The organism is Embleya sp. NPDC005575, assembly GCF_040605455.1.
In the GTDB taxonomy this organism is placed as follows: Bacteria; Actinomycetota; Actinomycetes; order Streptomycetales; family Streptomycetaceae; genus Embleya.
This window is the reverse complement of the sequence record NZ_JBEXCV010000050.1, coordinates 1-53,966: the sequence shown is the minus strand read 5'-3', so window position 1 is coordinate 53,966 and position 53,966 is coordinate 1. Positions and strand designations below refer to the sequence as shown.

The window sequence follows — 53,966 nt, the reverse complement described above, 5'->3', positions numbered from 1 at the left end:
TTTATTTTGTTGTGGGTTGTACAGGGGTGTGAACTTCCGATCGGGGGGGGGGGGGCGCGGGGGCCGCGCGCACGCAGGTGGAAGCCGGGGCGCGGGCGCGACGATGGTTGTGGTTTCGCGAGGCGTTCCCGGACATCGAGCGGCTTCGGGTGGTGGACCTGGGCGGCTCGGCCGAGTTCTGGTGGCACGCCCCGGTGCGGCCCGCGCACGTGCGCGTGGTCGAGACTGCGGACAAATCCGCCGAGTTGGCCTCGTGGCTGGTCCATGAGGCAGTCGATCCGCTGGATTGGTCCGGGAGTTGCGACTTGGTGGTGTGCGATGGGCTGCTCGATCGGCTGGCCGGGTCGACCGCCCGGGCCCGGCTGGCCGATGTCGTGCACGCCTCGGCGGAGCGCTACTGGCTGCGCGCCGCCGCCCGGGAGCACCCGCTCGATCCGCAGACCTCGTTGCCCGCGCTGCATCTGATGCCCGGTCACCTGCGGTCGCGGATCGGCGGATCGCCGCCCCGGGTTTTCCCGGCCCGGCGCGGCGAGTTGGTCTCGCGCTTTCCCGGGGCGGTGGTGCGCGGCGAGCGGGTGGCCGGGCTCGTGTCGTCGTGGGTGGTGGCCAAGCCACGTGCCGATCACGTGCCCGGCCGCCCCTGACGTTGCATCACCAGCCGCTCGGGGGTGGGCGGTTGCGCGTGGAGGGGGATTCTCGGATGCGTGTTGTCATCGCCGGTCAGGGATATGTGGGGCTGCCGCTGGCGGTTCGGGCCGCCCAGGTGGGGCACGAGGTGGTCGGCTACGACGTCGACGAGGCACGAGTCAAGCGGCTGGCGGCGGGCGAGTCCTACGTCGAGGACATCCCGTCCGCGCACCTGCGGGCGATCCTGGACGCGGGCAACTACCGCGCCACCGCCGAGCCGCGCGATCTGGGCGGCTACGACATCGCGGTGATCACCGTGCCCACGCCGCTGCGCGAGGGCGTCCCGGACCTGAGCTACATCGAGGAGTGCGCACGCACGCTGGCCCGCTATCTGCGGCCCGGCGCCTGCGTGGTGCTCGAATCGACCACCTATCCGGGCACCACCGAGGAATTGGTCGGCCCGATTCTGGCGGAGGGCTCGGGCCTGACCGTGGGTCGCGACTTCCACCTGGGCTACAGCCCGGAGCGGATCGACCCGGGCAACCCGACCTGGAACCTGGTCAACACGCCGAAGGTGGTCTCCGGGGTGGATGCCGCATCGCTGGCGGTCGTGGAGGACTTCTACGGTTCGCTGATCGACCGCGTCGTGCCGGTCTCCTCGCCGAAGGAGGCCGAGTTGGTCAAGTTGATCGAGAACACCTTCCGGCACGTGAACATCGCGCTCGTCAACGAGGTCGCGATGTTCGCCCACGACCTGGGCATCGACGTGTGGGAGGCGATCGACGCGTGCTCGACCAAGCCGTTCGGCTTCCTGCGCTTCACCCCGGGGCCGGGTGTCGGCGGGCACTGCCTGCCGATCGACCCGTCGTACCTGTCCTGGCGGGTGCAGCGTGCGCTCGGCCAGAGCTTTCGTTTCGTGGAGTTGGCCAACGACGTCAACAACCACATGCCGGACTACGTGATCCGCCGGCTCACCGCCGCGTTCAACACCCGGCGGCGATCGGTCAACGGCTCCCGGGTGTTGCTGGTGGGACTCGCGTACAAGAAGAACACCGGCGACGCCCGGGAGTCGCCGTCCACGCACGTGGCCCGGTTGTTGCTGAACCTGGGTGCGGAGGTCACGGCCGCCGACCCGCACGTGGACCTCGCCCAGGTCGTGGACGCCCGGTTGCGGCGGGTGGAGTTGACCGCGGAGGCGGTGGCCGCCGCGGACGCGGTGGTGCTGCTCGTGGATCACGACGACGTCGATCTGGACCTGCTGCGTGCCGCCGACTACGTGCTCGACTGCCGGCGGGTGCTCGGCGCGGGCCCCAACATCGAGGTGTTGTAGGGCCGTTCCCGCCCTGCCGGGCGCCCGGTGGTCGTGAAAGCCGATCACCGGGCGCGGCTTTGACCCGTGCCCGCTCGTGCCCTTCGGTGCCTGCTCGTGCCTACTCGTGCCTATTCGTCTCGTGTGGCTGTGACCCGCCGGCTACGTGTACTCGATGATCCTCGTCTTGTGCCCGGTGGCCTTGGTGTGTGCCTTGGCCGCCACCTGCGCCGCGTCCTTCGACCGGTACCGCTGGCGGGCGCCGTCGGTCTTCGAGGGACAACCGTTCTCCTGGCAGACCCATCCCCAGGTGCTCATCGACAACCTCCAGACATCACGGGCGCCACTCCCGTTCCGGTAAGGAACACGAATGACTCGGATGGCCACACAGCAGCACTTGCAGCCGCCGTCCGGCCGACACTCGACACGCCATGACACGCTCGTGACGGAACCCGGACGTTTCGAAGAAAAACGTTCTCCTTTTGAATGCCTAACGCGTCGTTAACGATATGAAAAGGATGCAGTATCGCAATCAATTATCTTTTCTGATAAATAGGGCGAATGGGTGGTGTGGGCTCACTCGCAGGCATGACGGTGCACAAGACGAGCAGGGCCGCTGCCGATACGGCGCAGGACGTTATGTCAACCACCTCGGGCTCACACCTGTGTCTCGAGCGGTCGACGGCGACCGTCACCGATCCGAAGCATCGGGGCCGGCGGCCGGCTCGACCCGCAGCGGCACGGTGCCGCCCGCTACGCACTCGCCGGTGTCCAGGCGCCACTTCCAGTGATGGCGCGGACACTCCAGCACGCCGGTCGCGACGTCCGCGTGCGACAGGTCCTCGCCTGCGTGCGGGCAAAACCGCTGCATCCGCACCCCGCACCGCTCGATCGACTCGCCGTGCGCGGCCGATTCGCGTTCGCGGACCATCTGCATGGTCTGTGCCGGGTGCTCGCCGTAGCGCAGCAGGCTCATCAGGGTCAGGTCGAACACGTCCGGATCACGGGCCAGGCCCAGGCGCATGGACAGCAGCGCCTCCTCCCATCCCACCGCCCCGTCCACGATCGCGCGCAACACCCGCTGCGGAACCTCGATCGTGTAGGCGGGGTCGACCGGTTCCTCCTCGAACACGATGTCGCCCGCGATCCGACCCAACCGCACCGACCAGGATCCGCCGTCCGAGGTCAGCCGCACGTCCTTGCGCCAGTCGCCCAGGAAGCGCTTGTTCCAGCTCTGCAACCGGGCCAGGTAGGCGTCCAGTTCGGCCGGCGCGACCGGCTCGAACTCCCGCTCCGCGTAGGCCCGCCACTCGGCCTCGCGGCGGTCCCGGTAGGCGCTCAGGTACGCCTCGGTGCGCCAGTGCGCCACCGGGCCGGTGGGCGCGCCGAGGTCGTCGCCCGGCGCGGCCTCGATCACCCGCACCCGTGGACAGGCCGCGGCGAAGTCGTCGGCGAACACGTCCCACAGCGGGAAGATCGTCTCGTCCCGGTCGTTGTATCGGGCGAGTTCCGGATCCAGGAACACCGGCGGACCGGCCGACGGCAGGTAGGCACGCGCACCGGTCAGTCGGACCTTGCGCACCAGCGTGTCGAACAGGTCCGAACGCACCTCGGCGGTCTTCTTGCGCTGGGTCTCCTCCGGATACGCGTACGCGTTCGGGTACCACATCGCGCCGGAGAACTGCGCGGACAACAGGTCGATGTCGCCCGGGAGTTCGCCGAGCGGGGTGTTGCAGTCGTTGAGGTCCAGGAAGCGGTAGCCGTCCAGATCGACGAGCAGGCCGCTGTCCTCCTTGTGGCTGGTGTCCAGCAGCATGGTCAGGGTCAGCCCCGGCGCGGGCGTGAACGACTCCCGATGGCCGAGCACCACCTGCTCATGGAAGCCCAGCGCGCTCATCCGCTTGACCAGCGATTTGGACCGGTACCTGGGCAACACCACGGTGATGCCGCGATCGAGTCGCGCCAGCACCCGTTCGTCGAAGTGGTCCTCGTGCAGGTGCGAGAGATAGAGCAGGTCGTAGCCGCCGGCGAGCACCTCGGGCAACAACTCGCGATTGTCCGGGAACGGGAACCACGCGCCGAGGAAGGCGGGGTGGAACCACGGGTCGATCAGCAGCGAGACGCCCGCGTGGGCGACCACGAAGCCCGCGTGGCCGAGATGGCGGATGGTGCCGGGCGCGGGCAGGCACGCCGGTCCGTCGTCGGGCCCGGGGTTCACAGCCGGCTCAGCGCTCCCGCGAGCACCTCCACGACGCGCTCCTGCTGCGACGCGGTCAGCTGCGGGTACAGCGGCAGCGTCAGGATCTGCTCGGCGGCCCGCTCGGCCACCGGGAAGTCACCACGTGCATAGCCCAGTCCGGCGAAGGCGGGTTGCAGGTGCACCGGCACGGGATAGTGCACGCCGGCGCCGACGCCCGCCTCGTTCAGCAACGCGAGCACCTTGTCCCGCTCGGGCACCCGGACCGCGTACAGGTGCCACACGTGCTCGTTGCCCGGCGCGGTGCCCGGCACCCGCACGCCCTCGACGCCGGCGAGCAGCGCGTCGTAGCGGGCCGCCGCCGCCCGCCGCCGCACGTTCCAGTCGGCGAGTCGGCGCAGCTTGGCACGCAACACCACGGCCTGGATGGTGTCCAGGCGCGAGTTGAAGCCCAAGCGCGTGTGCACGTACTTGCGCGACGACCCGTGGTCGCGCATCTCGCGCACCGCCGACGCGTAGTCCTCGTTGCCGGTCACCACCGCGCCGCCGTCGCCGTACGCGCCCAGGTTCTTGCCCGGATAGAAGCTGGTCGCCGCGATGGCGTCCGGTCCCCACGCGCCGGGGGCGACACCGTCCTGGGTCGCGCCCTGGCACTGCGCGGCGTCCTCGACCAGGAACACCCCGCGCGCCTGCGCCAGCGCCCGCAACGCACCCATCGGGGCCAGTTGCCCGTTCAGGTGTACCGGCACCACGGCGCGGGCCTCGACCGGTCCGTTCAGGGCCTCGGCGGCCCGCTGCGGATCCAGCAGCAGGAACTCGTCGTCCACGTCCGCGAACACCGGCCGGGCGCCCGCCCGGACGGCCGCCTCGGCGGTCGCCACGAACGTGTTCGCGGGCATCACCACGCCCGCACCCGCGCCCACCTCCAGCACCCGCAGCGCCAGTTCCACCGCGTCCGTGCCGTTGGCCACCCCGACGCAGTGCGCGACGCCGGTGAACTCGGCGTACTCGGCCTCGAAGCCCGCGACATCGGGGCCGCCCACGAACGCGCACGTGGCCAGCACCCGGGCGATGCCGGCCTCGACCTCGCCGGCCACCTCGGCATGCGCGGCGGCCAGGTCCACCAACGGAATCCGGTCCAGGTCAGCACTCATCCGCGTCTCCCCCTCGTGGTATCCCGACAACGGCGGGGGTCGGCGCCGACCGCAGTCGGCGGGCCGGCACCCCCGCCCACACCTCGGCCGGCGGCACGTCCCGCGTCACGACCGAGCCCATCCCCACCAGCGACCGCGCACCGATGGTGCGTCGCTCGCGCACCAGCGCACCGGCCCCCAGGTACGCCTCCCGGCCCACCGTCACCGCGCCCGCCAACCGCACTCCCGCGGCCAGCGTGGCGAAGTCGCCCACGTCGTCGTCGTGGGTCAGCACCACCTGCGGCATGGTGTGCGCGTGTGCGCCCACCCGGACCGAGGTGGTCAGCACGGTCTGTGCCATCAGCACCGCGCCCGGCCCGATCTCGCACGTGCGCGGGACCACCGCGCTCACGTGCACGAGCGTGGCCCAGCGGGCGTCCGGCAGGCCCAGTCGGGCCACCACCCGCGAGCGACTCCACCAGTTCGTCGGACTCCCGACGCACACCACCACCAGCGCGTCCGGCCACTTGTGCACCGCGTCGGCACCGCCGAGCACCGGGAAGCCGTCCACCTCGGTGTGCCATCGGGTCGGATCCTCGTCCAGGAAACCGAGCAGCCGCCAGCCCGAACTCCCGCGCGGAGCACGAAAATCCGGGATCGCCGCGGCCACCTCCCGGGCGAACCCGCCGGCGCCGACCAACAGCAGATCGCGAAAGGACACTAGACCGCCGCCCGGACGCCGGCCGCCGCCCGCACCGCGGCGACCACCCGGTCCTGCTGTGCCTCGGTCAGATCGTGGAACAGCGGCAGGATCAGCGAGTTTCGGGTCAACCGCTCGGTGGCGGGCAGCGGCACGTGTTCGACGTCCGCATAGGCCGGTTCCAGGTGCGCGGCCATGATCCCGCGCCGCGCCGAGATGCCGGCCCGGGCGAGCTCCCCGAGCAGGGCGTCGCGCGACATCGGGAAGTCCTCGGGCAGCAGCACCCAGAACGCCTGATAGTTGGTCAGCCCGTGGGCCGGATCGGCCGCCGTCGTCAGCCCGGTTACCCCGGCGAGCAACTCGCGGTAGCGGGCCGCCAGTTCCCGTCGTCGAGCGACCATCGCGGGCAGCCGGCCCAGTTGCACCAGGCCGACCGCCGCCTGGATGTCGGTCATCCGGTAGTTGAAGCCGAGTTCGTCGTAGCTCTCCACCACCGGCGCCCCGCCCGCGCGGTCCGCCGCGTCCCGGTCGGCCGCGCTCACACTCATCCCGTGCTCGCGCAACCGGCGCAGCCGCGGTGCCGCGCTCGCCCGCGCGAGCGTGAGCATGCCGCCCTCGCCGGTGGTCAGCAGCTTGCGCGGGTGGAAGGAGAACGTGGCGGACATCGCCCCGGCGCCCACCGGGCGACCCCGGTACGTCGAGCCCGCCGCGCACGCCGCGTCCTCCACCACCACGATGCCGCGGGCGTCCACCAGCGCCCGGACACCGTGCAGATCGGCCGGAATGCCGCCCTGGTCGACCAGGATCACCGCGCGGGTCGCGGCGGTGAGCACCGGCTCGATCGTCTCCGGGCTCAGGTTCCCGGTGGCGAGTTCGACATCGGCGAAAACCGGGCGCGCGCCCACATAGCGCACCGCGTTGGCGGTGGCCACGAAGGACAGCGACGGCACCACGACCTCGTCACCGGGCCCCACCCCGGCGTTGATCAACGCCAAATGCAGCGCCGTGGTGCACGAGGACACCGCAATCGCCGCGGGCACCTCGACATACTCCGCGAACGCCCGCTCGAAGGCGGCCACCCGAGGTCCCTGGGCCACCCACCCGGAGCGCACCGCGTCCGCCGCGGCGGCGGCCTCCTCCTCGCCCATCCAGGGCCGCATCACCGGAATTCGTTCCATGCTCATCGTGCCTTCCCCCAGCCCGGTCGCCCGCCCATGCCCGTCCCAGCCGCGTCCGCCCCGCACCCGGTACCCACCGAACCCCCTCGGTGCCCCGATCGGATCAGACCGCGTCCCGCCACCACGCCACCAGTCGGCGCAGCCCCTCGTCGATGTCCACCTCCGCGGTGAAGCCCAACTCCCGTGCGGCCTTGGTGGTGTCGGCCAGCCGCCGGGTCACCCCACCGCTCGCCCGGGCCGGGCCGTACTCGATACCCAGCCCCTCCGCGCCCATCACCGCCAACAGCCGCTCGGCCAGTCCACGCAGCGAAGTCTCGCTCCCGGACGCGATGTTGAACACCTCACCGGCGGTATCGGTCTGCGCGGCAAGGAGGTTGGCGCGTGCGATGTCCTCGGTGTACACGAAGTCCATGGTCTGCAAGCCGTCGCCGAAGATCAACGGGGGTTCCCCCTTGCCGATCCGCTCCATCCAGCGGATCAGCACCTCGGTGTACAGACCGTGCACGTCCATCCGCGGGCCGTAGACGTTGAAGTAGCGCAGCGCCACGTAGTCCAAGCCGTACATCGCCCGGAAGCTGCGCAGCAGGCCCTCATTGAACAGCTTGGCCGCGCCGTAGAGCGTGTCGTTGTCGTACGGGTGGTGCAGCTCGGTGGTCGGGAACTCCTCGGCGAGGCCGTAGACCGACGCCGAGGAGGAGGTGACCACCTTGCGCACATCGGCGGCGACCGCCGCCTCCATCACGTCGTAGGTGCCGTCGACGAGCACCTCCAGCGCGAGCCGGGGTTCCTCCACGCACTGCGTGATCCGGATCGCGGCGAGGTGGAAGAGCACGTCGGTGCCCGGCATCAGCCGGGCCAGCAGCGGCCGGTCGCGGATGTCGCCGTCGACCAGCTCGACCCGCTCGTCGGTCAGCGCCTGGGCCAGGTTGCCCCGGTGGCCGCGGGTCAGGTTGTCCAGGACGACCACGTGCGCGGCCCCGGCGGCGAGCAACCGGTCGACGATCGTGGACCCGATGGTCCCCGCGCCGCCGGTGACCACACAGCGCGAACCGGCGATCTCGACACCCATCAGAGTTCTCCCACCGCGACGGTGGCGCCGCCCAGTTCCAGGCTGCGCGAGGCCGCCTCCAGCAGTTCCAGTACCCGCAGACCCGCGCGACCGTCGGTCAGCGCCGGCCGGGACATGCCGATCGCTTCGGCGAACTCGGCCATCACCGCACGCAGCGCCTCCCGCTCGGGCAGCGCGGGCGAGACCACGTCGCCCACCCGGTAGGAGATCAGCTTCTCCCGCCGGGCCTCCGGGCTGAGCGCGGCGTCCTCGGCGAGGTCGATGCCCTTGTCGTGCACCTGGAGTCGGGCCGTGGGATTGGTGTCGTCCCACACCAGGGTGCGCCGGGAGCCGCCGATGATGGTGGTGCGCACCTTGGTCGGCGAGAGCCAGTTCACATGCACGTGTGCGATGGCCTCGTTGCTCAGCCGCAGCACCAGGTAGGCCAGGCAGGCCCGGCCGGTGCCGAGCGGGTCCGCGCCGTGGGCCGCCACCGACACCGGGCGCACCCCCGGCGGCAGGATGAAGTCCAGGATGGACAGATCGTGCGGCGCGAGGTCCCACAACACGTCCACGTCCGGCTGGACCAGGCCCAGGTTGATCCGCACCGAGTCGAAGAAGCGGATGTCGCCCAGCTCGCCGCCGTGGATCAGCTCGCGGATGTGCCGGACCACCGGCATGTAGCAGAACGTGTGATCGCACATCAGCGTCAGCCCGTTGCGCTCGGCCAGTTCGACCAGTTTGACCGCGTCCGAGCGATCGGCCGTGATCGGCTTCTCGACCAGGACGTGCTTGCCCGCCTCCAACGCCGCCGCGACCAGCTCGAAGTGCGTCGCGGCCGGCGTCGCGATCGCCACGGCGTGCACCGCGGGGTCGGCGAGCACTTCCTGATAGGACGTGCAAACCCGGACCGTGCTGTAATCGCCCAGCACCGCACGGGCCCGCGCCTCGTCGAGATCACACAGCCATTCCAGCCGCAGAGCCGGTGTGGCCTGCGCGTTGCGCACCAGATTGGGGCCCCAGTAGCCGGCCCCTATGACGGCGAGCCCGATGGCTCGCCCAGACCCGGAATTCGACATGACGGAACGTCAACTCCCCTGGTAACCCCCCGGCCGCGCGGGCCCAGCCGCCGCACGGCACCCCCACCCGAACGAAGCTAGCGCCCGATCCGCTCCGCCGCGGGCCAACCGGGAAATCCGCGGGTCGGACCGAACTGCGAAGATCTTTCCGGGAGTCCCGGTTGCACGGGTCGCCGAGACGTTTGGCACGCTGTTGCACGCACAGTCACCGATCCGGGCGCCGGCATGATCGATCCGTCGACACAAGCCGCGTCGACCGAAGCAGCACATGAACGAGAAGGGAACGCCACGTGGCTGCGGGTACTCCGACGACGACACTGGCGAAGGAACGTACGGCGGAAGTGGATCCGGAGCTCGAACCGGCGGGTCCCGACCCGCGCGAGAGAGACGCCCCCAGGGGCACCCGCGAGAGCATCCTCCCGGCCGTGGCGGCCGCGCTGTTCATCGGCAAGCGCATCCGCACCCGGGCGGGCGCCAAGGGCGACACCGTGCCGACGGCGCATCCGCTGGTCCGGGATTTCCTGATGGCCCTCCCGGTCGAGGCACGCGAGCGCTGGCGGGGCCGCTGCCCCGAGGTCGAGCTGGTGTCCGAGCACCTCTTCGAGGCCGAGGCGGCACGCACCAAGCGGGCGGCCCGGCGACCGTTCACCGTGCAAGAGGCACGACGCTCGCTCAAGGGGGCCAAGCTGACCCTGCGCCGGATTCGCGAGGACGGCGACCCACGACACGACACGTATCAACCGCCGTGTCGATCCTGCGCGCCGATGCTCGAACACTTCGGCGTCGCGTCGACGGAAAGCGGCTGACGTGACCCGCTTCTCCACCGACGTGGTGCACGAGCTCAAGCGTGCAGGCTGGACCGTGGGTCGACGCCGGCTGACCCAGGCCGAGGCGTGGGCCCGGCAGATCAGCGACCACGAGTCGCCCGACGGGCACCGGCACAGCGTGTTCCCGGCGGCGCTGGTGGCCTGGGCCGAGTTCGGCACACTGCACTTCGCCATCGGCGGCGCGGGCAAGGACGTGCTCCGCCGACCGTTCACCATCGACCCCACCCGCGGGCTGCACCTGCCGCGCACACTCACCGACGTGGGTCGCGCGCTGGGCACCCCGCTGGCCCCGCTGGGCGACGAGGACGACGGCAGCAGCTATCTGGCGATCGACCCGAGCGGTCGGGTGTTCGGTCTGGATCACACCGGCGAGTGGTTCATCGGCTCGTCGATGGACGTCGCGATCAGCACGCTGGTCCTGGGTCTGGCGCCGGTGCGCATCCGCGACGACGGGCGCTGGTAGCCGTCTGGATACCGCGGAGGGCGGGTCCCCGTGGGGAGCCCGCCCTCGTTCGAATGTCGTGACCCGCACGGTCGGATCAGGTGTTGAAGGTGTTCTGCGCGCGCTCCAGGCCCTCGCGGACCAGCGCCTCGCACGCGTCGGCCGCGCGGTCCACCTCGAACGCCAGTTCCTTGCGCTCGGTCGCGGAGAAGTCCTTGAGCACGAACGCGGCGACGTCCATCCGCCCGGGCGGACGACCGATGCCGAACCGCACCCGCAGGTAGTCGGGTCCGAGCGACTTGGTGATCGACTTCAGGCCGTTGTGCCCGTTGTCGCCGCCACCGCGCTTGAGCCGCAGCACGCCGAAGTCGACGTCCAACTCGTCGTGGACCGCGATGATGTTCGCGACCGGGATCTTGTAGAAGTCACGCAGCGCGGTCACCGGCCCGCCGGACAGGTTCATGAACGACATCGGCTTGGCCAGCACCACCCGGTGCGGGCCGATCCGGGTCTCCACCACTTGGGCGCGCGACTTGTGCGCCTTGAACTTCGACCGATCCCGCTCGGCGAGCAGGTCGACGACCATGAACCCGACGTTGTGGCGATTCCCGGCGTACTCGGGCCCGGGATTGCCGAGGCCCACGACCAACCACGGACTGTCGTCCGTGCCGGCGTGGGCCTGCGACTCACTCATGATGTTGTTGTCCCCGCGTTCGTCCTACGACAACGACCGGATCAGGCCTCTTCGGCCGTGGTCGCCTCGGCGACCGGCTCCGGAGCCGACGGGGTGAGGATGTGCAGGATGACCGCTTCAGGGTCGCCCGCGAGCGCGGTGCCCTTCGGCAGCTTGATGTCCTTGGCGTGGACCGAGGCGCCCGGCTCCAGGCCGGTCACGTCGATCTCGATGGTCTCGGGAAGCGCGGTCGCCTCGGCCTCGACGGGGAGCGCCGGGACGACGGTCTCGAGCAGGCCGCCCGGGGCGATCTCGCCGACCGTGCTGACCGGAACCTCGACCGTGACCGTCTCGCCCTTCTGGACGATCAGGAGGTCGACGTGCTCCAGGTGACGCTTGATCGGGTGACGCTGTACGTCCTTGGGCAGGGCCAGCTGCGGCTTGCCGTCGATGTCCAGCGAGAACAGGACGTTGGGGGTCTTGAGCGCGAGCATGAGCTCGTGGCCCGGAAGCGCAAGGTGGAGCGGAGCGGAGCCGTGACCGTAGAGGACGGCCGGCACCTTACCCGCGCGACGGGCGCGACGGGCGGCACCCTTGCCGAACTCGGAACGCGGCTCGGCGACGATACGGACCTCGGACACGACGGGTACTCCTCGAACGACGCGGTGGCGGATGGCGGGGCGGGGTCCCCATGGTGCGGATCGACTGCGGACGGTGATGGCCGGAGTCGGTTCGTAGGTGCCCGAGTGGCACCGGGTCCCCTGCAAAAAGCCTTGGAGGAGTACACGACACACAACTACCGCGTCGATCACGGAGCAAGTAGCGCGCATCCCTCGCCGGGCAACCCCGTTAGCCTACCCGCTCTTCTGGGTCACCCCGAAATCGGGTCGCGGCGAGCGCCACTCGAACGAGTGACAGCACGCCCCCCATTCGGTGCAAGATACCCCGAAAGGCAGGTGGGTACACGTACGCCGCCCGGCCGAACGGCCGGGCGGCGTACGTGAGTTACGGTTCAAACGGCCCGTTCGGGCCGAGCCGGACGGTCCCGTGGGTCAGCTGTGGCCGTCGAACAGGCTCGTGACCGAACCGTCCTCGAAGACCTCACGGATCGCACGACCCACCATCGGGGCGATCGACAGGACGGTCAGCTTGTCGAACTGACGCTCCTCCTCGATCGGCAGCGAGTTGGTCACGATGACCTCGCTGATCCGCGAGTTCTTCAGGCGGTCCACGGCGGGGCCGGACAGCACCGCGTGGGTGGCGGCCACGATCACGTCGGCGGCGCCGTTCTCGTACAGCGCGTCGGCGGCGGCGCAGATCGTGCCACCGGTGTCGATCATGTCGTCGACCAGGACACACGTGCGGCCGGTGACGTCACCGACCACCTCGTGCACGGTGACCTCGTTGGCGATGTTGGGGTCGCGACGCTTGTGGATGATCGCCAGCGGCGCGCCGAGGCGGTCCGTCCACTGGTCGGCCACCCGAACCCGACCGGCGTCCGGGGAGACCACGGTGAGCCGCTCGCGGTCCACCCGCTTGCCGACGTGGTCGGCCAGCAGCGGCAGCGCGAACAGGTGGTCCACCGGGCCGTCGAAGAAGCCCTGGATCTGCGACGTGTGCAGGTCCACGGCCATCAGCCGGTCGGCACCCGCGGTCTTGAACAGATCCGCCATCAGGCGGGCCGAGATCGGCTCGCGACCGCGGTGCTTCTTGTCCTGCCTGGCATAGCCGTAGAACGGCACGATGACCGTGATGCGCTTGGCGGAGGCCCGCTTGAGCGCGTCGATCATGATCAGCTGTTCCATGATCCACGTGTTGATCGGAGCCGTGTGGCTCTGGATCACGAACGCGTCGGCACCTCGTACGGAATCCTCGAACCGTACGTAGATCTCCCCGTTGGCGAACTCGAAGGCCTTGGTGGGAACGAGATCCGCACCGAGCTCCGAGGCCACCTCCTTCGCAAGTTCGGGGTGGGCCCTGCCCGTGAAGAGCATGAGCTTGCGCTCAGGCGTCACCTTGATCCCGCTCACAGCACCGTCTCCTTGCCATTCGCCTCGGCAGAACCGTCGTTCGGCCCGGCCGTTGTGTGCACGTCACCCGCGTCGCCCCGCGTGCCCGTGAGCGCGCGTTCGGCGGCCTGCGCCGAGGCCGTACCCGCGCGTTTGCGTGCGACCCACCCGTCGATGTTGTGTTGGCGCCCCCGCGCCACCGCCATCGCGCCGGGCGGGACATCTTCTGTGATCACCGATCCGGCGGCCGTGTAGGCACCGTCGCCGATCTCGATCGGGGCGACCAGCATGGTGTCGCTGCCCACCCGCACGTGGTCCCCGACCACCGTGTGGTGCTTGTTCACGCCGTCGTAGTTCACGAAGATCGTGGCCGCACCGATATTGGCACCCACCCCGATGGTCGCATCCCCGACGTAGGACAGATGCGGCACCTTCGATCCCTCGCCCACCACGGCGTTCTTCATCTCCACGAAGCCGCCGACCTTGGCCCCCCGCGCGAGCCGGGTACCCGGCCGCAGGTAGGTGTACGGACCCACGGTGGCCTCGGGGCCGATCTCGGCGCCCTCACTCGTGGTGTTGTACACGTGGGCCCGCTCGCCGACGACGGTGTCGCGCAGCGTGCAGTTGGGGCCCACCACGGCCTCGGCGGCGACGCTGGTCGCACCGTGCAGCTGGGTGTTGGGATGAAGCACGGCATCCGGTTCGAACGTGGCGTCCACGTCGACCCAGGTGGTCGCGGGGTCCACCACGGTGACCCCGGCGCGCATCGCGGCCTCGAGCAGGCGGTCGTTGAACACCCGTCGGGCCTCGGCGAGCTGCACCCGGTCGTTGATGCCCAGGATCTCCCGGTGGTCCACGGCCGCGGCCGCGCCCACCCGGTGCCCGGCCTCGCGCAGCACGTGCAGCGTGTCGGTGAGGTATTCCTCGCCCTGGCTGTTGTGCGCGGTGATCCGGCCGAGCGCCTCGCGCAGCAGCTTGCCGTCGAACGCGTACACGCCGGAGTTGATCTCGGCGATCGCGCGCTGGGCGGCGGAGGCGTCCTTGTGCTCGACGATCGCGGTGACGGCGCCGTGCCCGTCGGGGGTGTTCTCCCGGACGATCCGGCCGTAGCCGGTCGGATCGGGCACGACCGCGGAGAGCACGGTGACGGCGTTGCCCTCGCTTTCGTGGGTCGCGACCAGTGCGGCCAGGCTTTCCGTGGTCAGCAGCGGGGTGTCCCCGCATGTGACCAAGACCACGCCGTCCGGCTCCCGGCTGCTCTCGGCGAGCCCGTCCAGGGCGACGCGCACGGCGTGACCGGTGCCGTTCTGCTGCTCCTGGACGACCACCCGGGCAGTGGGGTCCAGCTCGGACAGGTAGCTCGCGACCTTGTCCCGGCCGTGGCCGACGACAACGATCAGGTCTTCGGGATCCAGCCGTCGGGCGGCTTCGACCACGTGCCCGACCATGGCCCGACCGGCCAGGGCGTGCAACACCTTCGGGGTGGTCTTGGAACGCATGCGGGTGCCCTCGCCCGCAGCAAGTACGACGACGGCAGCCGGGCGGATGGGGCTCACAGAGCAAGGCTCCTCGGCATCGCTGGCGGGGGATGCCCGACGACTCCGAAGGCCGACTCCGGAGAAACGAGATGACGGCACGACGAAGCCGAGCCGAACAAACCGGGCCCTATGAGGATAGCGCCGTCGGGCGAAGGCTCCACGCGCCGCTGCGGCCGGCATTGTCGAAAGGCTCCGCTACCAGGATTTGAACCTGGACCATGGGGACCAAAACCCCGTGTGCTGCCGAGTTACACCATAGCGGAATGAATCGGGCATTCCGCTTGGCAAGCGGGCTCGTCCCGTTTTCACGGCACCCACTATGCCGGCCCCTCGGCGCTTCGTGCGCGAATAACCCTCCGCAGACCCCGTGGAACATCGCGGAGGCCCTCGGCGCCACGGGCCCGAAAAGCCGCTTCGACGCTTCGCGCATGCCGGCGCCCGGGCCGGGAAGCCGTCCCGCACAAGGGTTTTGGCACGGGTGCGCGGAAAAATCGAAGGCCTTGCAGACACCTCACTTTCCGCTCATGACCTGCCATACTGACGAAACTTACGGCCCCGTAGGTTACGTCGCCGTAGCATCGCCTGCCCCCGACCTGAGGGATTCCCTATGACCCCTTCCCCCGGCACCAGCGTGCTCGAAGCCGAACGGAAGTCCGCCACCGACGCCGCCCGGCGCGGCACGCTCGGCGGCGAACGCAAGCACTTCGCCGAACAGGTCGTGTTGGCGCTCTTCATCGGCATCCCGTTCCTCGCACTGGTGGCAGCGGTGCCGGCGGCATGGGGTTGGGGGCTGTCCTGGCGCGACGTGGTGATCGGCGTTGTGATGTACGCCATCACCGGCCACGGGATCACGATCGGGTTCCATCGTTACTTCACGCACGGATCGTTCAAGGCCAAGCGCCCGGTCCGGATCGCGCTCGCGATCGCGGGCAACATGGCCGTGCAGGGGCCGCTGGTGCGGTGGGTCGCCGACCACCGCAAGCACCACAGGTTCTCCGACAAGGAGGGCGACCCGCACTCGCCGTGGCGCTACGGCACCAGCGTGGGCGCGCTGGCCAAGGGCCTGTGGTGGGCGCACATGGGGTGGCTGTTCGACGTCGAGCAGACCTCGCAGGAGAAGTACGCGCCCGACCTGCTCAAGGACCGCGACATGATTCGCGTCTCCCGTCAGTTCCCGCTGTGGGTCGGCGTCTCGCTGGCCGCTCCCGCGCTGGTCGGCGGCCTGTGGGCATGGTCGTGGCAGGGCGCGCTGACCGCGTTCTTCTGGGCCGGCCTGGTCCGGATCGGGCTGCTGCACCACGTGACCTGGTCGATCAACTCGATCTGCCACGCGGTCGGCAATCACCCGTTCAAGTCCCGCGACCGGTCGGGCAACGTGTGGTGGCTCGCGATCCCCTCGATGGGCGAGTCCTGGCACAACCTGCACCACGCGGATCAGACCAGCGCACGGCACGGCGTACTGCGCGGCCAGGTCGACAGCAGCGCCCGGGCGATCCGCTGGATGGAGAAGCTCGGCTGGGTCTGGGACGTACGTTGGCCGGACCGGCAACGGGTCGCGGCTCGCCGCGCGGCATGATGGGCCAGTGACCGAAAGCAGCAGGCGGAGTGCACCGCGCGGCGGCGGTCGTGTGCGCATGACCGGGAAAGAGCGTCGCGAGCAGTTGATCGACATCGGTCGAACACTGTTCGCGGAGCGTGGCTACGACGCGACGAGCGTCGAGGAGATCGCTCACAAGGCGGGTGTCTCGAAGCCGGTGGTCTACGAACACTTCGGGGGCAAGGAAGGGCTCTACGCCGTCGTCGTGGACCGCGAGACCAGCGCGTTGTTGGACATGGTGACCAGTGCGCTGACCGGCGGACACCCCAGGGAGCTCCTCGAACAGGCCGCCTTCGCCCTCCTGGACTACATCGACCAGAACACCGACGGCTTCCGGATCCTGGTCCGGGACTCGCCGGTGGCCCAATCCACCGGCACCTTCGCATCGCTGATCAGCGACATCGCCTCCCAGGTCGAGGACGTACTCGGCCTGGAGTTCAAGTCGCGCGGCTACGACCCGAAGCTCGCCCCGATGTACGCCCAGATGCTGGTCGGCATGGTCGCCCTGACCGGCCAGTGGTGGCTGGACGTACGCCGCCCCAAGAAGGCCGACGTCGCGGCCCACCTGGTCAACCTGGCCTGGAACGGCCTCTCCGGCATAGAACCCAAGCCGAGGCTGGTGGGCCGCCGAAGCTCGTGAGCACGGTGTCCTCGGACACGGACGAAGGGAGCCGCTCCGCTGGGGCGGCCCCCTTCGTCGTGCGATGGCTGGGGAGCTCCGGGCCGGGGCCGCGGTCGTGGCGGATCCTACGAGCCGACCGCATCCGAGCGGTATGGCGGCTTCGGCCAGTCGGCGACGGGTCCCAGCACGAAGCCGGTTCGCTCCAGATCGGTGGTCAACGCGAACCAGGCGTGCCCATTGGCGGGTTGCACGGTCGCGAGCTTGCCTTGGTCGACGGCCCACAGCTCGGTGAGCTCACCGTCGGGACGCAGGGCGGGGTCCTCGGATCCGATGTAGCGCACGCGCCGGTAGAGGATCGGCGGCGGCGAAGCAAGGATCACCAAGTCGTGCATGCGGCACACGAATTCGAGGCCATCGTGGCCGCGCAGGTAGACGCTCGTACCAATCACGTCCATAAGCGTCCCGTCCCGCTCCGAGGCCGCGTCGCGGCACTGCGCGTGCCGATGGCGCTCGCAGAACACGTTGCCCACGTCGAGGTCCTCGGCGGAGTGCGCGATCACTTCGCGGCGGGGCCGAGCCGCCTCCTGCCGCCGCATGACGAGCGCGGCTTGCCGTACGAGATAGGCGAGTCTGGCGTTTTGCATCACATCGGCAGCGGTGGCGTCGCCCGGCGAAACGACGTCGGCTCCGTTGGCTTCCGGCATCATGATGTTGTCCTCTCCGTTGGGGGCACGTAGGGGGCGAGCTGCTGTCCAAGGCGTGTGCTCGCCCCCTGCATCCGCTGCACGGCGGTCTCGCGAGGCGGTCAACCGCCTCGTGCCGGCGCAACGGCCGATTCGCCTCTCATGGACGAATTCGCGCCACTACCTTGTGTATCGAAGGAATGGCGCACAGTGCACCGATTCGACAACCCGCCCTGTTGCGCGCCGGTTCACGCAACACGGGAGGTTGCACGTGACGTTCCAGCAACGCCGACTCGACCCGGAGCTGTCCCCAAGTCATCGCTACGGCGCGGAAATCCGGATGGAGCGCGAGCGAGCCGGTCTCAGCGTTACCGCGCTGGCGGGAATCCTCGGGTTCAACAAATCTCAGATGTCGAAGTTCGAGAACGGGGAGCATCTGCACGAAACTCTGGGACCCAAGCTCGACATTGCCCTGGGTACCGGCGTGATGTTCACGAGGATGTTCGGCTTCATCAGGTTCGACATTCACCCCGGCCAGTACCGCCGATACATGCGACTTGAGGCCGAAGCGAGCGCCGTCGAAGAGTACGCGGCTGCCACGATCCCGGGTCTGCTCCAAACACCTGCCTACGCAAAGGCGTTCCTGTCTGCGTTCAACCCGGACGCTGAACCCGCCGCGATCGACAAGCTGGTCGCCGCGCGGCTGAGTCGGCAAGAGCGCCTTCAAACCCCCGACCGACCACAGCTGTGCGTCATTTTGGACGAGGCTTCCGTTCGGCGACCCATCGGTGGCGCGGAAGTCATGTGCGAGCAACTCCGTTCGTTGCTCCCACTCGTGGATGCGAATCACACCACGATCCAGGTACTGCCCTTCTCCCATGGCGCACACCCCGTCCTTGGGGGTTCGCTCATCCTGCTGGCGCTGCCGGACGAGCTCACAATCGCCTACCTTGAAGGCAGCGATTCAGGCCAACTGATTGAAGACCTGCCAAGCGTTGCGGCGCGCGCCCGGGCTTTCGCCTCACTGCGCTCGCACGCGCTCCCACCCAGGGCCTCGGCAGCGATGATCACAGCTGCAATCAAGGAGTTCGAGACATGGGGACCACCTACGACGCGAGCGCGGCAACGTGGCGCAAGAGTTCGTACAGCAACGGCAATGGCGGGGCGTGCGTCGAGGTCAGCGATGATTTCCCGGGCCTCGTCCCGGTCCGCGACTCGAAGGCCCCGGGTGTCGGACACCTGACCATCCCAACAACCTCATGGACGGCACTGACACTGGCGCTCCACGTCTGACGCACGCCACACATCGACAGCAACCGTCGAGGAGTTCGAGACATGGGATCGACCCAGTACAGCACGGTGACGTGGCGCAGACGTACAGCAACACCAATGGCGGAGCGTACGTCGAAGTCGGCGATGATCCCCCGGGCCTCGTCCCGGTCCGCGACTCGAAGGCCCCGACCTTCGACTCGTCGACCTCGACACGATGTACGAAACAGCCTCGCTATGAGGTCGCACACGACGGCCGCGAAGTTCCCGACTTCGCGGCCGTCTCCAGGTGGTCCCGGTGCTACCCCAGAACCGCGCGCAGCTGGTCCAACGACCACTCCAGGTCGTCCTTGGAGATGACCAGCGGCGGGGCGATGCGGATCGTCTGGCCGTGGGTGTCCTTGACCAGGACGCCGCGGTCCATCAGGGCCTGGGATACCTCGCGGGCGGTGCCGTGGGTCGGGTCGATGTCCACACCGGCCCACAGCCCACGACCCCGAACGGCGGTCACCGAGTGGCCGACCAGCGTGGCGAGTTCGCGGTGCAGGTGGTCGCCGAGGTCGGCGGAGCGCTGCTGGAACTCGCCGGAGCGCAGGATCTCCAGCACCTCCAGGCCGACCGCGCAGGCCAGCGGATTCCCGCCGAAGGTCGAGCCGTGCTCGCCGGGTGCGAAAACACCGAGCACCGCGCGTGAGGACACCACTGCCGAGATCGGCAGGATGCCGCCGCCGAGCGCCTTGCCCAGGATGTACATGTCCGGCACCACGCCCTCGTGCTCGCACGCGAAGGTGCGGCCGGTGCGCCCCAGGCCGGACTGGATCTCGTCCGCGATGAACAGGACGTCGCGCTCCTCGGTGACCCGGCGCACCTCGGCCAGATAGCCGGGCGGCGGGACCAGCACGCCGGCCTCGCCCTGGATCGGCTCGATCAGCACCGCCACCGTGGCGTCGGTGATCGCCGCGCGCAGCGCGGCCGCGTCGCCGTAGGGCACCACGTCGAAGCCCGGGGTGTACGGGCCGAAGTGCCGGCTCGCCTCCTCGTCGGTGGAGAAGCTCACGATCGTGGTGGTGCGGCCGTGGAAGTTGCCGGCGGCGACCACGATCCTGGCCTGCCCGTCCGGTACGCCCTTGACCTCGTAGCCCCACTTGCGCGCGGTCTTGACCGCGGTCTCCACCGCCTCCGCGCCGGTGTTCATCGCCAGCACCATCTCCATGCCGGCCAGTTGCGCGAGCTGCTCGCAAAACGGCGCGAAGCGGTCGTTGTGGAATGCGCGGCTGGTCAGCGTGACCCGGTCCAACTGCCGCTTGGCCGCGTCGATCAGGCGCGCGTTCCCGTGCCCGAAGTTGAGCGCGGAATACCCGGCCAGCATGTCCAGATAGCGCCGGCCCTCGACATCGGTCATCCAGGCGCCGTGCGCCTCGGCCACCACGATCGGCAGCGGGTGGTAGTTGTGCGCGCTGAAGTCCTCGGCCAGCTCGATCAGTCGGGTGCTCTCGGCTCCCAGGCCGGCGAGGCGGCCGACACCCGACTTGTGCTCGGAGGAGGGGACGGGCGAGTGCTGCGTGCTCATGACGTCCTTTCGCAACGGTGGAGATCGATACGGGGTGGGATCGATACGAAGGCGGATGGCAGTACGAAAATGAGGAAAGCGCACAACAGCGGCGAGAAGCATGAAATTCACCCGAGTACGCACAGACGGGATACCCCGTGAAGACGTGCGATCAACGACCGGCGCGCAGTTCCAGTACGCAACTGCGCACGCTCGCGCCGTGGGCCGCGAAGGCGGACATGTCCAGTTCGATCGTACGAAACCCGCGGCCCGCGAGCCGGGCCGCCAGCGCCGGTGTCGCGTCGCCCAGCAGCACACTGCGCCCGTCGGAGACCGCGTCCAGTCCGAGCGCGAGCGCGTCCGCCTCGTCGACCTCGATCCGCTCCGGGAAGACCCGGGCCAGTCGGCGCTGCGCTCGTAACGTGAACGCCCCGGGGTAGTAGGCCACGGTGTGCTCGCCGAGCACGGTCAGCGCCGAGCCGAGCCGGCAAAAGCGCGGGTCGGTGAGTTCGAGCGGGAGCACCGGCAGGCCGAAGAACGCCTCCGCCTCGGCATGCGCGGCCGGCTCCGTCAGCGGTCCCGCCGCGGCCAGCAGTCGTGGACCGGCCGGGATCAGGTCGTTCTCGCCCTCGTGCGCGAACACCGGTTCCAGACCCGCCCGGAAGCCGCGCCGATCGAACCACTCCAGGTAGACCGGCGTCTCGGCGGAGCGATCCGCCGAACGAGGCCGCGCACCCAGCACCCGACCACCCACCACGGTCGCCGCCCGCGCGGCGAACACCATGCCGGGCAGCCCGGGCCGACCCGGCACCAGGCTCACCCGATGCCCCAGCGCGATCAGCGTCCCGCGCAACCGCTCCCACTGACCCATCGCGGCGGTGGTCCGCGCCGCGAACCCGGTCTGCTCCGGCAGCCCTCCCGAGTCCGGCAGCCCTCCCGGGTCCGAAAGCCCTCGCGAGCCGGAGAGCCCTCGCGAGCCCGAAAACCCTCGCCTGTGCGGCATGGCCCGCGAATCATCGGCCGAAGGCGCGTCCAGGAACACCGGCGGGCACATCACGTAGTGCCGCAGCTCGGCCGCCCGCGGCGCGACGAACCCTCGGCGCCGCTGTCGAGGCACCCGCGCCCGCTCGGCTCCGGGCGATACACGCTCCGACCGCAGCACGGATCGGCCCGATCGACCGCAGCACGAGGTGAGGCGCACGCGATATCCCCTTCTCGCGAACGGCGGCAGCACGCGGGAGCGCGGGGTTCCCGCGACCCGCGTCGATGTGCCGTGTCGTTGGTGTGGCCGTGCATGGCGGCAGGCCGGTGCATGGCGGCATGCCGGAGCCGCACCCGGTCGTCACCGTGGATGTGCGGTCGACGACCCTCTGTATCGGCCTTGCTCAGCCTAGGTCGCATCCGAAGGGGGAGTAAAGGCGCGAGCGTTGTCCACCACCGCACGATCGTTGCGTGTTTCCCGGGGCGCTCACCCGCTTTGTTGTGCGCCCGGCGCGGGGGTCGCGCGGCTCCCCTGACCGGATCTGCCTCACGCGCCTGAGAGAATGGCGTCATGGCATCGACGCGTCCCCGTGTTCTGTCCGGAATCCAGCCCACCGCGGATTCGTTCCACCTGGGTAACTACCTGGGTGCGATCCGCCAGTGGGTGCCGCTCCAGGACAGCCACGATGCCTTCTACTGTGTGGTCGACCTGCACGCGATCACGGTTCCACAGGATCCGAAGGAATTGCGGGTCCGCACCCGGACGTCCGCCGCGCAGCTGCTCGCGGCCGGCCTCGATCCCGAGCGCTGCACCCTGTTCGTGCAGAGCCACGTGCCCGAGCACGCGCAGCTCGCCTGGATCATGAACTGCGTGACCGGCTTCGGTGAGGCCGCGCGAATGACCCAGTTCAAGGACAAGTCCGCGAAGCAGGGCAGCGACCGCACCACGGTCGGCCTGTTCACCTACCCGGTGCTCCAGGTCGCGGACATCCTGCTCTACCAGGCGGACGCGGTCCCGGTCGGCGAGGACCAGCGCCAGCACCTGGAGCTGACCCGCGACATCGCGCAGCGCTTCAATTCGACCTTCGGTGAGACCTACGTCGTCCCCAAGCCGTTCATCGTCAAGGAGACGGCCAAGATCGTCGACCTGCAGGACCCGACGATCAAGATGAGCAAGTCGGCCTCGGCGCCCAAGGGCATCGTCAATCTGCTCGACGACCCCAAGGTCAGCGCGAAGAAGATCCGCAGCGCGGTCACCGACACCGGCACCGAGGTGCGCTTCGACGAGACCGACAAGCCGGGCGTGTCCAACCTGCTCACCATCCACTCGGCGCTCTCCGGCACCTCGATCGCCGCGTTGGAGGAGCGATTCGCGGGCAGGGGGTACGGCGATCTGAAGAAGGAGGTGGCCGAGGTGCTCGTCGAATTCGTGGAGCCCTTCCAGGACCGCGTGCGCACGTACCTGGACGACCCGGACGAGCTGGACAGGGTGCTCGCCCAGGGCGCGGAGAAGGCTCGCGCGGTGGCGTCCGAGACCCTGGCCAAGACGTACGACCGTGTCGGCTTCCTGCCCCCGGTGACCGGTCGGACGGGAGTCTGAGGCGCAGCACATGGCGAAGCGCACCATCGGGGTGTCGATTGCGATCCCCGAGCCCTACGGCAGTGAGCTCCAGGCTCGCCGCCTCGGGTTCGGGGATCCGCTCGCGAACGCCATCCCGACCCACGTGACCCTCCTGCCGCCCACCGAGGTGGCCGACGAGGCGATGTCCGAGGTCGAGGAACATCTACGCGCGGTCGCCGCCGGCGAGGCCCCGTTCGACATACACCTGCGCAGCACCGGCACCTTCCGGCCGACCTCGCCGGTGGTGTTCGTCCAGGTCGCGCGCGGCATCCCGGAGTGTGAGCGGATCGAGGCCGCGGTGCGATCCGGGCCGCTGGAGCGCGAATTGCACTTCCCGTACCACCCACATGTGACCGTCGCGCACCATCTACCGGACCATATGCTCGACCTCGCATTCGCCGAACTCGTGGACTACGACGCGGTTTTCCCGATCTGGGGCTTCAGTTTGTACGAGCACGGCGCCGACGGGGTGTGGCGTCCGCAACGTGACTTCGCGTTCGGCCAATCGTTGCCGGGTCCTTTGCCCGTGTGACGCCGTCGTGGCCACACGGGAGGTCACAGAGTGGAGTCGCGTGTGGGCCGGGCGTCGGAGGGGCAGCAGTCAGCCGTGGCGATCAAGGAACGGCTGTCGAGGATCCCGGTCATCGGCCCCACGTGGCGGGCGTATGCACGGTACGGCGACCGGCAGGGCAACCGGCTTGCCGCGGCGGTGACCTACTACGGCTTCCTGTCGCTGTTCCCGCTGATCACGCTCGCGGCGGCGGTGGTGGCCGCGACGCTGAACGCGTCCCAGGTCCAACGCATGCAGAACAAGATCTCCGAGCAGATCCCCGGCATCGCGGACAAGCTCGACCTGGACGCGCTGGTGCGCAACGCGGGCGCGGTCGGCGCGATCGGCGGCGTGCTGCTGCTGATGTCGGGGACAGGGTGGGTGGACGCGACTCGGTCGTCGATCCGGGCGATCTGGGACGTGGACGAGGAACCCGGCAACGTGATCGTGCGCAAGACCGCCGACGTGGGCGTACTGATCGGCTTGGGGCTGGCGCTCGCGCTGTCGGTGGGCGCGTCCGCGTTCGCGACCATCGTGATCCAGGAACTCTCCGACTCGATCGGGCTCGAACATCAGCCGGTCGGCCGGATCCTGCTCCAGATCGCCGCGTTCGCGGTCGCGGTCGGCGCGAGCGTGGTGCTGTTCGTCTACCTGCTGGTCGGGATGCCCCGACTGACCATGAGCCGCGCGGTCGCGGTCAAGGGCGCGCTGATCGGCGCGGTCGGCTTCGAGGTACTCAAGCTGTTGGTGTCCGGATACATCTCGGGTGTCGCGAGCAAGAGCGCGTACGGCGCCTTCGCCGTACCGGTCGCGCTGCTTCTGTGGATCTACTTCGTGACCCGGCTGCTGCTGTTCTGCGCGGCGTGGACGGCCAACGCGCAGGAGGCCGCGGAGGCCGAGGAAAACGCCGACGCAGCAGCCGAGAAGGCGGCGGCGGAACCGCCGTTGGACCTGTCCCGATACACCGCGAAGCACTCCCACCCGGCCCGCACGTACGGCCTGGCGATCGCCGGCACCGCCGCACTCGGCATCCTGCTGGAGCGGTTCACCCGAGATCGCTCATAAACCCACTCCAAGCCAAACACCCGCAGCCCGGCCGACGTCCAAGACCACCTTCAAGCCCGAGCCAAACACCCTCAGCCCGCCCGGTGTTCGAGGCCACCCATAAAAGCCCGAGCCAAGCACCTTCAGCCCGGCCGGCGCTTGAGGCCACCCACCAGTCCCGCCGGCGCTTGAGGCCACCCACCAGCCCGGCCGGCGCTTGAGGCCACCCACCAGCCCGGCCGGCGCTTGAGGCCAACTCAAGCCCACCAACGGCTACCGCAGGACGTCGTCCTCGAACCGAACCCCCGAATTCCCCTCGCGCCGCCGAAGGGCGAACAGCACGCCGCCGCCCATCACGAGCGCCGCCGGCACGCCCAGCCCCGCCCACAGCCCCCAGTTGAAGCCCTTGTCCTTCGAAGCGGACGCCGCCTTCGCGGTCTTGGCCTCGCCTCCCTTGGCCTCCGTCGGCTTCGAGCCCTTGTCCTTCTTCTCGCCCGGCACCGAGAGCGGCTCGACCAGCGCGCCGATCGGCTTCGCCTGGGCCAGCACGGCGAAGCCCCAGTCGAGCAGCTTCCCGGTGTCCTCGTAGGTCTTGCCCTTGCCCTCGACGTGCATGAGGCTCACCAGCAGTGTGTGGCCGCCGCGTTGCGCGCCGCCGACGAAGGTGTTGCCGGCGTTGGTGGTGTAGCCGTTCTTGACGCCGATCATGCCGGGATACTGGCCGAGCATCGTATTGGTGTTCTGGATCTGGAACTTGGCCCCCGCCACGCCCGGGAAGTCGGCGACCTTCGTGCTCGCGTAGGACCGGAAGTCGTTGTTCTTGAGCCCCTCGCGGGCGAACAGCGCGAGGTCGTACGCGCTGGAGACCTGCCCGGGCGCGTCATAGCCGTCCGGCGAGACCACGTTCGTGTCGCCCGCCTGGAGCTGCTTGGCTCGCTCGTTCATCTGCTGCACCGTCGCGGACACGCCGCCGTTCATCGCGCACAGCACGTGCACCGCGTCGTTGCCCGAGCGCAGGAAAACGCCCCGCCACAGGTCCTCGACCTTGTAGGTCTCGTTCTCCTTTATCCCGACCAGGCTGCTGCCCTCGCCCAGGTTCTGCAGATCGGCGAGCGCCACCTGGTGGGTGGTGTTCCGGTCGATCTTGGGCAGCACCGTGTCGGCGAACAACATCTTGAGCGTGCTGGCCGGCGGCAGCTTCCAGTGCGGGTTCTTCGCCGCCAGGATCTTGCCGCTGTCCGCGTCCGCGACCACCCAGGCCCAGCCCTCGACTGCGGGCAACGGCGGTACGCCGGGCGGCAGGTCGCTCTGTACGCCGGGCTGGGCCAGACGTGGCCCGCCGACATCGGACATCGGCGTGGACGGCTGCGGCTCCGGGCTGGGACCGGCAGCCCTGGCGGCCGGAGCAAGACCGAACGCGAAAACGAGCGCGGTAGCACAGAACACGGCCGGCTTACGAGAAGCCCGGAACCAATCAAACATGTGATGAGCGTACTGTCGGCCCCCGGCTGCGGTTCGTCAACCGCGCCGCCGCATACTGAACCGGGACAAATTTGCTGAGGTTTTGACCGAGGAACGGGTGCTTCACGTTGAGGATCGGCCGAGGTACTTCCACCTGTCTGGTGTTGTTCGGCATCTGGAGCTGGATCCTGTGGCCGAACTTCCTCAAGAACATCTGGGCCGACGACCGGTCCTGGAACGACGGCGCGACCACGTTCTTCCTGATCCATCTGGCGCTGACGATCGTCTCGTTCGTGGCGGGCAACGCGATCGGCTGGCTCGGCGTCAAGGGCCTGCGCGCGGCGCGGACCCCACAGCCGTGACCGACGACCCCACCCGATGCCCCGCGCACGCGGTGCCGGCCGGACCCGAGTTGTTCTCGCGCGAGTTCATCGCCGACCCATACCCGGCCTACGCACACCTGCGCGAGTACGCGCCCGTGCACCGCACCACGCTGCCCAGCGGGGTCGAGGCATGGCTGGTCACCCGCTACGCGGACGCCAAGCAGGCGCTCGCCGACCAGCGGCTGAGCAAGGACCCGCGGCGCTCGGAGGCGGCCTGGAAACAGGGCAAGGTCGGGGTGCCCGGCGAACAGCGCTCCGGCGTCGGCGCGCACCTGCTCAACCTCGACCCGCCGGATCACACCCGGCTGCGCCGGCTGGTGTCGAAGGCGTTCACGCCGCGCCGGGCCGAGGAGTTCCGGCCTCGGATCCAGGCCCTGACGGACCGGCTGCTCGACGACTTCGCGAGCACCGGCGAGGCCGACCTGATCCACGACTTCGCGTTCCCGCTGCCGATCTACGCGATCTGCGACCTGCTCGGGGTGCCCGAGGAGGACCAGGCGGACTTCCGGACCTGGGCCGGGATGATGATCCGGCACGGCTCGGGTCCGCGCGGCGGGGTGGCCCGGGCGGTGCGGCACATGCGCACGTACCTGGCCGAGTTGATCCATCGCAAGCGCGCGACCCTCACCGATGCGGACGACGACCTGATCTCGGGGCTGATCCGGGCGAGCGACCACGGCGAACACCTGACCGAGGACGAGGCCGCGGCGATGGCCTTCATCCTGCTCTTCGCCGGCTTCGAGACGACCGTCAACCTGATCGGCAACGGCCTGCTCACGCTGCTCACGCACGATGCCCAACGGCTCGCGGTACAGGCCGACCCGGCGCTGCTCGCGCCCACGGTCGAGGAACTGCTGCGCTATGACGGGCCGGTCGAAGTGGCCACGTGGCGGTTCAGCACCACCGAGCTGGAGATCGGCGGCACGTGGATCCCGGCGGGCGAGCCGGTGTTGGTGGTGCTCGCGGCAGCCGACCGGGACCCACGCCGGTTCGCCGAGCCCGATCTGCTGGATCCGGCCCGCGCGGACAACCAGCACCTCGCGTTCGGGCACGGCATCCACTACTGCATCGGCGCACCACTGGCCCGGCTCGAAGGCCGGATCGCGATCGGCACACTGCTGAGTCGGCTGCCGGACGTACGACTTGCCCTGCCCGAGGACGAACTGCGGTGGCGCGGCGGGTTGATCATGCGGGGGTTGCAGCGGCTGCCGGTGACATTCACACCGCAGACGCGCGCGCCGGACGCGGGATCGCCGGCGAGCTGAGCCGACCCACGAGCCGGGGTCCTCGCATGCGGGTCGGGATCGAACGCGGCTCGGGATTTCGGGCGGCCGGATCCGGTTGCCGGGCCGTTCGCACAAACACGGTGGCGGGCCGGTGGATCGTCATCCACCGGCCCGCCGCCGTACCTACCCCCCGACTACCTTTCTCCCCGAGTCGCCCCCGACCCCCTCGTTTCATCGCCCCCCGCGCGCTTCCCCGCCCCTCTTCCCCTGTGCCCGTCCCGCGTTTCCCCTCCGCGTTTCCCCCCACCTGTCCCCCCGCGTTCGCTCCCTCCGCGCCCCCGGCGTGTCTCCTCGGCCGCCGCCGTCCGACCCGTTCCGGCGTTACTTCCCCAAGACGCCTTCGCGGATCATGAGCGGGACCTTCCCCCCTCACCCCCGAGGGACCGGGGCTAGTCGTGCCCGGTGAGTGCGGCGAGTTCGGCGGGAGTGGGTCGGTCGGTCCGAGCGCACGCCGCGCGCCGCTCCCGACGCGTGCCGCCGATCGGACGAATGATGCACCTCATGCCCTGCTCCTGTTCCCCGAGGCGAACCCCTGCGGTTCCGCTCTCAACAGGGACTTGTCTACAGGCAGCCGTTCCCGGCACACAACGGGTGCTTGACACATTTGATCACTAAGAGTGAATCATGGCCATGAGATGGTCAAAGAGGTTTGTTTCAGGCGTGGTTGTCGAACGGCGCGACAAGAGAACGCAAAAGCCCGGCGAGCACCATCTGCTGATCGACCGTCAGGCCGGCCAGGATGGCCCGTTCCTGGCCGAGCAGCTCGGCCATCGCCGCGTCGACCCGATCGCGACCGTCCTCGGTCAGCCGGACCAGCACACCGCGGCGGTCGTCCGGGTCGGGCAGTCGCAGCACCAGGCCCTTGGCGGCGAGGCGGTCGATCCGGTTGGTCATCGTCCCGGAGGTCACCAGGGTCTGGGTGAGCAACTGGCCGGGCGAGAGCTGATACGGCGCACCATCCCGGCGCAGCGCGGAGAGCACGTCGAACTCCCACGGTTCGAGGTCGCGCGCGGAGAACGCGGTACGCCGGGCGCGGTCCAGATGCCTCGCCAGTCGGGTAACCCGGCTCAGTACTTCGAGGGGTTCGACGTCGAGGTCCGGGCGCTCCCGCTTCCATGCCGCGACAAGCCGGTCGACCTCGTCTTTCATGGGATCATTCTAGCGAGTCGTTCGACGCCGAGCCTCTTGATATCGAGATAAGACTGAGCAATATCCGACACTTTCCGGCGGATCCGAGCGACTTCGAGCACCCGGGAAATACCTGGCTCGGGTCGGGCCCGGCCGGCAGGGTGAGGCGCATGAACCGTAGCCGCCCGGACCGTACCCGACGCGTCGCGAACGCCGCTCGTGCCCTGCATGGCCTCGCCCTCGGCGACGCCTTCGGCGAACAGTGGTTCTTCTACAAAGGCGCCGAGTCGACCGACTTTCAGGCCCGCCGGATCGCGCCAAAGGCCAAGCTCTGGCACTGGACCGACGACACCGCGATGGCGCTGTCCGTGCTGCGCATCCTGCACTTGTGCGACGACGTCGACCAGGACGCACTGGCCGCGCACTTCGCCGCGTCCTACACGGCCGACCCGCATCGCGGCTACGGCCCGTCGATGCACGGCGTGCTGCGCGCAATCCACGAGGGCGAGTCCTGGCGCGAGGTGACGCGCCGTCAATTCGAGGGTCAGGGCTCGTGGGGCAACGGTGCCGCGATGCGGGTGGCGCCGCTGGGCGCGTGGCATGCGGACGAGGATCTCTCCCACGTCGCGGCCGAGGCCGAGCGCTCCGCCGAGACCACGCACGCCCACCCGGAGGCGGCGGCGGGCGCCGTCGCGGTGGCGATCGCGGCGGCGCTGGCGACCCGCGGGCGGGACGAACCCGTGCCGGATCCGGTCGAGTTCCTGACCGAGGTGGCCGAGCACACGCCGGAGAGCGACGTAGCCTCCGGCATCCGTACGGCATCCCGGCTGCCGGCCGACTCCTCGGTCCGCAACGCGGCGAGCGTGCTGGGCAACGGCACCCGGATCAGCGCCCCCGACACGGTCCCGTTCGCCCTGTGGACGGCGGCTCACCACCTGGACGCCCTCGACGACGCCCTGTGGGAAACGGCCCGGGGCATGGGCGACGTCGACACGACCTGCGCGATCACGGCCGGCGTGGTGGCATCGCGCACGGGACTGGCCGACATCCACGGCTCCTGGCTCACCGCCCGCGAGCCGGTCCCGGGCTGGGTCGACACGGGCGGCGTGACGCCGGCGGACCGGACCTGAGACCGGGCCCGCCGCCCTCGAACAGGGCCGGCGGCCCACCGCGTCCGGGGATCGAACCCACACACACCGAGGGCGGGCCGTTCGGCCCGCCCTCGATCACCACCACCGACCAGCCGTCATCACCGATCGGCCGTCACCGCGACCGGGAACCGACGCACGGTCCCCGGCCCCGGCCCCGGCTCGGGATCGGATCAGGCGGTCAGATCAGGCCCAGCTCGCGCACCGCGTCGCGCTCCTCGGCCAGTTCCTGCACCGACGCGTCGATCCGGCCACGGGAGAACTCGTTGATGTCCAGGCCCTGGACGATCTCCCACTTGCCGTCCTTGCAGACGACCGGGAAGGACGAGATGAGGCCCTCGGGCACCCCGTAGGAGCCGTCCGAGACGACGCCCATCGAGGTCCAGTCGCCGTCGGCGGTGCCGTTGACCCAGGTGTGCACGTGGTCGATCGCCGCGTTGGCCGCGGACGCCGCCGAGGACGCGCCGCGCGCCTCGATGATCGCCGCGCCGCGCTTGGCGACGGTCGGGATGAAGGTGTCCGCGAGCCAGCTCTGGTCGTCGACCACCTCGGCGGCGTTCTTGCCGGCGATCTGCGCGTGGAAGACGTCCGGGTACTGGGTGGCCGAGTGGTTGCCCCAGATCGTCAGCTTCGCGATGTCGGTGACCGCGACGCCGGTCTTCTTGGCGAGCTGGGTCAGCGCGCGGTTGTGGTCCAGGCGGGTCATCGCGGTGAAGCGCTCGGCCGGTACGTCCGGCGCGTGCTGCTGCGCGATCAGTGCGTTGGTGTTGGCCGGGTTGCCGACCACGAGCACCTTGATGTCGTCCGCGGCACCGGCGTTGATCGCCTCGCCCTGCGGCTTGAAGATGCCACCGTTGGCGGCCAGCAGGTCGCCACGCTCCATGCCCTTGGTCCGCGGGCGGGCGCCGACCAGCAGGGCCACGTTCGCACCAGCGAAGCCGTCGGCCGGGTTGTCGAAGATGTCGATCCCGTCGAGCAGCGGGAACGCACAGTCGTCGAGCTCCATCGCGGTGCCCTCGGCGGCCTTGACCGCCTGCGGAATCTCCAGGAGGCGCAGGCGCACGGGGGTGTCGGGGCCGAGCAGGTGACCGGAGGCGATGCGGAACAGCAGCGCATAGCCGATCTGACCGGCCGCGCCCGTGACGGTGACGTTGACGGGGGTTCGGGACATTGCGCGCGGGTCTCCTCTGCTGCGGCGGGATCCGACGCCGATGGCAGTCCGCCGGTAGCTCGGCATCGAGATACTTTTCGCGGCCACATTACTCCGGCCCCCGGGCCCGCTCCGCCAACCATGGGTGTGAGGTTCGCCCCGAACCGGTTTCCGCCCGCAGGGTTTTCGTTTCGACGGAACCGACCGATAGATTCGTCACTCATCGAAGCCATTCGATCCCGGAGAGTGATACATGCATGCGTCGGACCCGGCCGAGCCGACCCGCGGGCCCACCTCCGGTCCGCTCGGCGCATCGGCGACGGTCGACGCCGCCGCGCCCGACCCGATCGATGTGGTCGCCCTGGGCTGGGTGGACAACGCCGGCATCACCCGGGTCAAGACGATCCCCCATGCACGCCTGGACGCGGTCGCCGCGCACGGCGTGGGCTTCTCCCCCGTGTTCGACGTGTTCCTCGCCGACGACTCGATCACCGCCGGCACGCTGGTCGGCGGGCCGACCGGCGATCTGCGGCTGATCCCCGACCTGGCGGCGCTGCGACCGCTGGCCGCGCAGCCGGGCTGGGCCTGGGCGCCCGGCGACCGCTACACCCAGGACGGCGTGCCGTACGCGGGCTGCCAGCGCACCTTCGCCCGGCGGATGGCCGCGCGCGCCGGGTTGCGCGGATTGTCGCTGCGGATGGGCTTCGAGGTCGAGTGGGTCACCGGCACCGAGGACTCGACCGGCCGCTTCGTGCCCGCCTTCCACAAGGCCGCGTACGGGATGACCCGGGTGGTCAGGGTTTCCGGCCAACTGCGCGAGTTGATCCGCGCGCTCGCCGCCCAGGACGTGAGCGTGTTGCAGGTACACCCGGAGTACGCGGCGGGCCAGTTGGAGGTCTCCGTGGCGCCGCAGGATCCGGTCGGCGCGGCGGACACCACCGTGCTGGTGCGCGAGACGATCCGCGCGGTCGCCGCCCGGCACGGGCACGCGGTCACCTTCGCGCCATGCGTGCTGCCCGGCGAGGTGGGCAACGGCGCCCATCTGCACTTCTCGCCGTGGCGCGACGGGATGAACCTGTGCCACGGCGGCGAGGGGCCGCAGGGCCTGACCCGCGAGGGCGAGTCGTTCCTGGCGGGTGTCCTGCGCGAGTTGCCCGCGCTGCTGGCCATCGGCGCCCCGGGCGCGGCCAGCCACCTGCGGCTGGTGCCGGCGCAGTGGGCGGGCGTGTACCGCTGCTGGGGCCTGGAGAACCGGGAGGCGGCGCTGCGGCTGGTCACCGGAATGGCGGGCGAGCGGCAGCACACGGCGAACGCGGAGCTCAAGTGCTTCGACGCGACGGCCAATCCGTACCTGGTGGTCGGCACGGTGATCGCGGCCGGGCTGGCCGGCATCGAGGACGGGCTGCGGCTGCCCGTGGAGGTGCCGGGCGATCCGTCCGCCGCGGCCGGCGTGCCCAGGCTGCCGGAGTCGCCGGCCGCCGCGCTGGCCGCCCTGGAGGCGAGCGCGGTGCTGCGCGAGGCGCTCGGCGAGACGCTGTTCGACGCGATCACCGCGGTCCGCCGGGCCGAGATCGTCCGTGCCGCCGGGATGACCCCGAGCGAGATCGCCGGCGAGGCGCGCAGGCTGTACTGACGTGCCGTCGGGCCGAGGGAGGTCGGCCTCCCCTCGGCCCGACGTCCGCGAGCCTACGAGCCGCGGGCTACGAACCGGTGCGTTTGGGCACCCACGGCAGATCGATGAGCGGCTCGGGAATGCTCAGTCCCAGAAGCAGTACCGCGGCGCCGAAGAACAGCAGCACACCCACGTCGGTGAACCGGCTGCGCACCGCCAGGACTCCCACGTCGGATACGAACAGCCGCAGTATCGCGGCGACCAGGAAGGTGCCCGCGATCAGGATCGCAGCGATCCGGAAGCCGTCGAGCGCGGCGGTCAACAGGGCTGCGATCAGGCAGCCGAAGACCACCATCGCGGGCCACTCCCGCAGCGCCCCCGGCCCGGCCGGCGAGGCACCGCCCTCGGGCAGGTAGGTGCCCGGCTCCTTCTTCCTGCCGTCCTTGCGTCGCCCCCGAGCGGTTGCCACAGGTCCCACCTCTCCTCGTCTGGTGCCGCGCCCGGCGACGTTCACCCCGTCGCTGCGCCCGGCATGAGCGAGACCGCGTCGGCTCCGGGCCGGGCGGGCGCGGATAGGCGGGCGCCCACGATCGCGCCGCCCGGACCCGGGGTCCGACGCGGTTCGATCACAGGCTGGTGACCTGCCGCTCGGCGGCCTCGATGACGTTGGTGAGCAACATCGCGCGGGTCATCGGACCCACCCCGCCGGGCATCGGGGCCACCCAGGCGGCCTTCTCGTAGGCCTCCGGGTGCACGTCGCCGACCAGCCCCTGCTCGGTGCGAGTGATGCCCACGTCCAGCAGCACCGCGCCGGGCTTGACCATGTCCGCGCTGATCAGGCCGGGCACGCCGGCCGCGGCGACGACGACGTCCGCCTGGAGCACGTGGAACGGCAGTTCCTTGGTGCCGGTGTGGCACAGGGTCACCGTGGCGTTCTCGGTGCGTCGGGTGAGCAGCAGGCCGATCGGGCGGCCGACGGTGACGCCTCGGCCGATCACACACACCTCGGCACCGTTGATCTCGATGTCGTGCCGGCGCAGCAGCTCGACGATGCCACGCGGGGTGCACGGCAGCGGCGCCTCCTGGCCGAGCACCAGCCGGCCCAGGTTCGTCGGGTGCAGGCCGTCGGCGTCCTTGTCCGGGTCCATCAGCTCCAGGACCCGGTTGGCGTCCAGGTGCCGGGGCAGCGGGAGCTGGACGATGTAGCCGGTACAGGCCGGGTCCGCGTTGAGCTCGCGGACCACGTCCTCGACCTGCTCCTGCGTCGCGTCGGCGGGCAGATTGCGCTGGATGCTCGCGATGCCCACCTGGGCGCAGTCGCGGTGCTTGCCGCGCACGTACGAGTGGCTGCCGGGGTCGTCGCCCACGAGCACGGTGCCCAGACCCGGCGTGATGCCTCGGGCCTTCAGTGCCTCGGCCCGAACGGCCAGTTCGGCTTTGATGGCGGTGGCGGTGGCCTTGCCGTCGAGGATCTGCGCCTTCAAGTTCTGTCTCCTGGTCCACGGTTTGGGGCCGGTCGCTGCGATTGTCCCGTATCCGCGCCGGTCGCGCGGCGGGCCCCGTGCAGAAGCCGGGCGGGCGGGGCCAGGATGCGCCGCTGGACGAACGCGGGCAGTTGCCGGGCGGGCAGTGGTTCGTTCGCCCGGGCGATCGTGCGGCCCAGTCGCTTCAGGTGTTGGCGCAGCACCGGATGCCCCCACAGATCCGGTGGCTCGGGCAGTGTCGGAGCGCGCCGCTCCTCGGCCGCCGAGGCCAGTTCGGCCAGGTAGGTGTCCAGCCGGTCCAGGTCGTCCGCGGGGATCGGTTCGGGTGGCTCGGTGCGGTAGGTCTCGGGCGCGGTCATCAGCCGGTAGCCGAGCCGCTGGGTGGTCACGATCGCGGGCCACAGCCGCTCGGCGTCCAGTCGACGGCCGGTGAATTCGCCCAGTGCCGCCTCGTACACACTCCACAGGTCGAGCAGTTCGCGCCGGGCCGCCCGGCGGGTGCTGCCCCAGGCACGATCGTCCACGATCTGCCCGGTGACCGTGGCCCGCAGCAGCATCGCCTCGGCCCGGATGGTCCGGCCGAGTTGGCGCGGCAATCTGGTCGCGGACGCGCGCGGCCACAACACCAGGCTCGCGGTCAGGCCGACGGCCAGGCCCAGGACGGTGTCGATCACGCGAGTGGCGGCCAGGTCGCCCACGTGCGCACCGGGTTGGCCGGTGGCGGCCAGGAAGAGGCCGACGGGGGTCACACACGCGGCGCCCACGGCGAGGTTGCGGGCGATCACGGTCTGCGTCGCACCGAACAGCAGCGCGACGGCGACCACCACGAGCCATCGGTTGGGCATCAGGTCGTGGAAGAACAGCGCGATCACCGCGACGCCCACGAGCGTGCCGATCGCCCGTTGCAGCACCCGGCCGAAGTCGAGCACGACGTTGCCGCCCTGGAGCGCGGCGCCGGCCGCGATGGCCACCCACACCGGGTGCACCACCGGCAGCAGCGCCGCGGCCAGCGTCGCCGAGCCGACGCCCAGCCCGGTGCGCAGCGCGGTCGGCGGGACCAGGGACGAGCGGTCGAACGCCGCGCGCATGCGCTCGCCGGCGGTGGGCCGTCGGCCCGGGATGATCTCGCCCTCCTTGACCGCCGGTTGACCGGCCGCCGCGGCGGCGGCCCTGAGTACCGTGCGCAGGTAGCGTTCGGCGGCGGTCTCGGTGTCGGCGAGCACCGCGGGCATGACCGGGACCAGTTTGGGCTTCCCGACCGCGCCGGCCAGTGCGCGCACGGTGTCCGCGATCTCCGGCGGCAGTGGCCTGGTTCGCTCCACGGCGAACAGTTGTGCGGCCTGGAACAGGTCGAGCGCGCGCCGGCACAACACCCGCAGCCGACGGGCCTCGCCGGTGCGCCGATTGCGCTTGGTGTCCGCGCGCAACACGCTCACCCACGCGCTGTGCACCGTCTCGGACGCACGGTGTCGGGCGGCGTCGCTGGGCTTGTCGCCGATCGAGGCGAAGAAGTCGGCGAGCGCCTCGAAGCAGGCCGCCAGCGCCATGTGCTCGGGGTGGCGCGGACGGACCAGCCAGCCCGACATCGACACGAGCCACGCGCCGGCGGCGCCCACGAGCACCAGTGCGGCCCGCTCGGGGACCATGTCCGGTTGGTGTGGCAGGAAGGCGCCCATCGCACAGACCAGGGTGAACATGTATCCGCCGGGGCGGTCCACCTGCAACGCACCGCACAAGAAGGTGGCGACGGCGGCGACCATGGTGATCACCGGCACGTACAGGAACGCGGTGCCGGCCGCGAGCGAGCCCAGGGTCAGCGCCAAAGCCAGGCCCAAGCCGACCAGCGCGAGGGTGATCGCCCGGCGCGCGTACGGCTCCTTGGCCGCGTACAGGACGGTGTAGCCGCCCAGCGCGGCGAACGTACCGTAGCCGACGCCCAGGGTCACCGTGACGATCGCGAACGGGATGCCCACGCCGAGCGCGGCACGCACCCCGGCCGCCCAGGTGAAGCGCTTGCCGGTGAGCGTGACCAGCGGCCTGATCTGGTTCTGCGGGCCCATTTCGGGCGGATGTACCGCCGGGAACGGGGGCAGCGTGGGTGGGTCCGAGGAGGCCGCCGAGGGCCCTGGTGGCAACGCGAGTGCTGTGCGTTGCGGCTGGGGTCCCGGGGTCGCCTGATCCTGCATCCTCCTATGCAACGCACCTTTCGCCGGGAATGCCAAGTCCCTCTTCATGATCCCGATCACCGGACCCGACAAAGGCCTACCGGGTGCCAACGGTCTCGGTGTAAGGTGCCGCCTCCAACAGGCTCCCGGGTGGTGGGGGCGACGCCGGGCCCGTTACGGCGCTCGCGTGTCGACGAAACCCGGGTCCATCGGCGTCGCGTACCGCGGGTGCGCGCGTTCTCAGGGGAGAGTTCCGCATGTCCCAACCTCCGGGTCCGTACGGCCCGCCGCCCGGCTACGGCGCCGAGAGCCAGGGTTACGGCCAGGCCGCCTACGGTCAGCCGGCGTACGGCCAGCCGGGCCCTGGCCCGCAGGTCGGCTACGGCCAGCCCAACGGCTACGGCCCGCCGCAGAACCTCGGCGACTACTGCGCGAGTTGGGGCCGCCGCGTGAGCGCGAGCCTCCTCGACGGACTCGTCGTGATGCTGGTCGGAATCCCGCTGATCGGCGGGTTCTTGTGGTTCGGAAGCCAGAGCACCGTGACCGAGCACCTCGACGGGAGCGAGACGACCAGCTACGACGGCGGTCCCGGCCCGATCGTGCTGATGTTCGTCGGCGGCCTGGCAATGTTCGCCTTCGGGCTCTGGCAGCTCTACCGCCAGGGCAAGACCGGCCAGACCATCGGCAAGGGCGCCGTCGGGATAAAGGTGCTGCGCGAGAACGACGGGATGCCCACCGGCTTCGGGATGGCCTTCGTCCGCCAGATCGCACACTTCCTGGACTCGATCGCGTGCTACGTCGGCTGGTTGTGGCCGCTGTGGGACTCGAAGAAGCAGACGTTCGCGGACAAGGTCTGCTCGACGGTCGTGGTCAAGGTCTGAGCACCACCGCACCGAGCGCGCGAGGCGCGACCCCACCGGGGTCGCGCCTCGCGTGTGTTTCGGCCGGCCGATGCCGTCGGCTCAGTGGAAGAAGTGCCGGGTCCCGGTGAAGTACATGGTGATCCCGGCCGCGCGGGCCGCGTCGATCACCTGTTCGTCGCGGACCGAACCGCCGGGCTGGACCACCGCCCGCACCCCGCCCGCGATCAGCACCTCCAGGCCGTCGGCGAACGGGAAGAACGCGTCGGACGCGGCAACCGAGCCGGCCGCCCGCTCCCCGGCCCGCTGCACGGCCAGCTTGGCCGAGTCGACCCGGTTGACCTGGCCCATGCCCACGCCCACGGTGGCGCCGCCGGACGCGAGCAGGATCGCGTTGGACTTGACCGCACGCACCGAGCGCCAGGCGAACACCAGGTCGCGCAGCGTCTCGTTGTCGGCGGGCTCACCGGTGGCCAGCGTCCAAGCCGCCGCGTCGTCGCCGGGCGCCTGGTAGCGGTCCGTGTTCTGCAGCAGCAGCCCGCCGTCGATCTGACGGAACTCGGCCGGCGTGCGCGGCGCCTGGGGAGCGCGCAGCACCCGGATGTTCTTCTTGCGGGCGAGCACCTCGACCGCGCCGTCCTCGTAGTCCGGCGCGACGATCACCTCGGTGAAGATCTCCGCGACCTGCTCGGCCATCGCCACGCTCACCGGTCGGTTGACCGCGATCACGCCGCCGTAGGCGGAGACCGGGTCGCTCGCGTGTGCCTTCAGGTGCGCCTCGGCGACGTTCTCGCCGATCGCGATCCCGCACGGGTTGGCGTGCTTGATGATCGCCACGCAGGGCTGCTCGTGGTCGTACGCGGCGCGCCGTGCCGCGTCGGTGTCCATGTAGTTGTTGTAGGACATCTCCTTGCCGTGGAATTGCTCGGCGCCCGCGAGGCCGCCGGTGCCGTCCACGTACAGGGCCGCGGCCTGGTGCGGGTTCTCGCCGTAGCGAAGCACGTTCTCCCGGCGACGGACCGAGCCGAGGAAGGCCGGGAAGCTCTCCTCGTCGGCCGGCGCGTAGCTGTTCGAGAACCAGGAGGCGACCGCGACGTCGTACGCGGCGGTGTGCCCGAACGCCTCGCCCGCGAGCCGCTTGCGCTGCGCCAGGTCGAAGCCGCCGGCCTCGATCGCGGCGAGCACGTCGGCGTAGCGGTCCGGGCTGGTCACCACCGCGACGGAGGGGTGGTTCTTGGCCGCGGCGCGGACCATCGACGGACCGCCGATGTCGATCTGCTCGACGCACTCGTCCGCGGTCGCGCCCGACTCGACGGTCTGCGTGAACGGGTACAGGTTGACCACGACCAGGTCGAACGGTCGTACGTCCAGCTCTTCGAGCTGCGCGCGGTGCGACTCCAGGCGCAGGTCGGCCAGGATTCCGGCGTGCACGCGCGGGTGCAGGGTCTTGACCCGGCCGTCCAGGCACTCCGGGAAACCGGTCAGTTCCTCGACCTTGGTCACGGGCACGCCCGCGGCGGCGATCCGTGCGGCGGTGGAGCCGGTGGAGACCAGTTCGACACCGGCCGCGTGCAGGCCCTGGGCCAGCTCCTCCAAGCCGGTCTTGTCGTACACGCTGATCAACGCGCGGCGGATCGGGCGGCGTGCCTGGTCCTCATTGCTGGGGGTGGGGGCGGCGGAAGTCATGCGGGGATCCGGACCTTTCTTCCTTCGATGCGGTAGCCCTCGCGGGCCAGCCGGCCCACGACCTCGACGAGCAGGGTGCGCTCGACAGTCTTGATGCGCTCGTGCAACGCCTCGCCGCCGTCGGCGTGATCGCCGTCCTCGACCGTGACGACGCCCTGAGCGATGATCGGCCCGGTGTCCACGCCGGCGTCCACGAGGTGGACCGTGCAACCGGTCACCTTGGCGCCGTACGCGAGCGCGTCCCGGACGCCGTGCGCGCCGGGGAACGAGGGCAGCAGTGCGGGGTGGGTATTGACGGTGCGTCCCTCGAAGCGGGCCAGGAAACGCGGGCCCAGGATCTTCATGAAGCCGGCCGAGACCACCAGATCGGGTTCGTGCGCGGCAACCGCGTCGGCGAGCGCGGCGTCCCAGCCGGCCCGGTCCGCATGGTCGCCCACCCGTTCGACGAAGGTGGGGACACCGGCCCGCTCGGCCCGGGTCAGCCCCACGATGTGCTCGCGGTCGGCGCCCACGGCCACCACGCTCGCGCCGTACGCGGGATCCGCGCACGCGTCGAGCAGGGCCTGGAGATTGGTACCGGAGCCGGAGACCAGGACGACGAGCCGGGCCGGCCCGGGGGTGCGCGGGGCGTGAACGGCCACTGCTTTTCGGCTCTTTCCGGAAGGGAACGGCGGGAGGGGCGCCACCGGGATTCGGGCTCTCGCCGGGATCTCGCACGGGTCCGACGGGCGTTCCCCGACAGGAGGCGGGAACACGGAGCGGCGCCCGTACGTCGGCAACGATAGCGTCAGGGGGTAGGCAGTACCGAACCGGCGGGGTGGGATGCCGGCGACGGGGCGGATGACAGGGCCTTGGGGCCACTCGGCGCCGCCGCCCGGCTACGGTGCACCCCGCACACGTACGATCCTGGGAAGGGAATCCCGCGATCCGGCACGACGAGGGCAGGCAGAGGATGAGTACCGGCAACGAGACCGACGAGCGGGATCCCTACGCCCCGCCGCCGGAGGGTACGCCCGATCGCCCGCCGGCCGCCCCGTGGAACGTGCCCGGCAACGGGCGAGGGGACGGCGACAACGGGGGCGATCGACACGGCCGCGAGAACCGGCCGCAGCGGGCGCCGCGCGAACCGCGCGAGCAGCCCGACCCGAAGGACATCCGGGTCCGCAATGGCCGACTGGCGCTGTGGTCGGGGGTGTGGGCGGTGTTCTTCGCACTGTTCCTGCCGTCCGACCTGGGTCTGGTGCTCGGCGTGGTGCTGGGCGTGGTCGCCCTGGTGCTCGGTGTCCGGACGGTGCGCGGGACGACGCCGGCCTCGGCCGGGCCGCGCATCGAGGAGGGCCCGGGCGGCACCGCTCGGCACCCCGGGCACGCCCCGGGCGGGCCGACCCGCCGGCCGCGGGTGCGCCGACCGGCGGGCTCCCACTCCGGCGCCGCGCTCGCGGGCCTGGTCACCGGCGCGATCGCGGTGGTCTACGTGCTGGGCGTGTGGACGTTCGAGGCGGCCAACAAGGACTACTACGACTGCATGGACAGCGCGCTCACCAAGACCGGCGAGCAGCGCTGCCTGGACAAGCTCCCGGAGCGCTACCACTTCCTCGTGGACGGCACGATCTAGGTCGTGTCCTAGGACGGGCCGGTTGTTCCGAAGGCCGTCTCCGCTTCGGCGGTGGCGGCCTTCGGGTTCTCCCGTCCGCGCCACCAGGTCGCGGCCAGTGCGGTCGGGGCCGCGACCAGCGTGATCTCGACGGTCAGCGCGGCGGCGGTGCGCCACACGTCCGGGCCCAGCTCGGCGAGGTTGGCCAGGCCTGCGGTGCCGGAGGCCAGTCGGGTCGAGACGAGAGTGAGCAGGCCGACGCCCAGGCCCGCCCCGGCGGCGTGCGAGGTGACCGCGAGCCAGGCTCGGGGCGGCTCGGCGCGGGCCGCAAAGAAGCCCGCCACGATGCCCGCGAGCGGCGGGAGCACGGCGGGCGCCCACGCGGCGGAGGGCACCGTGGCGGGGCCGGGCAGCGCGGCGAGCAGGGGCAGCGTGGGCAGCGGACCGAACGTGCTGCCGGTGGGTGCCAGCGTGGTGGCCGCGCCGAGCGCGAACCCGGTGCCGGCCGCGTAGGACACCGCCCACACGATCGCGTTGGGCACCAGCACGGCGCACAGCACGGCCAGCGCCGCGAAACCGATCGCGTCGTGCGTGGTCAGCGCCAGCGCGACGCGGACCTGGCCGGCATGCGCGAACAGACACGCGAGCACCAGGAGCGCGCCGCCCGCCGCGAGCACCGCGGCCGAGGCCAGGCTCGCGCGCACGGCCGGCACCCGCACCAGCGCGGGCCCGAACGCGCCCAGCACTCCCGCCGCCAGGACGCCGACTGCGGCCATCGCAACCGTGCCGAACACCGGCCGCACACCGGCCGTATCCACACCGGCGGCCACCGCGCACATCAGCCCGGTGTACACCAGCGCCTGGGACGCGAGCACGATCGCGGTCCCGGCGAGGCCGTCCGCGAGCTGTCGGCCGAGCCGGCACAGCAGCCAGATCAGCGGCACGGTCAGGCCGAGCGGGGCCAGCCGCAGCGGTACGACGGTCACGATCGGTTCGACCGAGCCGGTCGCCGAGTGGCTGATCTCGACGAACTCGAAGCCGACCTGGTGCGCCGCGAGCCAGATTCCGCCGACCATGCGCAGCAGCGCCTGCGGGTGGTCGAAGCCGCCCGAGGTGACTCCGCACATGGCCACGATCAGCACGAGCATCGCCACCGTGCCGAGCCCCGCCCCGACCGCGAGCAGCGCGGACGCCACTCCTCGGGCGAGGGCTCGCACGATCCGGGCGGTGTCGGGGCGACGGCGGGCGAGGCCGGCCAGCGCGGCCACACCCGACAGACCGGCCAGGACGGCGATCGGCGGACGACGGGGGCGCGGCGGGCCCCACGGCCGCTTTCCGGGCAGCGCGGGCTCGCCGCGGGCCTCGACGGGGCTCGACAGCGGCAGCGCACCGGGAGGACGGTCGGGCCTGGGCGGGACGGCGAGGGACCCGGGCGGCAAAGCCGGAAGGCGCTCGACGCCCGCCCAGGGAATGGATCCGGCCACCGTCCAGGGCGCCGACGGGCCGTGCTCGGTTTCCGGCGTTTCGGTCATTCTCCCCATGCTGCCCACGCGGCTACGATCCGAGCCGCATATGACCACGAGGCGGGATAGAACACCCCATTTGACCGATTAAAGTCGTCAAATATGCATTATCAACCGACCCTCGGGTACCTCACGCCCCCATGGGCATCGACGACGAGCGGACCGACCCGCGTGAGCGCGCCCCGGGCTTCGACGCCCTGTACGCGGCGATCGCACCCGACATCGCGCGCTACGCGTATTTGTTGACCGCGAGCCCCTCCCGGGCCGCGCACGTGACCCGGCGCGCGTTCACGCGGGTGTGGCGGGACCTGCCGGATGTCGGCGACACCCCCGCCGACGCCGCCTGGGTACGCACCCTCGCCGGCGACCTCGCGCTCGATCACCGGTTCCTGCTGCGGCGCGCCATCTGGCGACTGGTACCCCATCCGGACCGCACCGACCGGGTCGTCCCGCACGCCGCGGACGACGCGCGTCGCGACCAGGACATCGCGCTCCTGCGTGCGCTCCAGCGAGTGCCGAGCCATCGCCGGCGGGTGTTCGTGCTGCGCCACCTGTTCGGGATGTCGCCGGAGCAGGTCGCGTTCGAGACCGAGGCGACCACCGAGGGCACCCGGATCCGGCTCCTGAAGGCGCACGAGGACCTCGCCGAGCTGGTGCCCGCGCTGACCGGCCCGTCGCCGAACTGTCCCGAGGCACACGACTTCCTGACCACGATCACCCGCGACCTCGCGGCTCGCCACGAGCCGCGCGTACCCGGCCCGCGCGCGTCCCGGATGGGCAGCAGGGTCCGGACCTCGGTGCTGGTCGCGGCGGTCGCGGCGGCGATCCTGGCTCTGTTGATCGCGGCGCTGCCCCGGCTGCTCACTCCGGGCACCTCGCGCGACGCGCGGGGCGGCTACCGGGTGCAGCCGATCACCGGCTCGGAGGCGGCACGCAGGCTGCCGCCGGTGCCCGCCGACCGGGAGACCCCACCTGAGCCGGCCGCGGCCCCACCGGCGCCCGGGGCCGCCCCCACGCAACCGCCCACGCCCGCGGCGCCGGCAGCGGAACCGACGCCGGAGCCGACTCCGGCCGGTCGGGCCCGGCCGGGCGCCCCGGAGACCGCCGGCACGCCGCCGATCCGCCCGGCGACGCCCACCATGCGCCGATATTCGGGCCCGGCCTCGACGGCGCCGTCCACCCCCGGCCGGACGGCTCGAATCGGCCCGGGCGCGCTGCTGGCCCCGGAGACCGCGTTCACCCTGGACACGAATTGCGTGGACAACGGCCTGCGGCGCGTGCCGCCGCACTGACCGGGTCCGGTCGGAAAACCACGACGCCCCGCGCGCCGCCTGGAGGGCGGCTCGCGGGGCGTCGTGGGTCACGGGTGACCGGTGGGGTCAGCCCGCCATGATCTCGCGCATCAGGCGCGCGGTCTCGGACGGCGTCTTGCCGACCTTGACGCCGACGGCCTCAAGCGCGTCCTGCTTGGCCTGCGCGGTGCCCGAGGAACCCGAGACGATGGCGCCGGCGTGGCCCATGGTCTTGCCCTCGGGGGCGGTGAAGCCCGCGACGTAGCCGACGACCGGCTTGGTGATGTGCTCGGCGATGTAGGCCGCCGCACGCTCCTCGGCGTCGCCGCCGATCTCGCCGATCATCACGATCGCGTCGGTCTCCGGGTCGTCCTGGAACGCCTGGAGGCAGTCGATGTGCGTGGTGCCGATGATCGGGTCGCCACCGATGCCGACGGCGGTCGAGAAGCCGATGTCGGCCAGCTCGTACATCATCTGGTAGGTCAGCGTGCCCGACTTGGACACCAGACCGATCCGGCCCGGCTTGGTGATGCTGGCCGGGATGATGCCCGCGTTGGACTGACCCGGGGTGATCAGGCCGGGACAGTTCGGGCCGATGATCCGGGTCTTGTTGCCCTTGGCGCCGGCGAGCGCCCAGAACTGCGCGGTGTCGTGCACCGGCACGCCCTCGGTGATGACCACCGCGAGGCCGATCTCGGCCTCGATGGCCTCGACCACGGCGTCCTTGGTGAACTTCGGCGGCACGAAGACCACCGTGACGTCCGCGCCGGTGGCCTTCATCGCCTCGGCCACGGTCCCGAATACCGGTACTTCGGTGCCGTCCACGTCGACCGTGGTGCCGGCCTTGCGCGGGTTCACACCACCGACGATGTTCGTCCCGGAGGCGAGCATTCGGTGGGTGTGCTTCATCCCCTCGGAGCCGGTCATGCCCTGGACGATGACCTTGCTGTCCTTGGTCAGGAAGATAGCCATGCTGGGTCGGTCTCCCTTACTTCGCGGCAGCGAGCTCGGCGGCCCGCTCGGCCGCGCCATCCATGGTGTCCACCTGCTGGACCAGCGGGTGGTTCGCGTCGGTCAGGATCTGGCGACCCAGCTCGGCGTTGTTGCCGTCCAGACGCACGACGAGCGGCTTGGTGACCGCCTCGCCCTTCTGCTTCAGCAGTTCGAGCGCCTGCACGATGCCGTTCGCGACCGCGTCGCACGCGGTGATGCCGCCGAAGACGTTGACGAATACCGACTTGACGTCGGCGTCGCCCAGGATGATCTCCAGGCCGTTCGCCATCACCTCGGCGGACGCGCCGCCGCCGATGTCGAGGAAGTTGGCCGGCTTCACGCCGCCGTGGTTCTCCCCGGCGTACGCGACCACGTCGAGCGTGGACATGACCAGACCCGCGCCGTTGCCGATGATGCCGACCGAGCCGTCGAGCTTGACGTAGTTGAGGCCCTTGGCCTTGGCCGCCGCCTCCAGCGGGTCGGCCGCGTCCTTGTCCTCGAGCGCCTCGTGGTCGGGGTGCCGGAAGTCGGCGTTCTCGTCCAGCGAGACCTTGCCGTCCAGCGCGATGATCTTGCCCTCTTCGGACTTGATCAGCGGGTTGACCTCGACGAGCGTGGCGTCCTCTTCGACGAAGACGGTCCACAGCTTCTGCAGCGCCGCGACGATCTGGTCCGCCACCTCGGCCGGGAACTTCGCCGCCTCGACGATTTCGCGGGCCTTGGCCTCGGTCACACCCTCGATCGCGTCGACCGGGATCTTCGCGAGCGCTTCGGGGTTCTCCTCAGCGACGATCTCGATCTCGACGCCGCCCTCGACCGACGCCATCGCGAGGAAGGTCCGGTTGGTGCGGTCGAGCAGGAACGAGACGTAGTACTCGTCCACGGGCTTGGCCAGACCGGCCAGCATGACCTTCTTGACGATGTGGCCCTTGATGTCGAGGCCGAGGATCTGCTCGGTCTTCTCGACGACCTCGTCGGTGCTGAAGGCCAGCTTCACGCCGCCGGCCTTGCCGCGGCCACCGACCTTCACCTGGGCCTTGACGACGGCCTTGCCGCCCATGCGCTCGGCGGCGGCTCGTGCCTCCTCCGGCGTGAAGACGACTTCACCGGGCAGAACCGGCACACCGTGCTTAGCGAAGAGATCCCTCGCCTGGTACTCGAACAGGTCCACGCGGGTCCGTCCTTGTGATCGCGATCGGATATGCGGAAGATGCGCAGCCGCGTCCGTCGTCGCGCAGGGTCCGGCAGGCTCGCCCCCAGACTCTGGTGGACGGCGTCCGCACGCGTAGCTGATCCGCCTTGCAGGTTATCGGGCAGGAGTGCTAGGTCCGAAACGGGGTCCGGGGTACACGTCCCCGGAGGTCCTCGGCACCGGCTCCGCCGAACGTCGAGATCCGCCCGTTTACGCCTGTTCCACCGTGACACAGGGAACACACCCGAACGGACGGTGACGATAGGGGTGTGGCCGATCCCACGCCGAAGCCTCGGGGCCGACAATCACACTTACCCGGAATCCCGCCGGTGAACGAACGGAGCGGAGAGCAACCACGGGGTCACCGCCGTTGCGCGCGGCATGATCGCCGTTCTTCGGGATCGGGCTGCAAGCGACTCCCCGCGGCCTCGATGGCCGCGCATCACGCGGCGCGCTCCTCTCGCGCCACGACCGCGGCGATGACCGCGTCCATCGACACACCCCGCTGCCGAGCCGGGCGGGCGATCCGGTCGCGCAGTTCGACGTCGATCCTCACTGTGGTCCGCTTACCGCAAGGAACGCCGGATTCCGGGCTGCCCTACGGCGCCGGCACCGGAAGCGGCAGCCCCTGGATCGCCGCTGCCATCACCTCCGGGAACAGGTCGGGGGTGCACGCGAAGGCCGGGCTGCCGAGGGCGGCCAGCGCCGCCGCGTTGGTGTGGTCGTACGCGGGGGCGCCCTCGTCGGAGAGGGCCAGCAGGGTGACGAACGAGGTGCCGGCGGCCCGCATGGCCGCGGCGCGGCGCAACATCTCGTCCCGCACGCCGCCCTCGTACAGGTCGCTGATCAGCACAACGACCGTCTCCGCCGGGCGGCCGATCAGCGATTGGCAGTAGGCGAGCGCGCGGTTGATGTCGGTGCCGCCGCCGAGTTGGGTGCCGAACAGCACGTCCACCGGATCGCTCAGTTGTTCGGTGAGGTCGACCACGCTCGTGTCGAAGACGACCAGTGAAGTCTTGAGCGAGCGCATCGAGCCCAGCACCGCGCCGAAGACCGACGCGTAGACCACCGAGGCCGCCATCGAGCCGGACTGATCGATGCACAGGATCACGTCCTTTTGCACCCCGTGCCGCTGCCGCCCGTAGCCGACCAGGCGCTCCGGCACGATCGTGCGGTGTTCGGCCTGATAGTGCTTGAGGTTGGCCTTGATCGTGGCGTTCCAGTCGATGTCGTGGTGGCGCGGGCGGTTGATCCGGGTCGCCCGGTCCAACGCACCCTGGACCAGGCTCGTGGTGCGCTGCGCGACTCGGCGCTCCAAGTCGTCGACGACCCTGCGGACCACCGCGCGGGCGGCCTCCTTGGTGGCCTCGGGCATCAGCTTGTTGAGCGAGAGCAGGGTGCCGACCAGGTGTACGTCGGGTTCGACGGCGGCCAGCATCTCCGGCTCCAGGAGCAGCCGGGTCAGGTCGAGTCGCTCGATCGCGTCCTGTTGGAGGATCTGTACCACGCCCGCCGGGAAGTGCTCGCGGATGTCGCCGAGCCAGCGGGCCACCGACGGCGCGGAGGCGCCCAGGCCGGCCGCGCGCGGGCCGTTGCCGCGCCTGCTGCCGCGCGGCGCCGGGGTCTGCGGGCGGTACAGCGCGGCCAGGGCCCGGTCGATCCGGATGTCCTCGCCGGTGGGCCCGTAGCCGGTGCCGTCCGCGTCGCCGCCGAGCACCAGCCGCCAGCGGCGCAGGCGTTCGTCGGCCGTGCTCTCGCTCATCGGGTGGTCACCTTTCGGCGTTCGAGGCCGAGGATCTCGGCCAGCAACGGCAGCGTGGCATCCGCTCGCCCGGTGTCGAACAGGTCGGCGGTCGTGGCCGGGGCGGCGGGATGTGCCGGGGTGCGCACCCGCTCGCCGAGCATGCGACGCTCGGCCGCAGCGAAGGTGGCGAAGGTACGCCGCAGCAACGGCAGGATCTCCACGAACAGGTCGGCGGGGGTGTCGGTGATCCACTCGTCGACCAGGGCCATCAGCCGCTCGTCGTGCACGAGCAGCATGCCGCCACCCGCCAGGAATCCCTCGATCCAGGCGGCCGATTCGCGATGCGGAACGCCTCGGGTCAGCGCCCGGGCCAGCCGTGGAGCGGCCGCTCGCGGGTCGAGTCGGCCCAGGTCGAGCAGCAGTCGGGTGGCCCGGCCGGTGAGCAGGCCCGGCAGGTTTTCCCGGTCGGCGAGCCGGTCCAGGGTCGCGTACCACTCCTGCTGTTGCTCCTCGCTCAGCAGTTGCACGGCGGCGTGCACGGCGTCCAGGTGTCGGTGCATCGCCTTGGCGCCGTCGTCGTCCAGGCCCGCGCAGGCCGGCAGCAGACCGACGCAGATCCGAACCACCATGCCGGCCACCACGGTGCCCAGCGCGGAGGTGTCGGTGCCGCGCACGTCGCCGTAGCGCAACGCGCGCACCAGCCCCGGCAGCGCCTCGGCGAGTTTGCCCACGTCGGTGTCCAGCGCGGCGCGCTGGTCCAGGACGCGCATGATCAGCGGCAGTGCGTCGGGCAGGTCGGCGCGCAGGCAGCGCTCGGCCACCTCGGTGACGTCGGCGAGCGACTCGGCCCGGATCGCCAGGTCGGCCGTGCGGGCCGCGGCGGCGGCGAGCACGGTGGTCCCCCACACACCGGCTTCGGCGACCCGGATGGCCAACTCGGGTTGCCAGTCCAGGCGCCAGGTCTCGCGAAAGGTGCCCTTGCTCTCCCGGGCCCTGGCCGGCACACCCCACGGGATGTCCAGCAGGGCGAGTCGGTTGAGCAGCCGGCTGCGGTCGGCGTGCGACTCCTTGCGCAGGTCGAGTTCGAGTTCGCGGGCCGAGGGCTCGGGCTTGAGTCGCAGTCGGCGCTGCTCGCGGGACAGGTCGCGCTGGAGCGGCACGGCGGGCACCGTGTCGGGCACCTCGCCGATCACGTCGCCCACCACGAGGGTGTCGTGCACCAGCGCGAGCGGCCCGGTCACGCCGTCGCACATCACCGTGCGGACCGCCTCGATCGTCTCGTCCAGGCCGGCCAGCGGGCGACCGCGCAGCGCGGCCAGTGCGCTCGCGTGCCGGGTGGCCTCGATCACGTGCGCGGAGGACACCGGGTGGCCCGCGTCGCGCAGCAGCGATGCGATCCGGACGAACCAGCGGGGCAACAGATCGCGTTCGTCGCCGTTCGCGTACAGGTGTCGGTACCACCCGGGCGAGGCGACGCCCGCTCCGTAGCCGGAGCTCTGCGCGAGCCGGCGGTGTGTCCAGGGCACCCAGGTGGTCTCCACCTTGACCTTGGCCCGGTGCGGCGCCAGCAACGCGCGATCGGCGGCTGCCGAGGGGAGCCGGGCGAGCGCGGGCAGGTGCCAGGCGCCGCACACCACGGCGATCCGCCGGTGGCCGGCGCGGCGCGCGGACCGGATGCACTGGCGCATGTGTGCCTCGCGCAGCCGCTCGACGTCGGGCTCGGCCGTCGGATCGGGCTCGGGCTCGTCCTCGCGCAGCGCGGCCATCGCCTCGGCGAGCGCGGCGAACGGGGTCAGCGCGTCGCCGCCGGTGGGCAGCCGGTGCTCGATCACGTCCTCCCACCAGCGCTCCGGGTCGTCCTGGCCGGCCAGTCGGGCAAGTTCGGCGATCGGGTCGACCCGCGGCGGTGCGGGCGCGGCCTCCTCGTCCTCGGGCGGGGCGGTCGCGGCGCGCTCCTTGCGAGCCCGGTCTAGCGTGAAGGACACCGCGACCGGCAGGTCGACGAAGCGGATCGGCACGCTGTGTGCACCGGCGTACCGAATCGCCACCCACTCGGGGCTGAAGTCGGCGTACGGCCAAAAGCCCGCCTGTGCGGGATCGTCGGCCGCGTGCGCGAGCAGCGCGACGGGCGGTCGCATGTCGGGGTCGGCGGCGAAGGAGAGCAGCACGTCCGCCTCGGGTGGGCCCTCGATCAGCACGATGTCCGGCTCGACCTGCGCGAGCGCGGCGGCCACCGCCCGGGCCGAGCCGGGCCCGTGGTGCCGCACGCCGAGCAGGATCGGCGGATCGGCCGCAAGGGTCGCCATCAGGCTCGGTCCGCGTCGCGGCAGGCCCGGTAGAAGTCCTGCCAGTCGGCGCGTGGACGCACCGCGGTCTCCAGGTATTCGCGCCAGACCAGGGTGTCCGCCGCCGGATCATTGACCACCGCGCCCAGGATGCCCGCGGCCACGTCCGCCGAACGCAGCACGCCGTCGCCGAAGTGTGCGGCCAGCGCGAGGCCGCCGGTGACCACGGAGATCGCCTCGGCGGTGGACAACGTCCCGGAGGGGGTCTTCAGCTTGGTCCGCCCGTCCTCGGTCAGGCCGGCCCTCAGTTCGCGGAACACCGTGACCACGCGCCGCAGTTCGGCCTCGGCTGCGGCCACCGGGGGCAGGTCGAGCGAGGAGCCGAGCTGGGCCACCCGGCGACTGACGATGTCCACCTCGGCGTCTGCGGTCGCCGGCAGCGGAAGCACCACGGTGTTGAATCGGCGGCGCAGCGCGGACGAGAGGTCGTTGACGCCGCGGTCGCGGTCGTTGGCGGTGGCGATCAGGTTGAACCCGCGCACGGCCTGCACCTCGTCGTTCAACTCCGGTACGGGCAGCGTCTTTTCGGACAGGATGGTGATCAGCGAGTCCTGCACGTCGGCCGGGATGCGGGTCAACTCCTCGACCCGGGCCACCAGTCCGTGGCTCATCGCGCGCATCACCGGACCGGCAACCATGGCCGCGCGGCTGGGCCCGTGCGCGAGCAGTTGCGCGTAGTTCCAGCCGTAGCGAATGGCCTCCTCGGGGGTGCCGGCGGTGCCCTGGACCAGCAGCGTGGAGTCGCCGCACACGGCGGCGGCCAGGTGCTCGGACACCCACGTCTTGGCCGTGCCCGGCACGCCGAGGAGCAGCAGCGCGCGGTCGGTGGCCAAGGTGGTGACGGCGACCTCGATGATCCGCCGGGGGCCGATGTACTTGGGCGAGATCACCGTCCCGTCCGCCAGCGTGCCGCCCAGCAGGTAGGTCGCCACCGCCCACGGCGAAAGCTTCCAGCGCGGCGGCCGGGGGCGCTCGTCGGCTGCGGCGAGCGCGGCCAGTTCGTCGGCGAACGCGTCCTCGGCATGGGCCCGAAGCACACTATGCTCAATCGGTTCAGCGGACACGGTCACGGCGCTCCCCCAAGGCTCGAACAAACCCGAACAGAACCCATCCTGCCGCCCGGGTCCGACACCCTCGGGGCCGCCGATGTCACAGGTGATCGAACAGGAACCCGGTCTCGACGGTCACGTCGAACGGCTCGGGCAGGCGCACCGGGGCGCCGGCCTTCACCCGCTCGGTGAACGTGTACCGCCCGTCGACCGGCTCGAAGTGCACGATCACCTCGTGCTTTTGCCGATCCACGATCAGCGTCACCGGCACCTCGGCCCGCGCGTACTCGTTGGGCTTCTCCCGCAGGTCGACGCGGCGCGTACTGTCCGAGGTCACCTCGACGAACATCCAGGCCCCTGATGCGGACGTCGCGTGCCCGTCCCGAAATTCGGCCTTCTTGCGGGGATCGAGGATGACGAGGTCGGGCGTGCGTTCGGTGCCGACGCCCACCACAAAGGCAACGCGCCCTCCAGCACCAGGATCTCGGCCGGGAGCGCGTTCGCAAGTGGGTCGATCCGATCCGCATCGTCGGTCACCCGCCCATCCTCTCGCGGCGAGGTCCCCGGGTGTGGGACATACGACCGTCCACCAGGACGAATGGTTCGACCCGGCTGGCGCGAGAGCCTCCGCGGTCAGCCGCTCAGGAGTTCCGCACGCATCGTCGCCCGGTAGTGGAGGGTGTCGGCGAGGGCGCGGAATGCCTTGGGCCATTCACCGTCCCCCTCGGCCAGGCGTTCCACGCGCTCGACGACGGCCGGGTCCAGGCCGCGACCGGCCACGTCCCGGGCGCCGCTGAAGCTCCACGGGTAGCCGCCGCTCCCGGCCGCGCTCGCGAGTGCGTCCAGGACCGCGTCGCCCAGCGTCGCCGGCCACGGTGCCGGGCAGTTGGTCAGCAGTTGGAGCGCCTCGGACAGCCCATGCGCGGCGATGTGCCGGGCCACGTGTTCGGCGCACTCGGCCGCCGGCAGCACGGTCAGCAGCCGGGTGGGCGCGCCGCGCCCGGCCAGCGCCTGGGCCCAGTCGACATCGCGCTGGAGCACCGCAGCGCGGGCCCATCCCTCCCGGACGTCCTCCGCGAACCGGCGCGGCAACACCCGGGCCACGATCTCCTCGGGGCTCGCCCCGAACACCTCCCGCCACACCGCGAGCGGCGTGGCCGCCACGATCTCGCCCAACCACCACGAGTGGTCCTCGCGCCCGGTCGGCGACGTCTCCGCGATGCCGTCCCGCAGCATCGCCGCATCGCACCCGCTCGGCGGCACCACCAGCACCCGACCCGCGCCGCCGGGCCGCAGGCAGGCCAGGGCCCGCTCGCGCATCCGGGCCGCGAAGGCCGAGCCGGGCAGTTCGGTGAGCAGTTGCGCGGCGGCCACCCGAACCACCTTGGCCCGGTCGTCCAGCGCCTCCTCCAGGAACGGCTCGTCGCTCACCGACAACCCGGTGCGCAGCGCCGCCACCCACACCGCACGATCCTCCGCCGGCTCGGCGCTCCAGACCTGGGTCAGCAGCCCCCGGGCCGCGTCCGGGTCACCGGTGCGCAGCGCCTCGAACGCGGCGAGCCGCTCGCCGAAGCGGCCGTGCCGCCACAACTCGACCGGATCGTCGGGGTCCGGCACCGCGATCCGGGTCAGCCAGGCCCACTCCGGGTTGAGCCCGGCCAGCCAGCGTCCGCGCGGTCCGGCCAGGTCGGCCACGATCTCGCGCAGATCGGTCCGCGAGCGCGCCGCCGTCAGCAGCGCGGGCAACTCGGACTCGGGCGCGCGCAGGCCGGCCGCGCGGGCCAGCGCCAGCCATTCGGGCAGGAAGTCCATCCCGTCGCCCTCGAGCAGGATCCGCAGCCGCACCCTGGCCCGCTCCGGCACCGACGGCCGCGTATCCACCTCGCCGCACGGCGCCGGCGGCGCACCCGCCGGGGCCCGCCGCCCCGCACGCCGGTGCACCATCACGATCGCGGCCAGGTCGAGCAACCGCACCGCCTCGTCCGCCCGGTCCACCCGCGCGGTCAGCGCCCCGAGCGCGTCCTGCCCGGGCAACTCCGCGGCCGGTCGCCGCCCGGTGCCCACCAACGCCGCCGACACCAGGTCGTCCCACACCGGATCCGCCACCCGCATCCGAACTCCCTTTCCGCACAGACCGATCGGCAGGGCCGACCGACACCGGTGATGGTTTTCGGGCCCTCTCGGGCCGCTCCCGCCCCGCGCCGGGGCAGGGCGAGCGGCCGGCTACAACTGCACGGCCCGACCCTCGTGCCACGCGGTCACCGGGACGAACCCGCGCGCGCCGTACTCGCCGAACACGGTCAGCCCCGCGCCACCGGACATCGCGGACAGCCGCCACAACGCCTGCTCGCCGGTCCGCGCCCGATCCACCGGCAGCCAGAATCCGTCCGCGCCCGCGATCCGCCACCCCATCGGCTCCGGCACCGCGACCACGTCGGCCAGCACCACCGGCCAGGCCTCCAGCCACGGTTCGCTGCGCAGTGCCTCGGCATAGCCCAGGGTGGCCTCCTCCGGGCCGATCCCCGCCGGCTCCTCGCCCGGCACCGGCGCGCCGCTGCGCTCGCCCAGCGCGGCCCGCAGCGGCACCGCGTCGTCGTGAAAGGCCGCGTCGGCCTCGATCGATCGGCCCACCGGCAACGCCAGTTGCGGCGCGCGCCCCTGTGGCCCGAAGGCCAGGACGAGCGCCGGTCGGCCGGACCGCACGCCGCGCAGCCAGATCCGACGCTCGGTCAGATTGCCGTCCGCGCTGTCCCGGCTGCCCAGCACCAGCCACCGGTCGTGCACCACCGTGCCCGCCTCGCGCGCCTTGCGCAGCACGTCCTCCGCATCCACGGTCCAGCCGATCCGCGCCCGCAGCCCGGCCACCAGGGACGGGTCCAGGTCGTCGGCGTGTTCGTGGGCGCGCAGGAGCAGCCACAACTCGGCGTAGTCCTCCAGGAGCCGGCCGGGCCAACCCTCCGCCCCGGACGCCGGTATCGCCCCGGCGGCCCGCAGCCGGGCCGCCAACCCCGGTGCCTTGGCGTCGACCATGCGCTCGGCGATACCGTCCCACATGGCATATCCCTCACGCTCGGTGCCCGCCAGGCCCTGATGGACCCGGTCGGCCAGCCAGCGGCGCAACCGCTCGGCGCCCTCGGCGACCTGGGCCGCCCGCTAACATCGAATCTCTCCGACTCGGGATCGCTTGTCAATATC

Annotated in this window: 48 protein-coding genes, 1 tRNA gene and 2 pseudogenes; 19 read left to right on the top strand and 32 right to left on the bottom strand. The window is 71.1% G+C overall.

Features of this window, described 5'->3' with window-relative positions; genetic code table 11:
* Positions 1-107: 107 nt before the first annotated feature.
* Entirely contained in the window at positions 108-644 is a 537-nt protein-coding gene (locus ABZS54_RS18900; RefSeq protein WP_355536805.1) for a hypothetical protein, read from the top strand.
* Positions 645-700: 56 nt separating this feature from the next.
* A complete protein-coding gene (locus ABZS54_RS18895) occupies positions 701-1,957 on the top strand; it encodes a nucleotide sugar dehydrogenase (protein WP_355536802.1) in 1,257 nt (418 codons plus the stop codon).
* Positions 1,958-2,098: 141 nt separating this feature from the next.
* Here ABZS54_RS18895 and ABZS54_RS18890 read toward each other — a convergent pair whose 3' ends face one another.
* From ABZS54_RS18890 to ABZS54_RS18860, 7 genes are all read right to left on the bottom strand, one after another.
* The gene (locus ABZS54_RS18890; RefSeq protein ID WP_355536799.1) at positions 2,099-2,254 is read right to left on the bottom strand and encodes a hypothetical protein; all 156 of its coding nucleotides are present in this window, start codon (positions 2,252-2,254) and stop codon (positions 2,099-2,101) included.
* Positions 2,255-2,627: 373 nt separating this feature from the next.
* Entirely contained in the window at positions 2,628-4,154 is a 1,527-nt protein-coding gene (locus ABZS54_RS18885; protein ID WP_355536797.1) for a Rieske 2Fe-2S domain-containing protein, read from the bottom strand.
* The gene (locus tag ABZS54_RS18880; RefSeq protein ID WP_355536794.1) at positions 4,151-5,287 is read right to left on the bottom strand and encodes a DegT/DnrJ/EryC1/StrS family aminotransferase; all 1,137 of its coding nucleotides are present in this window, start codon (positions 5,285-5,287) and stop codon (positions 4,151-4,153) included. Before ABZS54_RS18880 ends, ABZS54_RS18885 begins: the two co-directional genes overlap by 4 nt.
* On the bottom strand, positions 5,277-5,987 hold the full coding sequence (locus ABZS54_RS18875; RefSeq protein ID WP_355536791.1) for an acetyltransferase: 711 nt from the start codon (positions 5,985-5,987) through the stop codon (positions 5,277-5,279). Before ABZS54_RS18875 ends, ABZS54_RS18880 begins: the two co-directional genes overlap by 11 nt.
* Complete coding sequence (locus ABZS54_RS18870) at positions 5,987-7,150, bottom strand: DegT/DnrJ/EryC1/StrS family aminotransferase (protein WP_355536788.1); 1,164 nt, start codon at positions 7,148-7,150, stop codon at positions 5,987-5,989. Before ABZS54_RS18870 ends, ABZS54_RS18875 begins: the two co-directional genes overlap by 1 nt.
* A 97-nt stretch (positions 7,151-7,247) precedes the next feature.
* Positions 7,248-8,213: an NAD-dependent epimerase/dehydratase family protein gene (locus ABZS54_RS18865; protein ID WP_355536785.1), complete on the bottom strand. Its 966-nt coding sequence runs from the start codon at positions 8,211-8,213 to the stop codon at positions 7,248-7,250.
* Positions 8,213-9,271 (bottom strand): Gfo/Idh/MocA family oxidoreductase, encoded by a 1,059-nt coding sequence (locus ABZS54_RS18860; protein WP_355536782.1) that lies wholly within the window; start codon positions 9,269-9,271, stop codon positions 8,213-8,215. The genes ABZS54_RS18865 and ABZS54_RS18860 overlap by 1 nt, the downstream gene beginning before the upstream one ends.
* 290 nt (positions 9,272-9,561) lie before the next feature.
* Between ABZS54_RS18860 and ABZS54_RS18855 the strand changes: the two genes are divergently transcribed.
* Positions 9,562-10,077 (top strand): YwqJ-related putative deaminase, encoded by a 516-nt coding sequence (locus ABZS54_RS18855; RefSeq protein WP_355536779.1) that lies wholly within the window; start codon positions 9,562-9,564, stop codon positions 10,075-10,077.
* A gap of 1 nt (position 10,078) precedes the next feature.
* Positions 10,079-10,561, top strand: coding sequence for an SUKH-3 domain-containing protein (locus ABZS54_RS18850; protein ID WP_355536776.1), 483 nt, complete (start codon positions 10,079-10,081; stop codon positions 10,559-10,561).
* A 76-nt stretch (positions 10,562-10,637) separates the two neighbouring features.
* Here the strand turns inward: ABZS54_RS18850 and pth are convergent, their stop codons facing one another.
* From pth to ABZS54_RS18825, 5 genes are all read right to left on the bottom strand, one after another.
* The gene (gene pth, locus ABZS54_RS18845) at positions 10,638-11,234 is read right to left on the bottom strand and encodes an aminoacyl-tRNA hydrolase (protein WP_355536773.1); all 597 of its coding nucleotides are present in this window, start codon (positions 11,232-11,234) and stop codon (positions 10,638-10,640) included.
* Positions 11,235-11,275: 41 nt separating this feature from the next.
* Entirely contained in the window at positions 11,276-11,854 is a 579-nt protein-coding gene (locus ABZS54_RS18840) for a 50S ribosomal protein L25/general stress protein Ctc (RefSeq protein ID WP_355536770.1), read from the bottom strand.
* A gap of 411 nt (positions 11,855-12,265) precedes the next feature.
* Positions 12,266-13,243, bottom strand: coding sequence for a ribose-phosphate diphosphokinase (locus ABZS54_RS18835; RefSeq protein ID WP_355536767.1), 978 nt, complete (start codon positions 13,241-13,243; stop codon positions 12,266-12,268).
* The gene (gene glmU / locus ABZS54_RS18830) at positions 13,240-14,778 is read right to left on the bottom strand and encodes a bifunctional UDP-N-acetylglucosamine diphosphorylase/glucosamine-1-phosphate N-acetyltransferase GlmU (RefSeq protein WP_355536764.1); all 1,539 of its coding nucleotides are present in this window, start codon (positions 14,776-14,778) and stop codon (positions 13,240-13,242) included. The genes ABZS54_RS18835 and glmU overlap by 4 nt, the downstream gene beginning before the upstream one ends.
* A 172-nt stretch (positions 14,779-14,950) precedes the next feature.
* Positions 14,951-15,023: transfer RNA gene (locus ABZS54_RS18825), tRNA-Gln, on the bottom strand.
* Positions 15,024-15,367: 344 nt separating this feature from the next.
* Here ABZS54_RS18825 and ABZS54_RS18820 point away from each other — a divergent pair.
* Together ABZS54_RS18820 and ABZS54_RS18815 are read left to right on the top strand one after the other, a co-directional pair.
* Positions 15,368-16,336: an acyl-CoA desaturase gene (locus ABZS54_RS18820; protein WP_355536761.1), complete on the top strand. Its 969-nt coding sequence runs from the start codon at positions 15,368-15,370 to the stop codon at positions 16,334-16,336.
* Positions 16,337-16,394: 58 nt separating this feature from the next.
* Entirely contained in the window at positions 16,395-16,997 is a 603-nt protein-coding gene (locus ABZS54_RS18815; protein WP_020554598.1) for a TetR/AcrR family transcriptional regulator, read from the top strand.
* 107 nt (positions 16,998-17,104) lie between these two features.
* Here the strand turns inward: ABZS54_RS18815 and ABZS54_RS18810 are convergent, their stop codons facing one another.
* The gene (locus tag ABZS54_RS18810) at positions 17,105-17,686 is read right to left on the bottom strand and encodes a hypothetical protein (RefSeq protein ID WP_355536758.1); all 582 of its coding nucleotides are present in this window, start codon (positions 17,684-17,686) and stop codon (positions 17,105-17,107) included.
* On the opposite strand from ABZS54_RS18810, the pseudogene ABZS54_RS18805 reads away from it, so the two are divergent.
* The 3 genes and pseudogenes from ABZS54_RS18805 to ABZS54_RS18795 form a co-directional block, all read left to right on the top strand.
* A pseudogene (locus tag ABZS54_RS18805) lies at positions 17,685-18,722 on the top strand (Scr1 family TA system antitoxin-like transcriptional regulator); the annotation flags it as partial. The gene ABZS54_RS18810 and the pseudogene ABZS54_RS18805 sit on opposite strands and share 2 nt — an antisense overlap.
* A 35-nt stretch (positions 18,723-18,757) precedes the next feature.
* On the top strand, positions 18,758-18,955 hold the full coding sequence (locus ABZS54_RS18800) for a DUF397 domain-containing protein (RefSeq protein ID WP_355536755.1): 198 nt from the start codon (positions 18,758-18,760) through the stop codon (positions 18,953-18,955).
* 42 nt (positions 18,956-18,997) lie between these two features.
* Positions 18,998-19,125, top strand: a pseudogene (locus ABZS54_RS18795) (DUF397 domain-containing protein); the annotation flags it as partial.
* A gap of 107 nt (positions 19,126-19,232) precedes the next feature.
* On the opposite strand, the gene rocD reads toward ABZS54_RS18795, so the two are convergent.
* Both rocD and ABZS54_RS18785 read right to left on the bottom strand, forming a co-directional pair.
* Entirely contained in the window at positions 19,233-20,501 is a 1,269-nt protein-coding gene (rocD, locus tag ABZS54_RS18790; RefSeq protein ID WP_355536752.1) for an ornithine--oxo-acid transaminase, read from the bottom strand.
* Between the two features lie 151 nt (positions 20,502-20,652).
* Positions 20,653-21,351, bottom strand: a complete 699-nt coding sequence (locus ABZS54_RS18785) for an amidinotransferase (protein ID WP_355536749.1) — start codon at positions 21,349-21,351, stop codon at positions 20,653-20,655.
* 681 nt (positions 21,352-22,032) lie between these two features.
* Here ABZS54_RS18785 and trpS point away from each other — a divergent pair.
* From trpS to ABZS54_RS18770, 3 genes are read left to right on the top strand one after another with little or no spacing between them, the layout of a single operon-like run.
* A complete protein-coding gene (trpS, locus tag ABZS54_RS18780; protein WP_355536746.1) occupies positions 22,033-23,061 on the top strand; it encodes a tryptophan--tRNA ligase in 1,029 nt (342 codons plus the stop codon).
* A 10-nt stretch (positions 23,062-23,071) separates the two neighbouring features.
* Positions 23,072-23,614, top strand: a complete 543-nt coding sequence (locus ABZS54_RS18775) for a 2'-5' RNA ligase family protein (RefSeq protein ID WP_355536743.1) — start codon at positions 23,072-23,074, stop codon at positions 23,612-23,614.
* A gap of 30 nt (positions 23,615-23,644) precedes the next feature.
* Positions 23,645-24,697 (top strand): YihY/virulence factor BrkB family protein, encoded by a 1,053-nt coding sequence (locus ABZS54_RS18770; protein ID WP_355536740.1) that lies wholly within the window; start codon positions 23,645-23,647, stop codon positions 24,695-24,697.
* A gap of 252 nt (positions 24,698-24,949) precedes the next feature.
* Here the strand turns inward: ABZS54_RS18770 and ABZS54_RS18765 are convergent, their stop codons facing one another.
* Complete coding sequence (locus ABZS54_RS18765) at positions 24,950-26,029, bottom strand: D-alanyl-D-alanine carboxypeptidase (protein WP_355536737.1); 1,080 nt, start codon at positions 26,027-26,029, stop codon at positions 24,950-24,952.
* A gap of 236 nt (positions 26,030-26,265) precedes the next feature.
* Here ABZS54_RS18765 and ABZS54_RS18760 point away from each other — a divergent pair, with 236 nt between their 5' ends.
* Together ABZS54_RS18760 and ABZS54_RS18755 are read left to right on the top strand one after the other, a co-directional pair.
* Positions 26,266-26,499 carry a hypothetical protein gene (locus ABZS54_RS18760; RefSeq protein ID WP_355536734.1) on the top strand — a complete coding sequence of 78 codons (234 nt, stop codon included), beginning with the start codon at positions 26,266-26,268 and terminating at the stop codon, positions 26,497-26,499.
* A complete protein-coding gene (locus ABZS54_RS18755; protein WP_355536731.1) occupies positions 26,496-27,785 on the top strand; it encodes a cytochrome P450 in 1,290 nt (429 codons plus the stop codon). The genes ABZS54_RS18760 and ABZS54_RS18755 overlap by 4 nt, the downstream gene beginning before the upstream one ends.
* A 675-nt stretch (positions 27,786-28,460) precedes the next feature.
* Here ABZS54_RS18755 and ABZS54_RS18750 read toward each other — a convergent pair.
* The gene (locus tag ABZS54_RS18750; protein ID WP_355536728.1) at positions 28,461-28,955 is read right to left on the bottom strand and encodes a MarR family transcriptional regulator; all 495 of its coding nucleotides are present in this window, start codon (positions 28,953-28,955) and stop codon (positions 28,461-28,463) included.
* Positions 28,956-29,104: 149 nt separating this feature from the next.
* Between ABZS54_RS18750 and ABZS54_RS18745 the strand changes: the two genes are divergently transcribed.
* Complete coding sequence (locus tag ABZS54_RS18745; protein WP_355536725.1) at positions 29,105-30,064, top strand: ADP-ribosylglycohydrolase family protein; 960 nt, start codon at positions 29,105-29,107, stop codon at positions 30,062-30,064.
* A gap of 199 nt (positions 30,065-30,263) precedes the next feature.
* On the opposite strand, the gene ABZS54_RS18740 is transcribed toward ABZS54_RS18745, so the two are convergent.
* Positions 30,264-31,253, bottom strand: coding sequence for a malate dehydrogenase (locus tag ABZS54_RS18740; protein WP_355536722.1), 990 nt, complete (start codon positions 31,251-31,253; stop codon positions 30,264-30,266).
* Positions 31,254-31,485: 232 nt separating this feature from the next.
* On the opposite strand from ABZS54_RS18740, the gene ABZS54_RS18735 reads away from it, so the two are divergent.
* Entirely contained in the window at positions 31,486-32,865 is a 1,380-nt protein-coding gene (locus ABZS54_RS18735) for a glutamine synthetase family protein (RefSeq protein ID WP_355536719.1), read from the top strand.
* 67 nt (positions 32,866-32,932) lie between these two features.
* On the opposite strand, the gene ABZS54_RS18730 is transcribed toward ABZS54_RS18735, so the two are convergent.
* From ABZS54_RS18730 to ABZS54_RS18720, 3 genes are all read right to left on the bottom strand, one after another.
* Positions 32,933-33,313, bottom strand: coding sequence for a DUF3017 domain-containing protein (locus ABZS54_RS18730; RefSeq protein ID WP_355536717.1), 381 nt, complete (start codon positions 33,311-33,313; stop codon positions 32,933-32,935).
* 157 nt (positions 33,314-33,470) lie between these two features.
* Entirely contained in the window at positions 33,471-34,328 is an 858-nt protein-coding gene (locus tag ABZS54_RS18725; RefSeq protein ID WP_355536715.1) for a bifunctional methylenetetrahydrofolate dehydrogenase/methenyltetrahydrofolate cyclohydrolase, read from the bottom strand.
* The gene (locus ABZS54_RS18720; protein WP_355536712.1) at positions 34,325-36,388 is read right to left on the bottom strand and encodes an FUSC family protein; all 2,064 of its coding nucleotides are present in this window, start codon (positions 36,386-36,388) and stop codon (positions 34,325-34,327) included. Before ABZS54_RS18720 ends, ABZS54_RS18725 begins: the two co-directional genes overlap by 4 nt.
* A 362-nt stretch (positions 36,389-36,750) precedes the next feature.
* On the opposite strand from ABZS54_RS18720, the gene ABZS54_RS18715 reads away from it, so the two are divergent.
* On the top strand, positions 36,751-37,374 hold the full coding sequence (locus ABZS54_RS18715) for an RDD family protein (protein ID WP_355536709.1): 624 nt from the start codon (positions 36,751-36,753) through the stop codon (positions 37,372-37,374).
* A gap of 81 nt (positions 37,375-37,455) precedes the next feature.
* Here ABZS54_RS18715 and purH read toward each other — a convergent pair whose 3' ends face one another.
* Both purH and purN read right to left on the bottom strand, forming a co-directional pair.
* Positions 37,456-39,039 carry a bifunctional phosphoribosylaminoimidazolecarboxamide formyltransferase/IMP cyclohydrolase gene (purH, locus tag ABZS54_RS18710; protein ID WP_355536706.1) on the bottom strand — a complete coding sequence of 528 codons (1,584 nt, stop codon included), beginning with the start codon at positions 39,037-39,039 and terminating at the stop codon, positions 37,456-37,458.
* A complete protein-coding gene (gene purN / locus ABZS54_RS18705; RefSeq protein WP_355536703.1) occupies positions 39,036-39,680 on the bottom strand; it encodes a phosphoribosylglycinamide formyltransferase in 645 nt (214 codons plus the stop codon). Before purN ends, purH begins: the two co-directional genes overlap by 4 nt.
* Before the next feature lie 311 nt (positions 39,681-39,991).
* Here purN and ABZS54_RS18700 point away from each other — a divergent pair, with 311 nt between their 5' ends.
* Positions 39,992-40,654, top strand: coding sequence for a hypothetical protein (locus ABZS54_RS18700; RefSeq protein WP_355536701.1), 663 nt, complete (start codon positions 39,992-39,994; stop codon positions 40,652-40,654).
* 8 nt (positions 40,655-40,662) lie between these two features.
* Here ABZS54_RS18700 and ABZS54_RS18695 read toward each other — a convergent pair whose 3' ends face one another.
* Complete coding sequence (locus ABZS54_RS18695) at positions 40,663-42,165, bottom strand: DUF6350 family protein (RefSeq protein WP_355536699.1); 1,503 nt, start codon at positions 42,163-42,165, stop codon at positions 40,663-40,665.
* 131 nt (positions 42,166-42,296) lie between these two features.
* On the opposite strand from ABZS54_RS18695, the gene ABZS54_RS18690 reads away from it, so the two are divergent.
* Entirely contained in the window at positions 42,297-43,448 is a 1,152-nt protein-coding gene (locus tag ABZS54_RS18690) for a sigma-70 family RNA polymerase sigma factor (protein ID WP_355536697.1), read from the top strand.
* An 87-nt stretch (positions 43,449-43,535) separates the two neighbouring features.
* Here the strand turns inward: ABZS54_RS18690 and sucD are convergent, their stop codons facing one another.
* From sucD to ABZS54_RS18650, 8 genes are all read right to left on the bottom strand, one after another.
* Positions 43,536-44,420: a succinate--CoA ligase subunit alpha gene (sucD, locus tag ABZS54_RS18685; protein ID WP_020554621.1), complete on the bottom strand. Its 885-nt coding sequence runs from the start codon at positions 44,418-44,420 to the stop codon at positions 43,536-43,538.
* 16 nt (positions 44,421-44,436) lie between these two features.
* Positions 44,437-45,612: an ADP-forming succinate--CoA ligase subunit beta gene (gene sucC / locus ABZS54_RS18680; RefSeq protein WP_355536695.1), complete on the bottom strand. Its 1,176-nt coding sequence runs from the start codon at positions 45,610-45,612 to the stop codon at positions 44,437-44,439.
* A 619-nt stretch (positions 45,613-46,231) separates the two neighbouring features.
* A complete protein-coding gene (locus ABZS54_RS18675; RefSeq protein ID WP_355536693.1) occupies positions 46,232-47,395 on the bottom strand; it encodes a VWA domain-containing protein in 1,164 nt (387 codons plus the stop codon).
* Complete coding sequence (locus ABZS54_RS18670) at positions 47,392-49,683, bottom strand: DUF5682 family protein (protein ID WP_355536691.1); 2,292 nt, start codon at positions 49,681-49,683, stop codon at positions 47,392-47,394. Before ABZS54_RS18670 ends, ABZS54_RS18675 begins: the two co-directional genes overlap by 4 nt.
* Positions 49,683-50,759, bottom strand: a complete 1,077-nt coding sequence (locus ABZS54_RS18665; RefSeq protein ID WP_355536689.1) for an AAA family ATPase — start codon at positions 50,757-50,759, stop codon at positions 49,683-49,685. The genes ABZS54_RS18670 and ABZS54_RS18665 overlap by 1 nt, the downstream gene beginning before the upstream one ends.
* A gap of 112 nt (positions 50,760-50,871) precedes the next feature.
* Positions 50,872-51,222, bottom strand: a complete 351-nt coding sequence (locus ABZS54_RS18660) for a Uma2 family endonuclease (RefSeq protein ID WP_355536686.1) — start codon at positions 51,220-51,222, stop codon at positions 50,872-50,874.
* A 182-nt stretch (positions 51,223-51,404) separates the two neighbouring features.
* Entirely contained in the window at positions 51,405-52,883 is a 1,479-nt protein-coding gene (locus tag ABZS54_RS18655) for a DUF5691 domain-containing protein (RefSeq protein WP_355536683.1), read from the bottom strand.
* Positions 52,884-52,994: 111 nt separating this feature from the next.
* Positions 52,995-53,825, bottom strand: a complete 831-nt coding sequence (locus ABZS54_RS18650) for a hypothetical protein (RefSeq protein WP_355536680.1) — start codon at positions 53,823-53,825, stop codon at positions 52,995-52,997.
* Positions 53,826-53,966: the final 141 nt, after the last annotated feature.

Bases quoted from the DNA above. Each gene is read 5' to 3' on its own strand.
- ABZS54_RS18880 (WP_355536794.1), bottom strand. From the start codon at position 5,287: ATGAGTGCTGACCTGGACCGGATTCCGTTGGTGGACCTGGCCGCCGCG.
- ABZS54_RS18890 (WP_355536799.1), bottom strand. From the start codon at position 2,254: ATGAGCACCTGGGGATGGGTCTGCCAGGAGAACGGTTGTCCCTCGAAG.
- ABZS54_RS18720 (WP_355536712.1), bottom strand. From the start codon at position 36,388: ATGGGCCCGCAGAACCAGATCAGGCCGCTGGTCACGCTCACCGGCAAG.
- ABZS54_RS18895 (WP_355536802.1), top strand. From the start codon at position 701: ATGCGTGTTGTCATCGCCGGTCAGGGATATGTGGGGCTGCCGCTGGCG.
- ABZS54_RS18650 (WP_355536680.1), bottom strand. From the start codon at position 53,825: ATGTGGGACGGTATCGCCGAGCGCATGGTCGACGCCAAGGCACCGGGG.
- rocD (WP_355536752.1), bottom strand. From the start codon at position 20,501: ATGAGCACGCAGCACTCGCCCGTCCCCTCCTCCGAGCACAAGTCGGGT.
- ABZS54_RS18750 (WP_355536728.1), bottom strand. From the start codon at position 28,955: ATGAAAGACGAGGTCGACCGGCTTGTCGCGGCATGGAAGCGGGAGCGC.
- ABZS54_RS18700 (WP_355536701.1), top strand. From the start codon at position 39,992: ATGAGTACCGGCAACGAGACCGACGAGCGGGATCCCTACGCCCCGCCG.
- ABZS54_RS18740 (WP_355536722.1), bottom strand. From the start codon at position 31,253: ATGTCCCGAACCCCCGTCAACGTCACCGTCACGGGCGCGGCCGGTCAG.
- ABZS54_RS18735 (WP_355536719.1), top strand. From the start codon at position 31,486: ATGCATGCGTCGGACCCGGCCGAGCCGACCCGCGGGCCCACCTCCGGT.
- ABZS54_RS18815 (WP_020554598.1), top strand. From the start codon at position 16,395: ATGACCGGGAAAGAGCGTCGCGAGCAGTTGATCGACATCGGTCGAACA.
- pth (WP_355536773.1), bottom strand. From the start codon at position 11,234: ATGAGTGAGTCGCAGGCCCACGCCGGCACGGACGACAGTCCGTGGTTG.
- ABZS54_RS18675 (WP_355536693.1), bottom strand. From the start codon at position 47,395: ATGAGCGAGAGCACGGCCGACGAACGCCTGCGCCGCTGGCGGCTGGTG.
- sucD (WP_020554621.1), bottom strand. From the start codon at position 44,420: ATGGCTATCTTCCTGACCAAGGACAGCAAGGTCATCGTCCAGGGCATG.
- ABZS54_RS18820 (WP_355536761.1), top strand. From the start codon at position 15,368: ATGACCCCTTCCCCCGGCACCAGCGTGCTCGAAGCCGAACGGAAGTCC.
- trpS (WP_355536746.1), top strand. From the start codon at position 22,033: ATGGCATCGACGCGTCCCCGTGTTCTGTCCGGAATCCAGCCCACCGCG.
- ABZS54_RS18670 (WP_355536691.1), bottom strand. From the start codon at position 49,683: ATGGCGACCCTTGCGGCCGATCCGCCGATCCTGCTCGGCGTGCGGCAC.
- ABZS54_RS18695 (WP_355536699.1), bottom strand. From the start codon at position 42,165: ATGACCGAAACGCCGGAAACCGAGCACGGCCCGTCGGCGCCCTGGACG.
- ABZS54_RS18775 (WP_355536743.1), top strand. From the start codon at position 23,072: ATGGCGAAGCGCACCATCGGGGTGTCGATTGCGATCCCCGAGCCCTAC.
- ABZS54_RS18745 (WP_355536725.1), top strand. From the start codon at position 29,105: ATGAACCGTAGCCGCCCGGACCGTACCCGACGCGTCGCGAACGCCGCT.
- ABZS54_RS18870 (WP_355536788.1), bottom strand. From the start codon at position 7,150: ATGAGCATGGAACGAATTCCGGTGATGCGGCCCTGGATGGGCGAGGAG.
- ABZS54_RS18655 (WP_355536683.1), bottom strand. From the start codon at position 52,883: ATGCGGGTGGCGGATCCGGTGTGGGACGACCTGGTGTCGGCGGCGTTG.
- ABZS54_RS18765 (WP_355536737.1), bottom strand. From the start codon at position 26,029: ATGTCCGATGTCGGCGGGCCACGTCTGGCCCAGCCCGGCGTACAGAGC.
- ABZS54_RS18810 (WP_355536758.1), bottom strand. From the start codon at position 17,686: ATGATGCCGGAAGCCAACGGAGCCGACGTCGTTTCGCCGGGCGACGCC.
- ABZS54_RS18800 (WP_355536755.1), top strand. From the start codon at position 18,758: ATGGGGACCACCTACGACGCGAGCGCGGCAACGTGGCGCAAGAGTTCG.
- ABZS54_RS18715 (WP_355536709.1), top strand. From the start codon at position 36,751: ATGTCCCAACCTCCGGGTCCGTACGGCCCGCCGCCCGGCTACGGCGCC.
- purH (WP_355536706.1), bottom strand. From the start codon at position 39,039: ATGACTTCCGCCGCCCCCACCCCCAGCAATGAGGACCAGGCACGCCGC.
- ABZS54_RS18690 (WP_355536697.1), top strand. From the start codon at position 42,297: ATGGGCATCGACGACGAGCGGACCGACCCGCGTGAGCGCGCCCCGGGC.
- ABZS54_RS18860 (WP_355536782.1), bottom strand. From the start codon at position 9,271: ATGTCGAATTCCGGGTCTGGGCGAGCCATCGGGCTCGCCGTCATAGGG.
- ABZS54_RS18785 (WP_355536749.1), bottom strand. From the start codon at position 21,351: ATGGGTCAGTGGGAGCGGTTGCGCGGGACGCTGATCGCGCTGGGGCAT.
- ABZS54_RS18865 (WP_355536785.1), bottom strand. From the start codon at position 8,213: ATGGGTGTCGAGATCGCCGGTTCGCGCTGTGTGGTCACCGGCGGCGCG.